The sequence below is a fragment of the Bosea sp. ANAM02 genome, assembly GCF_011764485.1.
Classification (GTDB): Bacteria; Pseudomonadota; Alphaproteobacteria; order Rhizobiales; family Beijerinckiaceae; genus Allobosea.
Genome location: NZ_AP022849.1, coordinates 613,474 through 667,260, shown reverse-complemented (window position 1 = coordinate 667,260; position 53,787 = coordinate 613,474). Strand labels below are relative to the sequence as shown.

The following is a 53,787-nucleotide window of genomic DNA, read 5'->3' as shown; positions in this document are numbered from 1 at the left end:
ATCGACGTGGACGAGGCGGAAGTCGTCCGGCGTGTCGCTGCTCGGGCAGGCGCGGCGATTGCCGCCGGTGAGGCCAAGAGGGCTGATGACGATCCAGATGTGGTTGTCGACCGGCTGCGCATCTGGCGCGAGCTGACGGAGCCCGTTGGCGCGTTCTTCGCCGCCCGCGGGCTCCTCATCAACGTCGACGGCATGATGCCGGCGGCGGATGTTCATGAGGCCATCAGCACCGCCGTGGTGGCCCGCATCAAGGCGTGAGGAGAGCGAGATCCGGGTCGTCTGATCGGCCGAAAGCGAGCTCTGGATAATCGATCGAGTTCGTGACTGCGTCTCGGAAAATCGGCATCCAGAATTCCAATTCGGTGCGCGCCCAGAACATGTCGTCCGAGAAGCACTTCGAGGCCTCAAGGTCGTCCATAGCGGACAAAAGCAGCGGGATGCTGGACGAGTCGTCGTTCACCGCGAGGTTATGCGCCCGCCCAACGCGCGCGAGCAGCTGATAGCCATCGTCGGGGAAGTGGCCGATGAAGTTCGAAAGGAGCGTGAGCATCCGGTTGGCGGCCGCCTCGGTATTTACGAGGGCCTCTGAGGCCGGCGGCAGCAAATCCGTATCGCGGTCGACGCCGGTGACCGTGAGATCGTCGTAGATTTCGCCCTTTGCCCAAGCCTTGTAGAACCGGCGAGCATCCTCCAGGCGCTCTGGGCGAAACTGGAATTCGATCGCCCGATCACCCGTATTTCGCATTTCGATCCTGGTGGACGCGTAGAGCTTGCGAGACCCGCTCTTGGTGTTGGCGAGCGTCACGGCGATCATGGGTTGGCGGCGCCGAACGTGGACCCGCTCATCGATGATCGCGACTTTCGCGAACGCCCTGCGCACAGCGGCCTCGACCTCCTGTTGGCGGTCCGAGAGGACCCGGGCCGTCTCAAGCGGAAGGACATCGAATGCGTTGCCGTCACCCAGCCAGTGATAGACCGAGTTCGGCAGCATGTACTGAAGGATGGTGTGGGTCGTCGCGGGCAGGCGTAGCGAGTTGACCAGGTCAGGACCGTGGAGACGATCCACCATGAAGGGGCTGTGATAGCAGTGCCCCTTAAACGCCCTTCGCGTCATCGAGTGCCCTCCCTTGTCATGAATCGTGAGCGCGATGGGAGCATCCTCTTTGGAGAGCCAAGGGATCTCCATGTCGAAGGTGCTGTTGATCAGCGCCGTCTTCGCGGTTCGGCCGCCCCGAGCCACGTAGGTCACGGGATAGCGATAGCCGATGGCAACCGTTCGCTTGGTCATGGAGCAAGATCCGCGAGTTCGGGCGCTTCGTCGTGAGTGACGAAGTCGACGCTGTCAGAAACTGATTTGATGAGCGGGGTTATCTTTGAACCGTCGAGCGCCGGGTTGTCGCGGAGCACCGATTCGGCGAGCGAAATCGCCTCGGCGGGGAGATCCTCACCAGCATCGGAGGAAAGTGCACTCTGAAGCTTGCGCTCGATCGCCGTGGATTCTGCGAAGTTTTCCAGCCCCATAACGTAATCGGCGGTGTACCTGTCGAAGGCGACCTTCAGCTCGTAGAGAAGGTTCCTCGCGTTGACCACCGCCTCGGGGAACATGGGCCAGCATGGATCCGCTAGAAACTCGACCGGAGGCATTTGTTCGTTGTGAACCTCGCCCTTGGCCAGGGCCATCTCCCGAAGCGCCTCAAGGCACGCGCCGGAGCGCCGGATGCTGAAATGAACTCCAACTGAGGCGTTTCGCCGCTGCAGCGGTGCGGCTGTGTCGGCCGACCAGGTGCCCAGGAAGCTCCTGATGACGAAAGCGGGTTCGAGGGCAGGCCTGTAGGCGAAACCGTCGATGATCAAGATCCGAGAGAGCGCCGCCGTCGCCGAGCGCAGGTGCTCGCTTCCGTCGTCGATGACGCGCCTAAGCTTGGCTGGCAGCGTGGAATCGCCTTCCTTGTGTTCCCACTGGAGAAAGCGGGCGACCCAGGCTGGATCGGCCAGGCGCGCCTTCAGATCGGATGCGCTGAGTGGAGGGATGCCCGCCTTCGCGGCGACCGGAGCGAAGAGCGATGTCCCCCGGAGACGGCGAACATACTTCAGGCCTGGTCGCCGATGGTGCTCCATGGTGACCGCGACCGGCGCCTCCTCAGACGAGAACTCGCGCAGCATCAGAGGTGCTGACGCCAGGGTTGAGATCGTCTGCGGGTTTCTCGCTCGATACGGGACGTAGGTCACGTTGAGCGGGATGGAGGCATGGGCGAGCACATCTCACCTCAGCATTGCGAGTTCTTCGACAGCCCTGTCGTAATCCGGGTCGGACTCGATCTCCTCGGGCACCATAGCCGGCGGCTCACAGGCGTCGATGGAGAGGAGGCTAACGGCCGTCCAGCGGCGCAGGTGCGCGCGTGTCGAGGAATGATGACGGGAGACCCCGAATTCAGCCTCCTGAAGCTCGTGGATCAGGCTTCGGGCGCGCTCGACACCGGCCAATGCGCGGGTCCGCTCTGGAGCCGTGATTTCGGTTTTGCAGGCGGCGAGCTCGCCGAGCTTTACGAAGGCCGCTGGGGGAAGCAGGGTGAGTGACGTCTTCGCGGCGTCGAGCGCCAGATTGACGGCTGCGCGAGCGTTGATCAGCAGCTCCGGCAGACGCGCGGCCTCGATCAGAGCGAGATCGAGGATCTCCCAGTCTCCCGTCGCTTCTACTCCAGGGCGCTTGTCTCCCGGCGTCACGGATGCGATTTCGGCCGCCAGCTTCACGGCAGTGTCGAACTGGTCAGCGTTGAAGTTCAGGCCACGATAAGCCGTCCGCCAGTTCATGTGGCGCCCGGCCTCGTTGTCGAGGGAGACTTCGGTCTTGTTGCCCACAGTGACCATGTAGCTCGGAAGCGGCGTCGTTTTGTGGAGCTTGCCATCGATGAAAGCGAGGGCCTCGAAGCCTTTCTCGATGCGACGAAGATGGTCGTCTTCCCCGTCATAGAAGACCTTGTCGATGTCGAAGGGCATCGTCTCGTAGGTGTCCTTCGGCGTGCGCTCTGGATCTGTGATGTTTCCCAGAAGCGACAGGCCGCTCGGATCCCCAATGCTCAGGTTGTGAAGATGGTGATCGTCGAGGTGGCGGCCGCCAATCAAGCCAAAGGGCATTCCGTTCACAGCGCGAATGGTGACCGATGGATTTTTCCAGACGCGCGGCTCGACGACGCGGTGCATGGCGACAGGTGCTTCGTCGCCAGTCAGATCTCGAACAGCGATCGAGAAGTCGCGATGCAGGCCGATGGTCTGACGCGCGCGCGAGCGCTTCTTCTGGATCGTCAGCGGGAAAACCGATCGCACGGTAACATTGCGCGTCTTCATGGTCAGGCTTTCAGCGCAGCCGACGACAGACCGAGCTCGACCTTAGCTGCCGAAAAGGCCTCGTCGACCGAATCCGCCCGCTCGATGATGACCTGGTCAGGCACCATCTCCGCATCCACCATGCAGAGCGGGTCGCGGAAGCGTTCCGCCTTGAAACCGCCTGCTTCCGGGCGGATAAGCACGAATGTCGAGCGATCTGCATCGCTGATGACGAGCTGATCGGCGCCTTGCGCGATCGCCCAGGGAAATTCCCCGACGCATTCCGAGTTGACGAAATCCAGAACAGCGTCGCTGTCCTTGAAGAATGCCGCCAACGCGGCCGCTGCAGAGCTCTGGGGCTTTTCGGTCATTGATCCACTCTCCTTGCATGCAGAGTGGCGTTCTCGGACGCAACTCACAAAGCCCCCATCCACCAGAAGCCTTCGAACGATCCTTCTAACTTTCGGATCAATCCTTCATGGTGTGAAGGAATGGGTATCACTTTTTTGAATCGTAACGACAGACAGTAGGTCCGTTTGACATCCAATCCAATTTCGCAGGCGCTCCCCTTTCTGGAGCGGGCGCCGATCCCGTCCGACAGCGCGATCACGATCCTTCCGCTCGGCGGAACGAACCGCGTCGGCATGAACTGCTACGCTGTAGGCACCAAGGGCCGATGGGTCCTGATCGACCTGGGCGCGACATTCCCCGGCGCAGACGACGATTTCGCGGCCGAGTTCGCGGAGCGCCATGAAGCCAGGGTCGAATCAATCTTCCCCGACCCCCGCAGCTTCGGCGACATCATCAATCGCCTTGACGCCATCATCCTCACTCACGCCCACGAGGATCATGTTGGCGGGATCGCCCCTCTCCTTGCCTTCAGTGAGGCCTGGCCTCGCCTCTCCCGTGTCCCGATCTGGGGGACGAAGTACACCATCGAGACGGTGCAGAACCGCCTTCGCGAATATGGTCGGTCCCACCCAATGCGGGAGCTTCACCCGAAGCGCACCACGCGGATCGGGCAGTTCGACATCACTCCGATCCGCGTGACCCACTCTGCTCCGCAGACCATGGCGATCCTGCTCGCCTGCAAGGCCGGGCGGATCATCCACGCCAGCGACGTGAAGGTCGATAGCAGGCCGGTCATCGGCGCGCCGACCGACTTCGGCAGCCTGGAGCGTGTTGGCCGGGCCGGTGTGCTCGCCTTCTTGGCCGACAGCACGAATGCGCATCGTTCCGGACGCTCCCGCTCGGAGGGCGAGGTGATGGATGGCCTGACCGATGTCATGCGCTCTGCCACCGGTAGGGTTTACGTCTCCACGTTCGCTTCGAATGTCGCCCGGATCGAAGGCATTCGCGGCGCTGCCCGCCGCAGCGGCCGCTCCCTGGCGTCGTCCGGATTCTCGATCCAGCGCAATTTCGAGACGGCCTGCGCCACCGGCGTCCTGCAGCCGAATACCCCTCCCCTGATCGACGCTCGTCGGCTCCATCACGGGATCCCGAAGCGGAAGATGGCGGTGGTTTGCACCGGCACGCAAGCGGAGGAGCGGTCGGCTCTTCGACGCCTGACGACGGAGCTGGAGTTGGGGGCGTTCTCGAATTCCGGTCCGTTCCGCATCGAGGCGGGCGACACGGTTGTCCACTCGGCTCGGGCGATCCCGGGCAACGAGGCGACCGTTCGGATGATGCTGGATACGCTTCGCGCCAAGGGCGTGAACGTACTGGATGCCAATAGCGGGCTCCCAATCCACGCTTCCGGCCATGGTCATCGCGACGAACTGATGGATCTCTATCGCGCCATCCGCCCGCGCTTTGCCATGCCGGTTCACGGGAATGAGGAGCTGATCGAAGCTCACCTCGATCTGGCTCGCTCCGTCCCTTCGGTGCGCGATGCACAGTCCCCGCGGGAAGGCGAAGCGTTTCGGGTTTCGGAGGCGGGCATCGAGCGTCTCGGCACGATGTCCGTGGATCTCGTTGCCTACCTCAAGGGTGTCGGCTCCACCCTCGGAACCGAGAAGCTGGTGGCGTGGCCTTCGGGCGAAGCGCCGGATCTCAAGCGGGAAGCCAAGGAGCGTCGCCGGGGAATGACGACCAGGAGGTCTCCCTCCTCGGAGCGGTCGCGCGGCGAGCAAGGCCTGCGCGCGACCGTCTGAGATCGCCTCTAGAGGCCGACGGCGCGAGAAACCTGGTCGCAGAGGCGGAGGTCGAAAGCGTCGTCCGCGTTGCGGACGCGGCTCTCCATGTCGATCCAGTACGCGCCGGTCGCGTCGAGGTCGGCGACGACCTGAGCAACGTTCGACGGGCCGAGACCTCCCGCATAGCCGACCAGTCGGTCCTCATGATGATGGGGCCATGACGAAGGCACGATGCCGGCGCCGCCGGACGCATCGAAAAGCCATGAGATCCTATTCTCGGCAGGGAACGCATTTCCGTCCCTGCTCTGCAAGATGACATCGACCCCGAGCCTCGCAGCGAAGCTGACAAGAGGGCCTAGATCCTGAGGTGCCCGGCCAACGTTGATCTGAACCCGCTGGAACCCGCCGATCAGCGCTTCGACCTCCGCCTGTTCGCCGCGCTCCGCCAGGGTGGCTGCCCAGCTGCCGCAGACGTGGGCGGCGAGCCGCAGGCTCCTCGGAACATCGCGGATCCAGGAGAGCGTTGGGTAGCGCGACGTTCCCGCACGGGAGGCTGAGAAGAGGATGCCGAATTCCGTCTTGGGGTGGCGACCCGCGAAGGCCAGGAGCTCTTCCGTCCTGGTGCCATCGTCGGCGCCGGTGAAGGTAATGAAGTCGGGCTTGATGGCGGTCACTGAGATGCCTCGCGCTGGTGTCATCATTGGATAAAAGAGCCAATCCTTAGAGCGATCAAGGATCGTCGATGGCTATCCACGGAAGTCTGCATGGATCGATGATTCGCGCTCGACACTTTCAAGGACCGTTCGTAGGACTGAATCGTCATTCCATGACCGCGGGCGCGGTCGGTATCAGTCAGGAGCGGGTTTATGAGCTGGACGCAAGCGATGATCGACGATCTGCACACGCTGTGGGTCAACGATCGCAAGTCCACAACGGCCTGCGCCGAGATCCTCAATCTGCGGCACGGATCGTCACTCACCAAGAATTCCATCATCGGCAAGGTCAATCGTCTCAATCTGGCCTATAAGGGCGGCGCCCGTATCCCAAGCCCGGTCAAGACGAAAGAGGAGCGCGCAGCGACCGCCGGCCAGCCGAAGCCGGTTCGGCCGAAGCGCGAGAAGACCGAAAGGGCCGCAAGGCCGGCTTCGATCAACGTTCTTTACCAGAAGGCATCGAAAGCGTCCGACGGAACAACCGTCGCGCTCCCCGCTCCTCCGCCGCGCCCGGTCATCGCGCGTGTCGAACTTCCGCCGGTCAAGATCGTGATGCCGGACACCGAGTGGTTCGGCGCTGAAGCCATCAATTCGCTCTCCGATCGCTCCGTCGAGGGCAAGCCCTGCAAGTGGCCTGTTGGCGATCCGATGAGCCCCACCTTCCGCTTCTGCAACATGCGCCACGAGAACCCCGGTTCGTATTGCGAAGGCCATCGCCGCCTCGCCTACAAGCCCGGCAGCCAGCGCCCGGTCGCCATGCAGCGCGAGCGCACCGACGACGACCGCCTCTCTGCCTGATCGTTCCATGAGGGCACCGGTTCGAAATCTCGCCAAACCGCGCCCCTACGCTCTGATCATGCAAATGCGCGGCAGCGAAACTGCCGCGCTCCGCGAACTGCTCGAAATTGCCTTCACCCGCGATCCTATCGACGCGGGATCGCTGGTCACCCTCTGCCGTATCATCGGCGAGGTCGAACTGACCTGGCTGCCATGGGATGTGGCCCAGACAAAGGTTGCTGCCTTGGCGGCGCTCGCCGCCAAGCTTTCCGTCCCGGTCATCTTCCGTCTTCGCCAGGGCAGGTCCGACCCGATTTTGGCTTTCGTCGCCGCGGGCTAGATAAGCACTCACCGGAAGTGGGAGTGACAGATGCGACTCAATGTCGATGGTGTTGGTGAAACCCTTGAGGCTGCGGGCACGATCCGCGCGCGGCGCGTGGGCGTCGTCATCCTTCGCGGCGAAGGTCTACCTACGAAGATCGGCGTTGGCGCCCACAACCTCGAAGACGAGGTCTGGCTCGATATCGAGAACCGCTTCCTTTCGGGCTCCCGCTACACCTCCATCGAACATGTCCTGCTCGGCGGCGTCTGCCTCGCAAAAGCTCCGATGGGCAAGCACGACCAGGCGATGAGCTTCGACGGCACGGTCTTCGCGACTGGCGCGATCGAGGGCACCGCTCCTCCTGGCAAAGTCATCTCGCCAGCGGAATTCGAGGCTGATCCGGATCTGCTGAGCGAGGTCGCCGCCTGGTTCGTCACGACGGCGGATGGATCGAAGGGGCTGTTCGTCGGTCCGCTCGCGATGGACAGCGACGATGTCTGCGAGAGCCTCGCCAAGAGCATCAAGGGCGAGTTCTCGATCCACTCTGTATCCGCCGGCACCTTCATCGCCGGTGACGAGATCGCGATGCGCGGCTGGTCGGTCGTGATTGGCGAACAGCCTGCGCCATCTCCCAGGCCGCGCTGAGCCGTGAAAGTCTTCTGGCCACAGATCGGCTACGAGGTCACACATGTGCCTCCAAAGGGCCGCGCAGAGCGCACTGTGCGGGTTCGCCGCGGCATGCCGGTCAAGGTCGAGGAGATGTCGCTTAGCGAAGCGCCCCTGGCGATCCGGATCGAGACGATCATGGATAAGGTCATAGAGTACCGTGAGGTCGGCGACCGGCTCTTTGAGCGCGTGGTGGGCGAGAACGGTGAACTGGTCGATTTCGAGCGCTTCCTTGAACTAGTCGGCCCGCACGGTACCACCTTCTCCAGCAATCCCTTCGAGGAAGCGTCCTACCGGTCGTGCCACGTTCAGTACTGGCAGGACTCGAACTTCTCCGGGATCGATTACCTCCAGCTAAAATCGGCGCGTGTTGTCAGCAGCACGGAGGGCGAAGCGGTCACTCGCGCGAAGCTTCAGGCGGAGAACCTGGTGCTGCTCGACGGCATGCCGTGGAGGCTTGCGCGAGAGCCGGTGGTCACCGTCGATTTTCGGGTCCCAGGCGTCTGGCCTTCCACCGCGCCGGCATGCGCTGAGAAGTCATCCCATACCTACGCGTTTCGCCTCAGCAATATGGAAGCAGCCGAGGAGCTTGCGGGACAATACCTGCGTGGCAATCGCATGAGCCAGGTCGGGAATGTCGAGGTCATCTCTGACCGTTGCCTTGCCTTTGATGAGATTTCGGATTTCCAGGCGGCAGTTTGCAAGGGCCTCGTCGGCGACGTGATGTTGGCCGATTTGCCGGGATTCGAGAAACTGCCCTTCGAGGTCATCAGCGGCTGGGCTGAAATCCGCCGGCTCGGTCAGGAGCCCAACGGCAACGATAAGGCGCTCGCCCTTGCCCATGTGCTCGATCGCATGGAGGCCTTCATGCCGCCAGCTGACCCGACCATCATTCAGCGTCGCATGGATCGCACAATGGCAGCTCATGCTGGCTTTGCCGCGCGCCGGGCCGCCCAGATCGTGCAGGTGCTCGCGCCCGCTCCCCCTAACGACCTCGATATGCTGCAGCTATGACGACGATCCTCGAATTCGATGTGCCCTATCTTGCTCGGGTGAAACTTCCTCGCAAGCGCGACCAGGAGGACGTGGAGTACCGCGAAGTGGTGCCGATCGCGGTCCGCACGATCGATGATGCCCCCATTGCCATCAGTATGCGGGGCCGGACGCTGCCTCCCCACGATTGCGACTGGCGCGTCGTCGACGGGCGACTTTATCGACCGATGTTCGACGGTGACGACCTGCCGATCCGTGCCAGCGAGTTCCATCTGGCGAAGGAAAAGGCCGAAAACAGGCAAGCGCGTGGATCCTGGATCGATTACCCCCTGAAGGGGCGAACCGGGCGGCTGATCACTTTTCTCAACGCTGGGATCCCACCCGGAGCGACCGTCTTCCAATCGAATCGCGAGCATGCGATCGCAGGGGCGGTTCGCGAGATGATGGACGCGGTCCTCGTGATTGGGGGCGTCGTGCATATGCGCGCGCCGGCGCCGGTCTGGTGCTTGAACCCTCGCTCGAACATCCTGTCCAACGCAATCAGCTCGGTGGAGCTTGCGATGCCGGATCGCGACAGCCCGAGCTTCGGATATTTCCGCGGGGATCAGTCGGAAGCGGCCGTTGCCTTCGCGGAAAGCCTGCTTGTGAGCAAGGATCTCCCGGCGCACACGTTTTGGCCGAACACGGACGTGCGGCTCGGCGAAGGCCGCGTCATCATCCATGACGAGAACGCTCTCGACGATCCGGTAGCCGGAAGCATCCACCGGGCGATGGTTGATATCGAATACGCAATCGCGCCAAGCGAGTTGGGCAAAACACCCTTCGAGCTCCTGGTCGCTTTCGTCGAGCTCAAAAGGGCGTGCCAAGAGGTCGACAGCCTATCGCCCACGGCGGAAGCGGTGGGTCGGGCCGGAGCATGCTTTGAGGCTTATCGAACCGCTTACGCTCAGTTCGGCGACCAGGATTGGCCTCGCGGCGCCAGCTCACAGGAATTCGCGATCGTCGCCTCCGAGCGGATCGCGCGCGCCCAGGATCTGAACCTGATCGCGGATCTTGCAAGCGATCCACTCGCCACCCTCTCGGCTTGATCTGAAAACAGAAGGGCCGGCACGCCCCATCTCAGATGAGGTGTACCGGCCCTTTCGGGCGTATGCGATCGTTGCTCAGAAGCGCGGGCCGTACCCGCCGGCGCCATAGCGGTAGCTGTCTTCCTGGGCCTTGAGCGCCTTGGCGCGGTTCCAGACCTGCCTCATCACCATGTCGTCGGCGCTGTAGATCCCATTCTCCTCACGAGCGACGACGCGTCCGAGAGGGGCGGCAACGAAGCGGCCGCGAGCGAAGTCCATGGTCACGCTGCCGGTGCGCACGACGCAATTGCCGCCGTAGCCCATCTGGCTCATGCAGCTCATGCCCTGGCGGATCGCCTGGTCGATCATCGCGTCGGCCTGGGTGATGCTGTTCACCTCGGCCGCGATGACCGCCTTGGCGGCGATCGTCATCTCGTCCGACATGGGGATGGGACGGGCGGCGTAGGAGTTGGGCTGGAAGTACGGGCGACGCTCGCGATAGTCGCGACGCGGATGATCATAGACTGGCGCTGGGCGATAATCCTGATAGCCGTAGCCGGGGGTGCGATAGTTCGGCTGGACACCGCCGTAGCCCTGGTTCTGGTAGTTCGGCTGCATCCCATAGCCGTTGTTGTTTCGAAGCCGCTGATAGACCTGCGGGGCGCCAGCGCCGGCCGCCATGCCGCCGATGATCGCCAGCATGCGGCGGGACCGTTCTCCGGCGACCACCTCGTTGGGGATAAGCGTGACGCTGAAGCTGCTGATCACACCCAACGTGACGAGGCTGCGAACGAGAGACATCTGCGCAGGCGCTGAGCCTCGAGGACCGCCGAAGGTGATCACCTTGGCCCCGTTTGTGACGAACTTGGCCAGCGGTGCGAGCTTCTGCCGGCGAGCGCGGATCGAGGCGATCATTCCCGCAACCGCGGCGCGCGCGGCGCGCGCAGCCTGGCTGTCGATATGCCGAGCAAGGCCGGCGATGCTTCGGTCTGAGGTCGCAGCGATCGGTTCCTTGGCGAGGGCCGCGATGAGGGACTTCGGGGGAACGGGCACAGGCGCCGCCAGCGCGGCATCAGCGATCGCGGCTGAAGCCACGCTCACCAGACGCTCCGTGGCGTAAGCTGCGCGCTCTTGCAGAGCGCCGCCGGTGCCGGGCGCGCCATGGAACTTCACCAGGGTGGCCGTTGTCGGGGAGCTCGCGGCGACGATCCGCGCAGCGGTGCGCCGCAGCAGCGCCTCAGGCGCGATCTGATCGTGATGCCCTGCTTCGATTTCGCTGCGGGCTTCTCGATTGCGTTCCGTGAGGTCGGTCTTTAGGTCCATAGGTGAATTCCCCAGAAGGATTTCACCGACAATCCCATCACGCAGTGAAAGTCAGAAGTGTCTCAGCGCTAACCGAGCGCAGGAGGGCACTCAAAACTGGCGCATAGTCCATCGCATAGATTCCGACGCGGTCCAGCGAGTTGGTCTCGATAAGGCAGATGCTGCCGTCGTCAGCGTTCACCGCAAAATCCATCGTGCAGTTGCGGAAGCGGCCACCGCCTTCCTCTGCATCGAGTTCGCGGCAAAGCCGTCGCGCCGTTGCGACATACTGGGCAACAAGATCGCTATCCCGCACCAGGTCCCGATCGCCGCGGCAGTGTTCGACCTGCGGGTCGAAGGGACCGTCAGCGGGGTCGTGCCAGCAGGGGCTGAGCCACTCCACGGTGCCGGCGCCGGCGACGGGCTCTCCGTCGACGATGATGACACGATACTCATGGATGAAGCGCAGCTCCTCCTGGATGAGGAAAGCCTCGCGCCGGGCTTCGCAGTCCAGCAAGCAATACTCGAATGCCGTGATGTACGCGCTCTGGATTTCCGAATCCGTAGGCTCCCGGCCTACCGGCAGCGGAAGGCGCGTCGGCGGCATGTATTTCGCCTGGAAGATGATCTTGGCCATCAGCGGGCGTTTCGTGCTCGCCAGCACGCGCCTGGTGGCTTCGACGTAGCCGCCTGGACCGCCGGGGTCGCCTGATGACGTCTGATTTTGACGGTTCAAGGCGGACCGAAGTACGGCGCTTGCCCAATATCGTTCGCCGGCGCCGAGCTTGCCATTCCGCGGCCAGATGATGTTGAGCGCTGGCGCCTGTTCAAGAAGCGGATTTGGAAAGATGCTGTCGTGCTTCAGCGGCGCGCCGAGGAAAATAGTAGGGGCGTCGGGGTCGAATGCGTCAGGTCCGAAGCTCCTGACCACTTGAAGCGGCTCATGGAGACGGTTTGGCGCAAGGATGTGCACACAGAGCCCGGCGTCAAGCGCCGCCAGCAGCACCACGGCGTTTTCCGACCAGTCTTCCGGGTCCGCTTTGGCTTGGAGCTCACAGGCCGGGATATCGAGCGCCCTCGCCCATCGGGCCAGGAGATCCTCGTGCCGCGCACGAACAGCAGCATTCGCTCCGTCAGGGCAGCGCCCGACAAAGGCCAGATCCTCGAATAGCGGGCGAAATACGACCTGCGCACGGCTCAACCGAAGACGAACTCCGGTTGGGAAAGCGCCTCGCTCTCGACGCGGGCTCGGATGAGATCGACGAATTCGGGAAGCTTCTCAGCCGTGATCGCTCTCCTCCCGGTCTTCAGGGCGGCCACAGCCGTTGTGCCCGACCCGCCGAAGGGGTCCAGCACGAGATCGCCTGGGTTCGAGGAAGTCTCGATCAGCATGCGCACGAGGTCATCGGGCTTCTGCGTCGGATGCTTGGCCATGTTGTGCATGGAGCGGAACTGCAGAACGCTGCGAGCGCGTCGCGGCCCTCCATCGACGCTCTCGTAGGTCGATTCCTTGAATGCCCCCATGTGCGTGGGGCTCTTCTTGCGCTTCACCTTTCGGGCGACCGCGTCGAATGTCAGCGGATTGTTGGCGGTCACCTGCTCGGCCGGCGTGCCGTCGAGACGGAACTGGACAACGAGCTCGTGGACGCGATTGAAGCGTCCGGGTTGAGGTGGCCCCGATCCGTTGTGCTTCTCCCAAACGACCTCCTGCATGAGCGTGAGGCCTTTGAATTCACTGCCGCGCAGCATGAAGAACTTGAGGGAGCCGAAACACCAGAGCGACGCCGTCGGCGACATCAGGGGGATCATTGCCTTGATCCAGCCTTTGACGTCGCGGTCCCATTCGAGCTTGGTGATGCCGTAGGGCGGATCGGCAATGACCAGATCGACGGACCCGGGTTCCACGCCAGCAAGCGCGGTGCGGCAGTCGCCATGGATGATCGAGACGTCGGAAGGCGAAACCGGCCTGAAGTTGGCCGGTGGGGGAAGGATGCGGACATCCGGCTGCTGAATGAGGTGTTCCACGGTTCTTGAATCCACGCGACTGGCCGCAGGAGGGTTCTGCTATCGGTGGCAGTTCGGTGGATAGTATCAAGGATTGAATTCTCTATCCTTGATTTGCCCGTGGATGGCCTCCATCGTCGTTCCAACATGCGCGGAGATTTGCACAGGCATCCCGCCCGTTAGGAGTACGAGATGTCGGCCGCGATTTGGGCTTCGCAGAGAATTTCGTCAGCGATTGCCGAGGGGGTGATCTCCTTGGACTTGCCGCTGGATCACGACCAGGTTCAGCCGGCGAGCCTTGATTTGAGGTTGGGCGCCCGGGCCTATCGGCTGCCAGCGAGCTTCCTTCCAGGGCCTGGCAATACCGTTGCCGATCGCGTCGCGCGCTTGGCCACCCATGAGGTCGATCTCACGAAGCCGACGGTTCTGGAGCGCAACTGCGTCCACATCATCCCCCTGATGGAGCGGCTGACTCTGCCGAAGGGCGTGAGCGCACGCGCCAATCCAAAGAGTTCATCAGGACGTCTCGATATCTTCGTGCGCGTCATCACCGACAACGGCGAGACATTCGACGATGTGCCGGCGGGCTATTGCGGACCCCTCTATGCCGAGGTGGTGCCTCGGTCCTTCGCCGTTCTCGCCCAGGCTGGTGCGCGCCTCGCGCAGATTCGCTTCCGGGAGGCTTCGGTCAAGCCGGTTGCGCCTATCCGCACCGTTCCCGTCACCATCGATCTCGATCCTGCCGGCAAGGACGGCGGTGTCATCGGCTACCGCGCACGGCGCCATGCCGGGCTGGTCGACCTCGCCAAGATCGGCGGACATCCCATCTCGGAGTTCTGGGAGCCGATCACCGCGATCGCCGGCAGGCGCGAGCTCGTCCTCGATCCGGACGAATTCTACATCCTCATGTCCGCCGAGGCGGTTGTGGTCGGGGAGGCAGAGGCGGCTGAGATGGTTGCCTATGATCCGGCCGTTGGGGAACTTCGGTCCCACTACGCCGGGTACTTGGATTGCGGGTTTGGACTCGCAGAAGCCGGCGGAGCGGGGTCTCGGGTTGTTCTGGAAGTCCGTTCCCACGATGTGCCCTTCCTGGTCGAGCACGGGCAGCGTGTCGCGACGCTCGTCTATGAGCCCATGGCACAGCGTCCGGACCGGCTCTACGGCCAGGATCTCGGCTCCAATTATCAGGGCCAGGGCCTGAAGCTCTCCAAGCATTTCGCCTGACCACCCCGCGAGACTGCCCTTGCCGGCCTCGCGCGACCCCTCATTGTCCCATTCACAGCTCTGCCGTCTTTTCGATGGGAGCGAAGTTCAGGAGTTGCCATGCGCGCGTCGCTTCTTGGTCTGATGGCCGCAACCGTTCTTGGGGCGCTGGCGCTCTCGCCGGTGGCGAAGGCCGGCCCGTTCGAGGGGCCGGAGTTCGACAAGGCGATGACCCGATGGATCGAAAACAACCCCGAGATCGTACTCAAGGCAATCAACAGCTACGTCGAGCGGCAGAAGGATGCGGAGGCCAAGCAGGCTGACGACGTCGTTCTCAAGCTGGCGAGCGAGCTTTCGGATCCGGGCAAATGGACCCCAATCCTCGGCTCGAAGTCGGGCAAGATCGTGCTGATCGAGGTGATCGATGCGAACTGCGTGTTCTGTCGCCGCATGGAGCCCGACATGCACAAGGTCATCGCGGACAATCCGGACCTCAGGGTGATCCGTCGCTACGTCCCGTTCCTTTCGCCGAGCTCGGAATATGCCGCCCGGATGGCATCCCTCGTCTGGCGGCGTCATGAGGGTCGCTACGCCGACTTCGACAAGGCGCTGATGGCCGAGAAGACCAACCTGTCCACCGACAGCGTCGACCGGATCGTCGGGACGGTGCTCGGATCCGAAGCTGTGATGGTTCTGAAGTCCGAGCTCGCCAGCGGGCTGGTGCGCCAGGAGCTCGACGAGCACATTTCGACCGCACTGGAGCTGACGCATCGCGCCAAGATCAATGGCACCCCGTTCACGATGATCGTCGGGGCCGGCCGTGACGGTCTCTTCCGCGGCGCGGTGCCGGCGCCTCGTCTGCAGGCCGCCATCGACAAGGCCCGGGCGGCAAACGCCAGCAAATGAACGACGATCTCGCGGTCCACGAAGCGGCAACGCAGGGGGAGCCGACGGCCACGCCGTCGGCCGAAACCCCGCGCGTGTCGAGCGCGCAGCGTCGGCCGCTGAAATTCGAAGGTCTCCGGATCGACGGCTTCAAAAGCTTTGCCGACCGCGTGGATCTGCCGATCGAAACCGGGATCACGGGCGTCGTTGGTCCCAACGGGTGCGGGAAATCCAATCTGCTCGAAGCGCTCCGCTGGGCGCTCGGCGAGCGTTCTGCGCGCAACATGCGCGGCGACGGCATGGATGACGTCATCTTCGCTGGCAGTGAGCGCCGCAGTGCGCGCTCCGTCGCTGAGGTGGTGCTGAGCCTCGATAATGCCGGCCGCACGGCAACGCCCGAGTTCAACGAAACCGACCGGCTGGAGGTCTCCCGACGGATCGACCGTGGCCAGGGCACGAGCTATCGCGTCAATGGAAAGCCAGCACGCCAGAAGGACGTGCAGATCCTTTTCGCGGATAACGCCGCAGGCGCTACCTCGCCGGCGATCGTCAGCCAGGGCCGGGTCAACAAGCTGATCCAGGACAAACCGTCCGACCGTCGCATCGTCCTCGAAGAGGCTGCCGGCGTGTCCGGCCTGTCGTCGCGCCGCCATGAAGCGGATCTGCGTCTCAATCAGACGGAAGCGAACCTCGCCCGCGCCGATGACGCGCTGGTTCAATCGAACGAGCTCGTGGCGTCGCTTCGTCGTCAGGCGCGCCAGGTCCAGCGCCGGCGGGAGATCGATGGACTGGTTCGAGATTCCGCGGCCCACCTGATGCATCTTCGGGTCATGGATGCGGAGCGGGCCGAGAGCCTGGCCCGGGCAAATCATGCGGAAGCTGACCAGCGCGTCGAAGGGGCTATCCTCGGCGTGCGGGCCAGCGAGCGTAGCCGCGACGAAGCCCTTTCGAAGGTGAGCCCGGCGCGCGACGCGCGCGCGCTCGCCGAGACCGCGTTTGCGCGCTCCGCTGCTCGGCTCGAAGGGATCGAGAACGAAGCCGCGCGCCTTGTTCAGGAGCTACAGGACGCTCGGCGACGGGTCATGGAGATCGCAGTCGATCGCAAGCGCGTCGACGACCAGATGGCTGAAGCCTCGCGGACCGTTGAGGCCCTGTCCTCCGAGCGCGAGGAACTGGCTGTCGAATCCGCAGAGGCACCGGAAGCAATCGAGCAGGCTTCGAACGCGACAGAAGCGGCGCAGGACTTCGCCCGCTTGGTCGAGACCGAAGTTTCCGATCTCGCCGCCGAGGCCGCGACCCGGCAGGCAACCCGCGCCGCTGCAATTCGGCAGCGTGATGAGGCCGCGCGTCGGCTCGAAGTGGTCGAGCGTCGGCTTTCGGACGCGGAACTGAAGCTTCAGGCCGCGCGGGGCGACCTGTCCGAAGATGCCGAGGACGCTGCGATCGCCGAGGCCGTCGAAACGGCGGAGGTCGCGGCCCGGGAAGCCGAGGCCGCACTCGTCGAATGCGAGGCGGCGCTGGTACAGGCCAAGGACCATGAAGCCGAAGCGGATGCGCGGCTGCGCGCCCTGAATGGCAAGGCAACGACGGTAGCGGCCGAGATCAAGGGTCTGGAGGCAGTCGGCAGCAACTCGCCATCTGAAGACCCCGTGTCCGGGCGCCTGACCGTTCCCGCTGGCATGGAGATGGCCATCGCCTCGGCGCTTGGCGATGGCCTGGATGCAGGAACGGACCCGAGCGAGCAGACCTGGTGGGAAGGTGTCGCTGGCGATCGCTCTGGTGGTCTCGCTGATCAGGTGAGCGGCGTGGCCGAGCTCCGAACCGCGTTGGCACATGTCGAGATTTGCGAGAGCGACGACGATGTGTTCGGGCGGGCGCACATGCTGTCCGCCGGCGAGATACTGGTCTCCCCAAGCGGAGCCTTCGCGCGGTGGGATGGTCTGCGCGGCCGTGGACGAGCGAGTGCAGGGTCGGAAAGCCTCAAGCGGGCAAACCGTCTGCGCGAGCTGCGCTCGCAGGCGGATGTGATCGCCTCCGAGCTCGACGTTGCTCACGCCGAGAAGAAGGCCGCATTCGAGAAGCTGGAGCGTTCGCGCGCCCTTGCTGACCAGGCCCGGAGAATGTCGCGCCAACTGTTCGACGATCTCGTCCGCTTGCGGGAGGCCCTCGCTGTGCGCGCCAAGCTCGCAGAGCAGCGCAAGAGCCGTGTCGTGATCATCGAAAGCGAAGTCGCCCGCGCCCGCCAGGAGCGCGCGGACGCCTCGGAGCAGCTCCTCGCCTCGAACCAGGCGGTAGCCGAGATCCCCGCAGATGACGAGGCCTCGCGCCGCTTGGAGGAAGCTCGCCGAAAACTCGACGCCGCCCGGCGCGAGGAGCAGGCAACGCGAGCGCAATTCGAGAAGCTCCGTGCGGCGCACGCGTTCCGCGAGCAGCGGTTCCGCGCCATCATCTCGCAAGAAGCCGATTGGCGCAGACGTCTGGGCGAAGCAACTGAGAATCGCTCCCAGTTAACCGCCCGGGCCGAGGAAGCCGAACGCATTCTCGAAGATGCCGCGCAGCGTCCCGAAAGCCCTGCCGAGGTTGTTGAGACCGCCCGGGCCGAGGTTGCTGCGCGGCGTGAAGAGCTCGACCAGGCCATTGCCAGGCAGGACGAGGCAGAGCGGCTCCGCGAGCAGGCGGACAACGAACTCAGGGCCTCCGAGGGGAAGCTCGCCCAGCTGCGCGAGGCGCGCGCTCGGGACCTGGCGGTGATCGAGCAGGCGGTAGCCACCTGCCGTGTTGTTGCCGACCAGGTGAAGGAGCGGTTCGAAATTGAGGTCGACGCTCTCGAAACGATCGCCCCTCGCCCGGACTGGCCGATGGACATGCCGGCGGCAAAGACCGCTGCGGAGCAGGCGCTCGCACGGCGCGAACGTGAGCGCGACTCGCTTGGCGCGGTGAACTTCCTGGCGGAACAGGAGCTGGCAGATCAGGAGAAGCGCCTGGGCGACATGGAGCGCGCGCGCTCGGAGCTGCGGGACACGATCGGCAAGCTGCGCGAGCAGATCACTGAGATCGAGAATGAGGCGCGGGTACGGCTCCAGGCGGCCTTCCAGTTGATCGATCGCCATTTTGGCGAGCTCTTCGTTCGCCTGTTCGGCGGCGGCGAGGCGCAGCTCAAGCTGGTGGGATCGGAAGACATCCTCTCTGCTGGCCTGGAGATCCTCGCTTCGCCCCCGGGCAAGCGCCTGCAGGTCCTGTCGTTGCTCTCCGGCGGTGAGCAAGCTCTGACGGCTATGGCGCTGGTTTTCGCGGCGTTCCTGTCTAACCCGGCACCAATCTGCGTCCTCGATGAGGTCGATGCCCCGCTCGATGACGCCAACACGGACCGGCTCTGCCGCCTCATCGAGCAGATGGCGCAAAACGACGCGACACGCTTCCTCGTTGTCACGCACCGGCCGCTTACGATGGCGCGAATGAACCGCCTGTACGGGGTGACGATGGCAGAACGGGGCGTATCGAGCGTGACCCGCGTCGATCTCGACCGAGCTGTCGAATTCGCGAAGGAATAAAGGAATGAACCTTCAATCCATGAATGCGCTCGAATCATTCCTTGATCGTACCCTGGTTCTGCTCGCTTCCGTGCCGGAGGCCGTGCTGGGTGTTCCGCCGATCGGGCTACTTCTGGCGGGGGTGCTCGCTTCGGGAATTGCGGGGGCAACCGCGGCGAGCCTGGAAAATGCGACGCTTCTGGGCAAGATTGCAGCCTATTTCCTCATCGGGTTGCCCATTTTCGCGTTGGGGATTGGCTTCTGTTATCTCGCGCCGGCGATGGTGTCCTTCGACTCCCTGATGAGAACGGCCGTGCCGCTCGCGCGATAAGGAATAACTGGCTCGCGTAAGGACTGTTGTGGCTTCTCAGCAACGATCCTTGCGCTGTTAAGGATTAAATGCGCAATCCTGTTGACGCCCAAGGACCGGCATGGTTTGGTGCTTTCACGGTCAACGTTTTGGTGGTTCGTCATGTTGGTTCAGTCTTCGGTTCAGTGCTCCGCTCCTGCTGCCTCGCAGGTCCCCATGGATGTTGCGTGGCGCCTGGCCACGAAGGCGATCGAGCAGCGCGCTGGCGCTCAGATCTATGCCCACTTCCTCCGCCAGCTCTCCTTCGAATCGTTCAACGGCGGCATTGTCGCCCTGTCGACATCGACCAAGTTCCTCGCCCACCACGTTCTGACGAATTACATCGGCATTATCACCGAGTGCCTGCGCGAGCAGCGTGAAGATGTGGTTTCCGTCGGTGTCGTCGTTCGCGGCGGGATGAACCAGCCCCCCAAGGCACCGATCGTCGATCTCAGCGCCACCGCCAAGCGCCGCGCTCCCGTCTCCGTCTTCGCCGAGGTCCAGAAGCCGGACTATGTTCCGCCGCCGGCCCCGGAAGGCCCGCAGCCCCGGACCGTCGCCGTCCTTCAGTCGATCGTCGGACGTCACTACGGTGTCTCGCGCACCGACATCATCTCCGAGAGCCGCGCGCTCAAGCTGATCATGCCGCGGCAGGTCGCGATGTACCTCTCGCGCTCCCTCCTCGAAAAGTCGACCGGCGAGATCGGCCGTCGCTTCGGAGGTCGTGATCACACCACCGCCATCCATGCCATCCGCAAGATCAAGACCCTTCTCGAAGGCGATGCCGATCTGCGCGCCGCCGTCGACAAGATCACCCAGGAATTCGCCACATCGACCGTCACGCCGGCGGCTTCCGGTCTGGAGTCGGATGCCTCCGACGCCGTCGAACTTCAGGCCTGACCGGTCATTTCCACCAAATTCGTCGACCGAGAGCGGGAAGCCTGGCTTCCCGCTCTTTTCCGTTGGGGGTCTGCTCATCCACCGTTCTGGCGGTCAGCGTTCCTCCAGCTAATTGACCCTCCGGTCGAATGGCCCGATCTATCCGTTGTGACTAGCGATCGGCCTACCCCATGACCCACGTCTTCGATTCCATCATTGTCCTCGATGAGGACGGCCTTCTGACGGCTCGCGGAGTGCGCGGGCGGTTCAGGCTCGCCCTCGTGACGGGCGAACGGACGGCGTGGCATGTGACCGGCCCAGTCGGGCCCGCTGGCGATGCGCCCCTGGCAGCAATGGCTGCTGGCCTCGAGGATGCTCTAGTCCTCCTCGGGCGAGCCGCGTTCGGCCCGGCGCCAGTCAGGCTCCTCGTGAAGCTGCCCTGCGGGAACGAGTTCTCGCGGCCGGGCCGCGTGCCGGTCGAATCGATACTGGCCGCGCTTGGGTACCAGGTGATCTCCAGGCTGTCGGGCTTCGCCGGCTACGTGGCAACTGCGGGAACGTCGCCGGACGACGTTGCGCGCGTGCTTCACGAGACGGCGGCCGCCTCGGGAATGACCGCCGGTACTCCCTCGAAGGTGGAGAGCGACGCCGCCGGCGACCACTGGGCGGTGGATGTGACCTATCCCTTCGCTGGTGTGATCCGCCGCCCGACGGCCGCTGCGGTCCTTGCCGTAGCGATCCAGGAGGCGGGATTGGATGTGATCGACGAGATGGAATGCGAGCAGACTGGGGATCACCAGGCTAATGTCGCTTCCGTCCTCGATCTGCGAAGCTTCACCGACGCGGCCTGACCATGGCACGGCTGACCACTGAGGTTCTGCTGGACGACGCCTTTGCGGCCGTCTTCGGGACTTCGGTGGATGCCGCACGTCAGCGCGCCGCTATTGGTGAAGCCCTGGAGGACGTTGTCCAGCACATTCCCAGGGAGATGCACGGTCTCGTGCGCGATAGAGGTCCGATCTACGTCATGGTCGACGGGGTGTCGGTTCGCTGCTCGGTGCCATCGCGTTCAACCCTCGACTTGCAGCTGAGCTGGGAGGACAACAGTCTCCAGGTCAAGATTGCGCCTTGGAGAGGACGTTCCATGGGAACCGTCGCGGCCTGCGATGTCGACAACCTGACGAACGCGGTCGCGATGATCAGCGTGCTCGGCCGAGCGTGGCGACGGATCGTCTCCGTCGCGGATCCTGACAGATAGCGATCAGGCGCTGCAGAAGCCGAAGCCGCTGCCCATCATCGTGTTCATGATGATGCAGGTCGAGACCTTGCTGTTGGCCAGAAGCACACCCGCGACGAGGAACGTGATGCCATGGCCGAGTGTTGAATTCGAACGACCTTCGGCGGCCGACTTCATGAGGAACAGCCCGCGGACGAAGGCGATGGCGCCAAAAAGCGTCAAGATCGTAAAGATATGCCCTATAACGCTCTCGTATTGCGTGAATATTCCGCCCACGTTCGAGTAGCGCAGGATTGAGGCACCCTCCATCAATCCGCTGCCGCCGATCGCCCCGGTCTGTCCGGTGATTGACTGCGTCGCGGCGCGCAACAGGAACGGGCCGTTCATCATCAGGACGGCGGTGAAGACCTTCATCCACCAGCCCGGTGGAATCGATCCGCGGTTCTGTTCGTGACGGGCGAGCTCCCCGATTGCGCCGGCGAGCTGGACCAGCCCGGCCAGGAAGACAAACGCGAAGACCGCGAGAACGCCGACGGGAACGACGTTGTTGGCGACGTTCTTGGCGAGGCAAGGAACCGGGTCTGCGGAGGTGATGCAGTTATCCACGCCCTTGATCTGGACCATGCTGAGGATGCGCTGGCTCAGCTGGCTCGCCGCGCCGCCACCATCGGAGGTAGCATCGAGGATGCGGGCCGCCCGGAGATCTCCGGATCCGAAGATGCCGTTCGCACCAAGCAGCGAGGTCATGCCCATTCCGGCAGCCTCCGGCAGAGCGATCAGCAGAGTTCCTGCGATCAGGCTCGTCGCCGCGGCGCCGTAGCTCCCGTCACGGGAGTTGGCAGCCTCCTTCAGCTTCAGAATGCCCTTCCCGACCAGATAGAGGCCGGCAAGGAAGGCCGTGAAGGAGATCGCGATCATGATCGGGCCGATCAGATCGCGCAGAGCGTCGAATGTACTCTGTCCGAGGGTGTTGGCTGTTCCACCAGCCTGTGCCCAGGCCGGGGACGAGATCAGAAGCGCCAGGAGGGCGACGAATGCGGGCTCGTAAACTTGACGATGCTGCATCGCCGACCTCCCGGGGACGCTTGAGACAGCTCGGGCTCAGAAGCCCGAGGCGTTCGTGATCGAGACGCCGCCGAGACCGGTGGAGTTCGAGGTCATGTTGACGACCGCGGGCAGCGCGGCGAGGCCGGCGCCGACGGCGATGCGCCACAGGCCGTCCGAATACTTGGTCTGGCCACGGCCCTGCTCGGCGGCGGCTTCCTTGAGCTTCATCAGTCCAACACCGGCAAAGCCGATGCCGACGAGGAAGCAACCGGCGACCAGGAACTTACCGACGTTGGTCAGCTGGCGGGTCCAGGTCTGCGCCGCATCGCCGATCGTGGTCGACTGCTGAGCGAGAGCTGGAGCTGCGCTCATCAGGTGAACCGTGACGACGGCCAGCGCGAGATAGGGCAGAGCCCGAATCTTCTCGAAGGTCTTCATCTGCGTCCCTTTCGATCCTCATGGATCAGGATGGATTCGCCACATAGCATTGCGGCGCGAGCAGTGTAAGGCCGATCCTTGGGACTCACAAGGATCGCTGTAGGGCAATCCTTCGAAATTCCATTGATTGCGCTTCTTCACTTTCAATGGGAAGCTACCGGCGTCGATCGGAGTCGTCATGGACGCAGAGAAAATCGTCGCCACAATCCTTTTGCGCGACAACTACCGCCGCACGCGAATCCAATATCTCCTGCGCATGATCGTTGTCATGGTCGCGCTTACGGGGCTGTCGCTGCTCGGAACCTGGTCCATTCTTACGCGCGAGGACGAGTATCGATATCTGATGACGGAGCCATCGGGGAAGCTTCTCCCGGTCATCCCGCTCGATCAGCGACACGCGAGCGACGAGGATGTTCTGAAGTGGACGATGGATGCGGTGACGCGCGTCTACACCTTCGACTTCGCGAACTACCGGCGTCAGTTTCAGTCTGCCCAGCGGCTCATGACCCCGATCGGCTGGGACGGCTATCAGCGAGCCCTCCGGGAATCGGGAAATTTCGTCGCTGTCGTCGAGAACAAGTATGTCACGACGGCGGCGCCTAGCGGTCCGGCACGTATCCTGTCTCAGGGGTTGCTGAATGATGCTTACGGTAATATAAGATGGTCGTGGACAATTGAAGTACCGATACTTGTAACATATCAGTCTTCTAAGCAGCGAACTTCACAAGATTTAATCGCCACGGTGACGCTAATTCGCGTCCCATCCTACGTGAATTACTATGGCGCCCAGATTAGACAGATCATCGCGCGTTGATTTACTTGAGATGCACGGCAATAAGTCATAGTCACGCCAGGGTTAATACGCTGACCCGGCGGTCGCCGCGCGGGCCTGATCAGCGGGCCAGCGCGGACACCGACGCCTCGGCGTCGAGGTCATCGGTCTCCTCGACCTCTGATAGTTGGCGTGTGAGCGCGCGCGCGTGGACCTCGACCGCGGAGCGAACGGCAGGCAGCAGGGGATGCCCGCCGGCGGGCATTGCCTCCACCAGGCGCTCGGCCTCGGCTGCCTTTGCCAGGACGGCCTCACAGAGCGACTCGACACGCTTCAGCACCTGAGCAGGGTTCAGTCCGCAATCCTTCGCAAAGCGCTGCCAGTGCCGACCGCGCAGGTGTTCACCACGGTTCTTTCCCGCGATTTTCTGCGAGAGGTTCTTGCTGACGTTCTCCCATACGTCAGCATTCATCAGGTCGTAGGCGGGAGCGAGGCGTGCGCCGCTTGCCGATAGAGTCAGTGAAAAGTTCTTGGCGTGCGCATCCGTGTTGCCGATGATCACATTGAACACGACGGCATCGAGCAGATGCAGGACGTCGGCGATCGGCATGTTCTCCCGGGTGACGGTGAACATTTCGGCCAATCCCGGGCCACGGGTTCCGGTATCATTGCTTTCGTACTTCGCGCTCGGGAGCCGGCCAAGGGCTTGGCAGAAATCCTCCTGGTGGCGCCGACGCCAGCGCCCCTCGCTTCCCTTGATGCGGTCGTAGCGCTCGACGAGCAGGTAACTGCGGCTGCCGGCGCGCCCGGTGGTCACCTTCGCCGTCGGCAGGCCAACGAGCCTCGCCAATGTTAGGCAGTACGCCTCGTTCTGGACACTGCCCCACATATGCTTCAGGGCGTCGGGCTTCAGGATGTGCGTGGACGGAGAGCCATCGGCCGGGACGCAGATGTGCCCGGCGTCGTCGATTGAGACGCCGAGCTTGGTCTGGGCGCCAGCGAGCGACATCGACACGCCGTCCTCGCTGAGCAGGAAGGGCTTGTTCGGCAGCTCGTTTATGATGCGTTCGAGCGCTTCGGCGCTCTCGACAGGGCGCCACCCGGCCGTGCTGGTGTTGCCAGGCGTGCCGAAGGACAGTGCGCCTGCAGTATCGCGGCCGATCCGGGAGAGGATTCCCATGACGTCGGTGGGAGCCATACCGAGGAAATGTCCGACGGACAGCAGCTGCTCGCTTTCAGGAAGCAGGTTGGCAGCCCATGGCAGGAAGATGCGCGGCGCGACCCTCGCTTCCGAAAGTGGCATCAGCACCGAGATCGGGAAGGCGCCCTGCAGGCTGAGCCAGCTTGGATCATAGGCAAAGCCAGGCCCCTGCTCGGTTACGTCGATGGTGCCGACAAGGCGTCGCTCAAAGTGGACGGGGAGCCGGTCCATCTTCGTCCTCTTCGAGTGGGAGTTCGTCGCAGGGCTCGGGAAGATCGGGGCCAGGGGCGGCTGCCTGCGACGGCCCCTCAAGCAGGGCATCAAGCCTCATGCCAAGCGTCTCCGCGACAAGCAGGGCCTTGCCGAGCTGCGTCGTGCTCTTGCCGCTCTCCAGTTCGCTCAGAAAGCGCCGACCAACGCCGGTGGCCAGAGCAAGCTGCTCCTGATGCAGCCCTTGAGCTCGCCGCCGGGCCTTGATCATCGCTCCGAACGTCTTTGACCACTCGGCGGCGCGCCGCTCGACGCTGTTATCGTCCATAATAAAGTTCCGTGTTCCCGATCGGTAACATAGGCTGGGACATAGCGAGTTTCAAGCCCATTTGTTACCGCTCGGGAACATGGCAAATACAATGCTTATCTCAATCGGCGTTCCCGCTCGGTAACATATGGCCGCCGGAGGGCGAGAGTCGGTCAAAATGTTACCGAGCGGGAGCATTGACGTGGCGATAGTGATCGAGTTGAAGGCTTTTGCCCCCTTCTCGATCGGGTCGGTGCTCGAAATGCCGAGCGCTATCGTCCCCCAGGCCATGGTGGTCATGCCGGGCGGGGTGAGCCGCTTCCCGCGAGCGTGGTGACTGTGGCGCGACCGAACGCGATCAAGCGCCCGGAGGGGAGTGTCCATGCTCCCGCTCGGGAGCAGGGAGGTGCTTTTCGACGCGTTTGGGCTCTGATGTTCCCGATCGGGAGCATGTCTATCTCGCGCACTCGAATGAAGCGGTGGATCAGGAAAAGCCGCGGATTGAGGAATTCGTGTTCAAAAAGGATCATAAGCAAAATCCTTAACGAGTACGGCCATGTTGAACCGAATCGATCGATTCCTGCCGAGCGCGTTCCGTCGTAGCTCGCCTGTCGTTGCGCCTGCGGCGACGGCCATGCCGACGGCTCTGAGCGGTCGTTCGCGGCTTCGAAGCGAGGCGACCAGCACCGTCCATTCGAGCCCCCTGCCGCCGCGGATTGACCTGATCTCGGTCGAAGAAGGTGGAGCTCGCCTTGTCCTTGAGGCGGGATCCCTCCGGCCGATCTCGCATTCAGTTGTTCGCCTCGCTGTCATCAATGGGGGTTGGGAAATCGGCAGCTGGATGGGGTTCTCCATCGTCGAGGACGAACTTCGGGGGCGATATGCGCTGTTTCGCGCCTATGGAGCGTGCAAGCCGATTGCGGTGCTTTCGGAGATTGCCGCGGGTTGGGACTTGGCTGGACGCGCCGCGATATATCTTCCCGAGGAGGTTTTCTCCCGCCTGATTGAATACCTGCGAGGCTTCAGCGGCAGCGCTATGGAGCAAAGATCGGTTCGCCTCAACATCGGCGCCCCCTTCGATCCAGGCGTTTCTCGGACGGAGCACGACACTGGAATCTGGCGCTGGCACGCCGGCTCTCGTCCCAACAAGGTCTTCGCTCTTATCGCCTGAGCAGCGCATCAGGTCGGTGGATGGCGGGTTCTTGAGCGTGGACAAGGACCGGACCTTCATTCCATGAAAGTCGAACTGCCGCACCGCGTGGCAGATGGATTGGAGAACGTGTCAATGAACGTGATGGCCCAGGCTGGAGCGGTTAGCGAGTATGTCGAGCTGGCAGCTAGCATTCCGACGCTCCGCCATTTCGAGGCCTCTCACCTCGACCGAATCCAGGCTGTGGTCGAGGCGGCACGGATCTTCGCCGACGCGCTAGCGGCCAAGTTCAAGATACCCCTTGAGGCTGTTGAGGGCTTGACGGCCGCGACGCGAAGGCTCGCAATCGATCTCAGCGACAAGAGCGGCAATCTCTCGCTCCTGACCGAGGACGACTTCCTCAGTGCCCTCGAAGAGGAACACGGATCGATGCCGGCCGCGTTGTTCGGGATCGCGACCTTGATCGAGCATGCCAGCGGCATCGAGCGTGACATCGACGCTCTGCCGGAGGCGGACGAGAATTGGCGTCACCGCCTGGTGCGGGTCTCCCGCGCCGATTATCAGGCGGTGCTCAAGGGGTTCGTGCCGCTGCTCGGCGAGATCGAAGGCGCCATCACCTCGGAGGGAACTCCGGACCTCTACCTCCGCGAGATCTGGTCGGTCCTTGTGATGAGCAATGTGACGATCACCCAGCTGTCCGACGCGGCCGGTATCGACCCCAAGGCCACGGCTTCGGCGCTGTCGGCTGCGGCCAAGGCGCTCGCCAACGCCTACAATTTCGCGATGAACGCTCAGATCAGCCGCAGCATCGATGTGATCACCGGGCTGATGTCCGTCCTCGATCAAGCCCAGCAGGTGATCGAGCGCGCGGTCGCGGCGCAGAGCAAGGACATCGTCATCATCGCGCTTCGGCAGTTGAGCCGCGGGCGCCTCGACCTCGACGAGAAGGTCGTCGTCGAGCTGGTCCAGGCCAACAAGGCCGCCAATATCTCGGTCCCTCGTGCGCTGAAGGCCGCCGAAGCGCTCCGCGCCGAGTGGGGCTCCGAACACGCCGCATGACCATCGAGCCGCTCTTCGCCACGCTCGATCAGCGCATCGAGGCCGCGCTCTTCGCAGCCTCGCGACCTCTGAAGCCGGAACGTCTCTCAGAGATGATGCCCGCCGGCGCTGATGTCGCAGGCGCAATCGAACGCATCTGCGCCTTCTGGAAGGGGCGTGGTATCGAAGTTGTTCATGAGGGCGGCGGCTATATGATGCGCGCGCGCGCCGAGCTGCTTCCTGCAGAGGCGCGACTGGGCTCGGGCCGTAGGCTCTCAGAGCAAGCTGTCGCCACCCTGGCGGTGATCGCCATGCACCAGCCCGTAACACTGAAGCAGATAGAGACCGTTCGGGGTGTGAAGCTGGGCCGCGTTGTACTCGACGCACTTGTCGATGCCGGTCTCGTCGAAGTCGTTGGCCGGCGCCGCGGCACGGGGGCTGCCGCCGCGTATGCCACGACGGCGAAATTCCTGGAGCGCACAGGCCTTTCGTCGCTTTCGGATCTCCCGACCCCCGAGGAAGCCTTCTCGCTCGATCTCTCGGACCGATAGCGGCTTCGTGGCGGGTCGCGTCGGGTCGACTATGGTGTCGCCTGCTTCGCGCCGTACTGGTAGACCAGCTGCTCTCGAACCTGCTTCAGCCAGTCAGCCAGGTTGGTCGCGTAGGTGCCCTTGCTGTTGCGCCGCTCGCGCCAGAGAACCTCGATGGTCTGCGTGCCGGCCGCCCGCTGCAGATCTCCGGTAGCCAGAGCGAGCACTTCGCGGACGCCATCATCAGCATTCACCTCGCCTTCGCCGTAGGGCGCCGAAAATCGCTGCATCGTGTTGGAGCCGACATAGGAGCGGTTATCCTCAACGAGCTGCCCAAGAACGGTCGCGGCCGCCCTTGAGAGGCCACCTCCGGAGGCTTCGAGCTTGACCGAATCCACAATCCAAGCGGTGTCCAGGGAAACGACTTCCGGCAGCTTGTCGCAGCTCGGGATGCGCTTCGGGCACCCCGATACGCCATCGGGGCCGAGAACCCGCGACTTGTAGCCCTGCACCTGGAAGCGCTCCGCCGAGCCCGTGAGCCCCATCAGGAAGCGTGCCGCGCTGGGCCGGAATGTGACGAGGAGTGTGAACTCGGCGTCCGCGATCTTGAGAGGCCGCACACGAAGTACGACAGGCTCCCAGAGCGCGATGACGTCAGAGCCAGGGAGAGCCTTGGGGACACCGATGCCTTGGCCATCAGGAGCCTCTGGCGCTTGCGCCTGCACACTCGTGCCGAGAACCGCCGGGAAGGCCATCCCCTGCTCGTCGGTCATCTTGCCGTCCTTCGTCGGAAGGAGCGATCGGATGAAGTTTGCGAGCTCCTCCTTCGGGCGCGAGCGAGATCCGTCGAAGGAGGCCTCGAACGAACGATGCGCCTTGTGAGCAGGGAAGAGGACGTTGACGCGATAATTCCCCGGGACCGCCTGAATTCGGCACCAGACGTCTAGGATGCCATCGGATGGCTGGATGCCGAGCAGGAATCGGATGCCCTGCCCTTCCGGCTCGGCCGGCGGCGTGCAGTTTGCAGCCAACGCACCGGCGGTTCCGAGTGTCATGCCGCTGGCAATGAGGAACGCTGAAAGGACCTTATGCACGATTCACTCCATGGGGTGTCTTGATTCTTCATCCATGTTCTTCAAACCTTCAAGCTTCGAATGATTCCTTGTTGATTGAGTGGTTGATGAGCGACGTTGGCAAAGAGGCCCCTGCACCGCGCGCGCCGCGCGTCCAGGCAGCGAAGACGGTCGACCGAGTGCGCGAGGCATCCGCGATTGGCGATCTCGGCTCTTGGGCAAAGCCCTGGTATTTCGACGCTCCGCGCGTGCTTCTGACCTGCTTCCAGGTCACGCTCGCTCCGTTGGGGCTCGCTATCCGTGCGGCCGAGGCAGCCGTCTCGCTCGCAGTGCTGGCGGTGATCGGCGTTGGAGCCGGCTGGTACACGGGAATGATTACAGATCAGGACATCGTCCAGCACCTGCGTCCGATCGGGCAGCGAATCCTCGCGATGGTTCAGCAGGCCGGCGGCCTGCCGTGAAGGCGCGTTTTGCAAGGGCAGCGGTTTGGGGCGAACGCATCCTTGAGGTTGCCGTTGCCAGCATGGTCGTGCCGACGGCCGTCGCGGCGCTCCTGGGCTTCCTCCTGCTTCACGCGGCTGGGCTGAACAGTGAAGAAGCGGTCTCGCTGCTACTGGAGGTCGCGAGCCGCGTCCCGGCCCTTGTTCCCATCTGCATGACCTTGCCGGCCCTCGCAGCGATTTTCCTGCGCGATCAGATGCTGTCGGTGATCCTCGCAGCGGTGGTCATCGGGGGCGCCGCCGGGACCGGGGCCACGCGGAGCGTCGCAACCGCCCTGCCCCAAGACCACATGATTGCGGGCTCGATCGGCGCACTCATCGCCGCGCTGTCGTGCCAGTCTGCCGCGATCTATGCCCGCCGCGCACTGCGGCGGGTTGACGAAATGGCCGCCCGCCTCAAGGCCGTTCAGTAGCCGAAGAAGCGCCGCCCGACGCCGCCGTCCTGGTAATAGACGACATAATCGCCGCGGTGATAGTCGGCTGGTACCGCGACCGCAAAGCAGACAGGGTTTCCGTACCAGTCGTATCCCGGCCGGACGCATTTCACGCCAGGTCGAGGATCAGTCGCGTCAGCAACGATGGCGCCGCCCACCGCGCCGATCGCGGCGCCTGCCGCTGCGCCGCCGACATTGCCCGTAGCAACGCCCCCGACGACGGCACCGGCGCCGCCGCCGATCAGTGCGCCGCCGACGACTCGATCGTTGGCGCAGCCACCCAAGGCGATGGCGGCGATGGCGAGGATTGCGAATCGAAGCATGATGTGACCTCAAGGATAGTTTCACGGATTCTCACACGAGGCCCACCGCGGCGCCAGCGCGGACTGCTGCTTGCGGCTTTCGCGTTCGGAGCAGAACATGGCGTCACGCCAAAGACCTGAGATTTGAACGGTAGACATGCCCGAGAACGAGAAGAAGCCGCTCCCGACAGAGGACCTTGTTGCCGACAAGGTCGAGCTCGACATCGAGATCGCCGTCTCGAAGGGCGAAGTCGCGGCCACGCCACAGCCCGAGAGGGACGTTCAGATTGATCCGCCGGCGCCAGAGGGCGCGCAGGCGCCTGGCGAAGACGCGACGGCCGAAGAAACCGCCCGAGCGCTGGGACAGGTCGATTTCGATCCGGAGGCTATCGTCCGGGCCGCCGCGCTGCTCAATCAGCTCCCTCCAATCCAAGACGAGATTTCAGACGCAGAGGCGGCCCGGATGGCAGCAATGCCGCGCGGGAACCTGGGGCGCCTCGCTGCCGTCCATGCCGAAAGGGCTCGTCAGATCGAGCTCCTACGACGGGACGGTCCCGGCGTCGACGAGCTGCCTCCGCCTCCCCCGCGGCCGCCAGAAAACCTGCCTGCAGTTCAGCAGCGGAACGTGTTCGCGCGCGACCCGAACTGGCAGGCGCCCCCTGCCCAGCCGCGTTGGCATCGTGTTTACGACCTTCCGCGCTACTACCAGAACCAGATCCGAGGCCTAGGCCGCGGCGTTTTCCGCCGGTTCCCGTGCTTTGCCGAGCATGAAGCTGTCATGACGCAGATGGGGCACGATCCCCTCGGCTCGATCCAGGTGATGGCGAACCTCAACGGTCAGGGCTACCCCTCCGAGGCATGGGAGCTCAACGCGATCGCGGAGTGGGTGCTGGGGGCCGGCGGCGGACGTGTGGTCGATGCTCGCGAGCTCACATTCGCGACCGTGATGCCGGACTATACACCCCGCGTGATCGTTGCCTGCACGGAAACGGAATCCTTCCTTCTCGTGCAGGAACTGGTCGAGATGGGCGCGCCGGCCGACTCGACCTACATTTACCGCTGGCACGGGGGACTGCGGTACTACCGCGACCATCCTCAGGAGTTGGCGGGGATGCAGCGTCGACAGATCGCGGCCGCCCGCCCGCAGCTGGAACATGATGCCGGGCCGGCAGTCGTCCCGCCGCGGCTTGCCCGGCCTCGGAACGCCCCTGCCGTCCCGGCTGTCGCTCGGGCCAGGCCTGCGACCTATACGCTGGTCCAACAGAGAACCAGCCAGGAACGCTCCGAGATCCTCAAGGCATTGCCGTTGGGGTCGTCGACGGTCGTGAAGAGCCCCGTGGTCGACCTGTTGAAGGTTGACGGCTTCAAACAGTTCGGATCCTCAAGCGGGCCGTGCCTTCGCAAGCAGGTCGGCGCCGGTCAGTATGCCTATGTCTTCGGGGAAGCTGGAAAGTCGCTCGCGACGTCATCGACGTTCCGTGTCGAGCTGGATGACGAGGGCACGCGCACTGTGCTTGCCAATGACGCCTCTGACTTCGAGGAGATCAAGGCCATCATATCCCCCGCGCCGGGTATGACCCCTTAGAACCTGGGATCGCTCACGCCACCGAGATCCTGCCGGGATGGTGGCTGAGCTGGGCCGCCTGGCAGGTCGCGCAATGCGATAGGTCCGCCTGGAAGAGGAGCTGACGGTGCCGAGGACTGCCTGCGAGCCGGAGCGCCGACAACGCCAACCGGTGGCGGGACGAACTGCTGCGGCGCCGCAGGCTCCGAGATTGGCGCGGGCGACGGGTTGGTGAAGCGCCTGACAGCCTTTTCGGCATCGCTCTGACGTTTGGTTCCTTGTTCCTGGGCCTCGCGACGGGCCCGTCCACCTGAAACCTCGTCCTCCCACCAGGCTGAGACCCGTTCAGCGAGATCGTCCTGCCAGGGCCCGCGGACGAGGAACTCGACCTGTCCTGACTCGGCGTGAAGGATGGGGAACGGTGGCTGACCTTCGATCAGAACGAAGCCGCGCATACGGCCATACTCGGCAACGAAGCGATAGGGCCCGATATCCAGGCAGGGATAATAGCCTCCCCGTGCCACCGGCTCGGCAGAGAGAGAGCACGACTGGCCGTGCCCTCGATCGAGCGCCGACCGGACGGTCGCGATGGCTTCCTGGTCGCCCTTCGCCTGCGCGGGCGCCGCGCCGAGAGCTGCTACTGCGAATGCAAGGATCACGAATCGCATCGATTGAAGGACCTTGTTGGTGGCGATCCACCGTTGTTCCTTACTGGTAATTCAAGAACCGTTGACCGACACCTTGATGCTGGTGATCATCCACGGGAAATCGAGGACAATCCATGGTCGAAGCAGGAATGGGCGGAGAAGATCTCGACGGTCTGGTGGAGGCGCCCGCCTCCGTCGTTGCGGTCGTGTCGCCGCCGACCATCTTCGTCAAGGACAACGAGCGGGCAACTGTCTATAGAGCGCTCGGCGCGATGCGGCTCGCCGGCATGCAATGGCACAAGGGCCTCGAGGCGCTCATCAAGGGTCACGAGGAGGCCCTACTCGACCGGGACGCGAAGGCCCCACGCGGCGTGCTGCTCCTGCTCAAGGCGTTCCACAAGTCTTCGCGCGACGGTGGAACGGAGACCATTTCCCAGGTCGTCAGCAGCTGCGCCGCGATCGAGGACACCGAGCATTTGATGGGCCAGGTGAAGCCGCACGAGCTCAGCGATCTGAGCCGTACTGAAGTCTTCACGTACTTCGAGGCTCTCGCCGCCGCCGCGGAACGCCGGAGCTGATATTGATGCGACAGATCGAGGTCTATCGTTCGGCTGAGGCACTGCTCGACCATCTGTCGCGCGAGCCGGTCGGCGCGGTCGGCATCATCGAGCGCGACACCGGATATCTCGTGGTCAGCCTCACCGCCTTCGGGCCCTCCGTGCGCAGTGGGAACGTCCGTTATACGGCGCGGCAGATTGCTATGCAGACGTTGAATGGAGACGCTCCGTCCGTTGCCTTCGCCCCCTCCGATTGGAGTTTGTTTTGCACGGTGTCGTCGCCGGACCTGGGCGAGTTCGTCATTCGCTGTGAGGCTCCCTCCAGCGGAAAGCCTGTCGGCCAGGTCATCGGGGCCTTCGAGGCCGCCGCAAAGGCGAAGGTGATCGAGAAGAACACGGCGGGAGCTGCCACAAGCCGGGTCATCGCCCGCGCACCGGTTGTGAAATCGCCCATTCGGCTTGGCGAGATCCTGATCCCCGCCATCTCAACGACCAAGAGCGGGAAGGCGATCGCCTGGCGTGCGGGGGCCGAGACGATCGCGACGCATCTGCTGCTCTCGCGCGATCCCAGTCCGGAGGAAATAAGCCTGGTCGCAGCGAGCAAGGGCATCGTGCGCGACTTCGTTCACTTCACCGCGGACCCAAGCCAGAGCAACTCCCGGTTCCAGGTGCTGTCGATTGAAGTGCCTAGCGCCTTCGCGATCGCCTTCCCCGACGGCAAGGTGCCGGTAGACGCCTTCCGAGGAGCGTCGGTCGCCTGATTTCACTCAGGGTCGGGGCGCAGACGGCACGAGTGAGCAGACCGAGCGGGGGTCGCTGGTCAGCTCGATGCCGATATCGGTCTGGCCGTGCTCGTGGCGGTCGCCCAGCTTTCGCGCGAGCATCAGGAAGCCGCGCTGCGGCCCTTCATACTGGTATTCCGACACGGCGGCGGTCTGCTCGCGGCGAACCGCTTCGATGAAGCCCGTGCGCGAGTAGACATTCAGAGGCTCGTCAGAATCGAAATAGGCGCCTCCGAACGCGTCGACCGCTTTGAAGGTGCCCTCGCCGCCAGCGGTGTTGATGTAGTGGGTCGGGATGCGGAAACGAATCCGTGCCCCCGGCCAGAGCGGAGCGCCTTTGGCGTCAGAGACGGGATATTTGCCGGCGTTGCCTGAGGCGCGAGGCGAGAAGGTCGTCTGCACATCGAAGGTATAGACGTCCAGGCCACCAGGAGCCTCGTCGCCGCGCTCGACGACTTTGCAGGCGCCGCCCTCGGCCTCTTCCCAGACGAGCACAGTATGGCCCGCAGGGGCGTTCTCGATGATGGTGGCGAAACGATGCATGTGCGGTCTCCTGCCTGGACCATGGCATGCGGCGGTGAAACCCACGACAGCCCGTAGGAGCTAGAGATCGCGCTCTCTCCTATGCGGGATCTCGTCAGCACCGCGGCAGCCGGCAATGGTCGCGTCTGCTGGATCGACACCGTTAGCGATCGCCATGGAGCGATAGCCCGCATACAGCTCGATCCCATCATCCGTCACATCGGCGGGATCAAAGCGCCCTTCGCGCATGGCCATCCGGATCGCCAGGTTGTGGTCCGCTCCACGAAGCAGGAAGCCGGCGCAGGTGCTGACCTTTTCCGCCCCTGACATGTGGCAGCTGAATTGCGATTGCGACATGTCATGAGCGGTGTCGGCGGAATGGCGATAAGCCTCGGCCGGGAATGCGCCCCGGGGAGCGTCCTTCCGCCACGGACATTCCTCGCAGGGACGCCGGCGATGGCGAAGCCGATCCGATGTGGGTGTGACGACGGTAACGACCTGATGGTCGGCATCGGCCTGACGGATCCGGGAAATGCGACCGCGGGCATTGCCCCGCCTGTTTTCGTCAATCAAAGGCACCACCACCGAACCGAAGGGCCACTACTCTACGCGGTCGCTCTCGACGTTCAAGCTGGGCGGGCGCGCGCGCCGTGGATGAAGGACTCGCAGGATTGGCCATTGTCAGATTCTGGATAGTCCGGTTAATCTTTCCTTAATGATCAGGAGAGACCGGTTATGAGCCACGCCTTTGAAGGAATGAACGAGCGCGGTCCTTTCGTCGGGACGCGTAAGCCGGCTCTCGTTCCTGTGGCTTCCGGGCGCAAAGCCACGGTCCTTTTCGATGAAGAGGCCGGTGCGCTCATCATCGCCAAGGGCTTCGCCGGCTTCGACGACGCCGACTGCCTTGCCGCGCTCGACGCCATGGAGCAGGCAGAAGGCTGGGTGTGGGACGGCCGGCTTCGCTACATCGTTTTCGACCTGGCGCATGAGCGAGCCAAGGAACCGGCGCGTCCGAGCCATTTCGACCAGCTCCTCTATGCCTACGCGAACCTGATCCTGCGCGCGCCGGTGATCTCGCTTGCTGTCGCGCGAGGCGACCTGTCCGGATCGGATCTGGAAATCGCGCTGGCGAGCAACGCGATCATCGCCTCGTCCACGGCTCGCTTTACGCTGCCGCGGAGCCTTGATGGCGTCGCTGGCAGGCTGTTGGCGGGAAAAATGCGTGAGGATCGGGCCGTCGCACTCATTGAGCGTGGCTCCTCGTACGCCGCGTCTGATCTCGTTTGCGAGCGCCTCGTAGCGGAGGTTCACGCGCCGGGCGATACGCTGGCGAAGGCGCGTCATTGGATGCACATGACAGGCCGCAAACATAACGCGGCCTATCTGATCTATCGGGCGCAGCGGGTGGTGAACCCGGTGCGCTGGAGTGCGCTGACGCAGTAAGCGTCAGGCAGCTTGGCCGAGCTTGATCACCCGGGGCTCGGCCAGCTTCGCTTGAAGATCGGCGATCGGGACCGGCTTCGAGAAGAAGTAGCCCTGCAGCTCGGTAACATGGAGCTTCTGCAGGATATCCATTTGAACGCGGGTCTCGACGCCCTCGGCGACCACCGTCTTCCCGAGCTCGCGGGCCAGCGAAACGATCGCCTTCACGATTGCCATTGACTCCGGCGTTTGGCCAAGCTTGTCGACGAAGGACTTGTCGATCTTGAGCTTGTGGAAGGGGATGCCGTGCAGCCGCGAGAGCGAGCTGTGACCGGTCCCGAAATCGTCCAGAGCCAAGCGCACGCCCATCGCACAGAGGCTGGATATAGCCTCACGGGTCGCCGGAGTATCGCTCATCATCAGAGACTCGGTGATCTCGCACTCCAGACGCTCGGGCGGCAGGCCAGAGGTCCGCAACGCGCTGAGGACGGCGCCGACCACGTCACCGCGCTTGAACTGGATGGGCGACAGGTTGACGGCCACCCGCGTGCCCTGAGGCCAGCTCATTGCATCCTTGCAGGCCTTGGCCAGAACCCAGTCGCCGATCGCTACGATTAGGCCGGTGTCCTCGGCGATCGGGATGAACTGAGCCGGGGAGATCAGGCCCTTATCCGGATGCCGCCAGCGGAGCAGAGCTTCGCAGGCGAGTATGCGCCCGCTAGATGCATCCACGAGGGGCTGATAGTGAAGCTCGAAGGCTCCGGACGCGACGGCGACCCGCAGGTCCATTTCGATCTCTCGCCGGCGCTGCGCGTCGGCGTCCATCTGCGGCTCGAAGCGAGCATACTGGCCGCGTCCGGCGTTCTTGGCATGGTAGAGAGCCATGTCTGCGCTGCGGATCAAGTCGTCGGCCGTCTCGCCGTCGCCGGGCCAGGACGCGATGCCGATGCTGGCGCCTACGACGAGGTGATGACCGTCGATCGCGTAGGACTCGCTGATGGCGTCGATCAGACGCTTCGCCAGCTGCTCCGGTGAGCTTCCGCTCTTGGTCTTCAGAACAACGAACTCGTCGCCGCCGAAGCGCGCCACCATGTCACCATGTGCGGCTTCGTGCAGTCGCTTGGCGACCTCGATCAGCAGCTTGTCGCCCATCGGATGGCCAAGGCTGTCGTTGATCTCCTTGAAGCCGTCCAGGTCGACATAGAGGACGGCGACATCGCCGCTGAGGCCGTTGTTCGCGTTCGAGAGCACGCGCTGGATCTCATCGCGGAAACGGAAGCGGTTGGGCAGGCCCGTCAGCGAACAGAAGTGAGCGAGGTGCTTGATCTCGCGCTCGGCCGCGCGCCGTTCGGAAATGTCGTCCACCACCACCACAGCACCACCTTCGGCACGCAGGGAGACGCGAAACTCGAAGATGCTGCCATCGGCAGTCAGAAGCTCGACCGGGGTCTGGCGGCCGCCTTCAAGCCGATCGCGTAGCTCCAGGCCGAAGCGACGGAGATCCTCGGTGCTGGCCTGCGTCGCTCCGCCGATCGCCTCCACAAAGCCGCCGATGGTCGCTCCGCTGGCAAGCTTGATCGTCGGGAAGTAGCAGCGCAGGCCAGCATTGATGACGACGACGCGGCCCGAGACGTCGAACATGCACAGCCCACCCCTCATGGTGTTCAGCGCATCGTCGAAGCGCGTCTTCTCGCGCTTGTGCAGCGCTGCGAGCTTCTGGACGGCCTGCGTCTGGACGAGAGCCCTGCGCAGCCCTGCATAGAGGGTTTTCGTGGTCGAGGAGACCGCGGCGAAGAACAACAGGATCATGCCCGACACGCCGAGCAGATAGGGCTCGCCGCTGCTCAGCAAGGATATCGCGAGCGGACCGCAGCAGAGCAGGACCTGCCCGCTCACGATCAATGGGCGCGCGCTGTTGCGGCCGGCGATGGCGCCGGCGCAGCCGACGGCCACGACGCTGCCGTAGAGCAGCGTGATCAGGTCGTTCCCTTCGTAGACGCCAAGGGCGCTGGTGACGCCGAGCGCGAGCATGAAGGTCCACGCCCCGGCGGCGTAGCGGAGCTCCCAGGCCGCGATCTCACGAAGGCGCATGTCATCGCCCCGGGGTTGCGACCGGTACCAGAACAAGATGACCGTCCGGAACGCGCAGGTTCCGAAGATCGCGGCGGTTGCCCAAAGAAAGATGGGATCACCTGAACGGAGCCAGGACACCAGGCCGACGGCGCTGCCGCAGACCATCCCGGCGACGAAGCTCGCATATGTGCCGTACAGGGCATCGACGAGCTGGGCATAGACCGCCTGCGGGAGCTTCTCTCGACGGGCGGCCCGGACAAACAGGTTCAAACTGAACGCCGACATAGGACCTCACATGTAGAAGTCCTTCGTCGCACAAATTCCTTCAAAAGAGTAAAGGATCGAGTTTCAAATTCTAAGGATCGACGGCGAGCTTCTTGACCTGCGTCGAAACAATCCTTCGCATGTGGCGCACGTCGACGTCCCTCGCGCCGAAGCATCCTTCGGCCCAGATATCGACCACCCTACGAAGTTCGTCATAGGTGACTTGCCATCGCTCCTGCCGATCGTCGCGGTCCTTCAGAAGCGCCCGGTAGATTGAGGTTGAAGCCTCGGAATTACCTAGGATTTCGAGCAGTTTAGCCGTGCCCTGCCCCCTCTCGGCGAGGTAGTCGACGACGCCGCGATCGAACATCTCCTCGGCCGTGTAAGGTCGACCATGAAACAGGATTTCCTCGGCCTCCGACGAGCCCAGCCTGCGGCTCAGGAAGGTAGTGCCGCCCATGCCCGGAAAGAGGTTGAAGGTGATCTCCGGCAGCCCGAGACGCACCCCTTTCTCGGCCAGAAGAAAGTTGTGGGCGAGCGCTGCTTCAAAGCCGCCGCCGAGCGCATCTCCCTCCACCAGGGCGAAGGTGATGACCGGATGGCCGAATCCATCCCAGACATCATGGATGATCTTGATGGCCCATCGGGCGTAATCGAACAGGACCTTTCGGTCCTGGCTTGCGATAGCGTCGGAGAAGTAGCCGAGATCCCCGCCCATGTTGAACATTCCGGGGATGGACGAGCCGATCACGACGTACCGGAGTTGCTCGCCGAGGCCGGCCGCATACAGCGCGCGGACGGAGTCGCCGAGGCACAGGAGATCGTTCATGATGCCGGGGGTGAAACTCGGAACGCTGTCAGCCTGCCAGCGGACGATGAGCGCCCTGGACTCCTCGATGAACCCGGAGGTCATGAGCTTGAAGGACCAGTTCGGAAAGTCCTCCGCCCGGTTGGTCTCATAGTCGACGCGGAATTCCACGAATCTCTCCTCGAAGCAGGGTATCGAGGAGTAGCACGCGGGCCCACGTCATCAAGAATTGACAGCGGGGTCCTTTCGTGGACCGGGTCAGGCGGTCACTTTCCGAATCTTTGGAGGGGCTGAGAGGTCCGGCGGCAAAGTGCCCATGCGGACGTGAGGAGACCACCAGAAAATACCACTTTTGCGAACCTTGAAGTGGCCCGTGACGTAGGCGGCGGTCATTTCGCGAACTGATGCGCCTGCTCGGGATGCCATTCGCTGGCGAGCTGCATTGAGCTTGATGCGTATCTCGTTATAGGCGCCGATCGGGGGCTTGTTCTTTTTCGCGCGCTGCTTGTTGAGCTTGTCAGGGGCGGCCACCGAGTTGATTTCGACCGCGTTGCGGCAGTTGAGGAGGATGAGCGTCGGCAGGATCGCGAGGTTGAACAGTCGACGGGCCTCCATTGCCTGACGTTCCCGGATCGCCTCGACCTGGTCGGAGCCCATCATCCTCTTCTGGCTCAAGCTCATCCGCGCGAGATCGGGATGCGGACGCCAGCGGAAGCGCACCTGCAGGTTATGGTAGCAGCGGCCTTCGAGGGGGCTCTTCGCGATCAAGGTCAGGTGTTCCTGCATCTTGCCGCTGATCGCCTCGGGACGCTCGGAAGAGAACGGATTGGGCGCGCTGCCATCGGGTAGCTCGACGTCGGCTAGGTCGAACACGCCTTGTGCCGGCGAGAGCTCGACAACCGTTTTGTCCCCGTATTGTTGCGCCATGATGTAGTCGACGAGCAGGTGGTCGCCTTGGTCTTCGATCAGGAAGCCGCTGCGAATGAGCTTCGTCGCAGTGTGGGGCGGACGGACATTGGTCGAGCCTAGGCCTGCCATTGAACGCTTGAGGTCCTCATTCGAGAATTCGATGAAGACGCGTGGGAACGGAAGCTTGGCGAAAGGCAACGCCGACAGCAGAGATGAGGGCTTGCTGAGAGCGACATTCGCCGCGAGCGCCATGGCATTGCTGTCGAGAACGTAGATGAAAGCCTTTTCCAGACGAGCCTTGACGGGTTCGAAGGCGTCCTGGGCCGGGTATCCATCCTCATAGACGAAATCCAGCTGCTGTTCCCGCAGCATGTCGACGAGCATTGACCACACCTCACTAACCGCCGCGCGTTTTAGCGCAGGCTGACCAGGTCAGCAAACCGGTAGCCGGTTTCGGGTTGCATCATCCACGGGTAGCCTCTGCGGGAAGGAGATCGACATGCTGCCACGTCACCACGGCCACTGGTCCATCGCGGACGAGCGGCTTGAAATGCTCGATTTCGAGCGCCTCCACATCATGGCCGAGCTATGCGAGCCCATCAGCCGCGCCGAAGGGACGCGTCTGGTCACGCTGGCCCAAGCCTCCGGGTGGGCTGAGATGGACAGCCTGATCGCGGACGAAGGCGCCGATGCCGCGCAAGAGCGTGAGGCGGCAGAGACGGCCCTGCCCTACCTGGAGCGAGTCTCGAAAAGCCTGGAGGTCTATCGCGAGGCATTCAAGCTTCGATCCGACACGCGCTTGTTCGTGTTGGAGGGGATCTGCGCGCGCATCGAGAAGGCCTACAAGGCTGGTCGAGAGGAGCGCCTGGCCGAGGCGCTGGTCCGCGGTCCTGGCGGCCCTTGAGCGCTATGGCTATCCACCGAATCCATAGTGGGATGGATTGTGGGACGTCCAAAGAATCGTGATGGTAATCCTTGAGACGGGTGCTCCTCCCCTTGCCCGTTTCGTTCCCCTCGACTTGGCCGGCCATCACCCGATGGCCGGCTCTTTCGTTACGGGGTCACGGAGTCGGCTGGCCAGGGGAGCGTTGGCCGATATCGTTGCCGTTGATCGATGCCGTCACTTCGGTGATCTCGGACGAGTTGTGCGCGAAGACCACGCGGAAAACGCCTGGCGTTGAAGGCGCATCGGGATCCTCGGGGTCGGCAAAGAACAGCGGACGCGTCCATTCGGCCGGCCCGGCGCCTGTCACGTATTCCCAACCGCTCTTGTCGTCGAGTTCGTACTCCGCGAAATCGTAGTTTTCGAACTCGGCGTCGGCGGCCTCGCGGCGTTCGTTTTCGATTTTCTGGAAGTCCATTGGGTTCTCCGGGGGTTGTTCGATCACGATGCGTGGGACACACGCATGGAACAACCGCAGAGGCGTATCGCTATGCCAGTTGACAGTTTCGGGTACTAGGCGTTGAATATTCATTGCCGCCGAGGTGGATCCATGAGGGTCACACCGACGCCGCACCAATCCATCCGCTCCGCGGGTGAGACTAGGATCGAGAATGACACGCAAGTTGAATCTTGTGCTGGCGCAGCTGAATCCGCGCGTCGGTGATCTCCGCAACAATGCCGACCGCGCGATCGAGGTGCTGAAGCAGCACACCGATGCGGATGTCATCGTCTTCCCGGAATGCTTCCTGACTGGCTATCCGATCGAGGACCACGTTCTCAGGCCGGCGTTCCTTGCGGCAACCGAGCGTGAGCTCGCACGGATCACTGAGGCGGTTGTGGCCGTCGGCGGCCCGGCCGTCATCATGGGTGCTCCCGAGGAGGGCCCGGCGCTTCCCTACAACGCCGCCTACTTCATCGGCCCCGACGGCTCCAAGAAGGTCGCCCGCAAGCGGGATAGGCCAAACGAGGGAGTCTTCGACGAAGTCCGCAACTTCGCCTGCGGCGATTTCCGCCCCCCCATTAAATTCCGCGGCGTCCGCATTGGTATCGGGATCTGCGAAGAAATGTGGCACCCCGCGGTGGCCCAGAATCTGGCTGGCGAACTGGCCGACGTCCTGATCTTCATCAACGGCAGCCCGTACACTCGTGGCAAGCACCGCGAGCAGCGGATGGCTCATGCCAAGGCCAGGGTTCGCGAGACCGGGCTGCCCCTCGTCTACCTGAACACGGTCGGCGGCCAGGACGAACTCGTCTTCGACGGCGCGAGCTTCGTCCTCGACGACAAGGGGCTTGTTCGGGCCCAGTTGCCCGCCTTCAAGGAGTCGATCGAGACAATCTCGGTCCCGTTCGGTGACGAGTTCCCGCACCAGGAACCCTACCCCGATGACGAGGTCGCAGACTACCTCGCCTGCGTTCTCGGGCTGCGCGATTATGTCAACAAGAGCGGCTTCAAGAGCGTGATCATCGGGATGTCCGGCGGAATCGACTCTGCCCTCGCCGGCACTATGGCCGTCGATGCACTCGGACCTGATCGTGTGAAGGCAGTGACCCTTCCCTCGAAGGTCACCTCTGGAGAGAATATCGGCGACGCCAAGCTGGTCTGCGAGCTCCTCGGGATCGAACTGGTCGAGATGCCGATCGCGGGGCCGGTCGAGGCTGTCGGCAAGATGCTCGGCATTCACGGCCGCGAGCAGCCGACTGTGACCGAGGAGAACATCCAGGCTCGCGTTCGGATGATCGCCCTGATGGCGCTCTCGAACGAGCACGGGCACATGCTCGTCACGACCGGCAACAAATCGGAAGGGGCCGTCGGCTACGCCACCCTGTATGGCGACATGGCTGGCGGCTTCAACCCGCTGAAGGACCTCTACAAGATGGAGGTCTGGAGCCTCGCCAAGCTGCGCAACGAGCGGCGCCCCGACGGTGTTCTGGGGCCGCTGGATCCGATCCCAGAGGCGATCATCAACAAGCCGCCAAGCGCTGAGCTCGCCGCTGGCCAAACCGATGAAGCGAAGCTCGGGCCCTACCGCATCCTGGACGAACTGCTGCGCGGCCTCGTCGACGAAGATCTCGACGCGGCCTCGGCCTTGGTTCGCGCCAAGGCGGTTCTGGGGGAAACGGATGATCGCTTCCTCACCCTCGACCACGCGCGCTTCGTCGGTCGGCTCGTGCGGCAGTCCGAATACAAGCGCCGGCAGGCGGCGCCCGGCCTGAAGATCGGGCCGAGGGCCTTCGGCCGCGATCGCCGCGCGCCGATCGTCAACGCCTTCGAGATGTGAGGATGCAATGAGCTACACCGATCTTGCGACCCGGGTCTACAATCACAGCTTCAAGCTCGACCCGGTGGTTCGTTCGCTCCTCGACACCGACTTCTACAAGCTGCTCATGCTGCAGATGATCTGGCGCCAGCATCGGGACGTGCCGGTCACGTTCGGGCTGATCAACCGATCGAAGAGCGTGCGTCTGGCTGACGATATCGACGAGGCGGAGCTGCGCGCGCAGCTCGATCATGCGCGGACCCTACGCTTCACGAAGGGCGAGCTGATCTATCTTGCCGGCAACACCTTCTACGGCGTGAAGCAGATCTTCGCGCCGGATTTCCTGGAGTGGCTCGCCGACTTCCAGCTGCCGGAGTACCAGCTAGAGCGCCGCGACGGGCAGTTCGAGCTGCGATTCGCCGGCCGCTGGTCGCAGACGACGATGTGGGAGATTCCCGCGCTCTCGATCATCAACGAGCTGCGCGCGCGCCACGCGATGAAAGGTATGGGGCGCTTCGAGCTCGACGTACTCTACGCCCGCGCCAAGTCGCGGCTCTGGGACAAGGTCGAGCGGCTGAAGGCGCTCAAGAACGAAGGATTGCTCAAGGTCGGCGACTTCGGTACCCGGCGCCGACACGGTTACCTCTGGCAGCGCTGGTGCTGTGAGGCGCTGGCCGAGGGCCTCGGGTCATCCTTCGTCGGCACGAGCAACGTCCATATCGCAATGCAGTCCGGGACCGAGGCGATCGGCACGAACGCGCACGAGTTGGCTATGGTCTACGCCGCCATGGCTGGCGAAAACGAAGAAGCGGTGCGTCAGTCGCGCTACCAGGTCCTTACCGACTGGGCGAAGATCTATTCCGGCAACCTTCTGGTGCTGCTGCCCGATGCCTATGGGACGACAGCGTTTCTGAGGGATGCGCCCGACTGGGTCGCGAAGTGGACCGGGGCCAGGCCTGATTCCAAGCCTCCGATCAAGGGCGGCCACGAGTTCATCCGATGGTGGCAGGAGCGCGGAGAAGATCCCCGCGAGAAGCTTCTGATCCTGTCCGACGGCATGGACATCGACTCGATCGAGGCAAGTTTCAGGCACTTCTCCGGGCGTGTGCGCGTCAGCTATGGCTGGGGCACAAATCTGACCAATGATTTCCGCGGCTGCGCCCCGGCGGGCGGCGACGGGCTGAACCCGATCTCCCTGGTGTGCAAGGTGATCGAGGCCGCCGGTCGCCCGGCCGTGAAGCTCTCTGACAATCTCGCGAAGGCCACCGGACCTGCCGACGAGGTCGAGCGCTACAAGGCAATTTTCGGAACAAAGGGGATGGCGGAAACCGCCGTCAGGGTGTGACCATGGCGCAGATCAATAACGAAGATCGGGTCTGCCTGGCGGTCGTGGACAGCCAGGTCCTCCACTACGGCCATCTCAGGCTGCTTCTTCAAATGCGGGCGACGGCGAAGCGGTGCCTAGTCGGCATCGGCAGCGTCAAGAAGTCGGGTCAGGAAGGGCATCCCTTCACGTTTGAAGAGCGGATGTCGATGATCGAGGCCATCTTCGGAGGGCCGCCGGAGAACACCGCTGGGTTCCGCTTCATACCGCTCGATGACATCGATGCCTCTGTCGATAACGATGACTGGTGCGCCTATGTCCTCGGCAAGATCCGCGGGCTGGGTTTGCCGGCACCCACGGACTATTTCTCCGGTAGCCGGATCGACGCGAAATGGTACGAGCCCGCCTTCGCGCGTCTCGGCGACGGCAACAGCAGCCGGGTCTTCGACTCGGCGCTGGCCACGGTCTACGAAGACGTCGACAGCGGGAAGCGCATCCATATCGTCGACCGCGACAAATCAGGCCTGCCACTGGGCCGGGAAATTAGGGCGCTGATCGAAAGGCGCGATGATGAGTGGCGGCGCTATGTCCCCGAGAGGCTGCACAGCTTCATCGAGTGGAATTATCCGCCGCATCTTCGGCAGGCCTTGCGAGGCACGGCGCCCCCGGAATCCAAACTGCCGGTGGGAACGCGTTTCAAGGCCGATGGCCTGGGCCGCGACGGCGAGGTGTTGGAGCTGAAGGACGACGGCAAGTGGCGCCCGCTTTCGAACCGCGATGAGAAGCGCGACTACGCGCGCTCGCGCCGCGGCGATCGTTGTTGAGGAGAAGGAGATGAACGCGATTACGAACCCGATGATGACGGCGATCGAGGGGACGGCGCCTCTGGTCATGTCGGCTCTGGATCTCAGCCGCGGCAAGATCGGTCTCATCGTCGTCGACGAGGTGCATGGTTTCTGCACGCCCGGCCGGGGCCCGCTGGCGCCGGCGGTTCCGAACCCGCAGATCGAGCGGATGATCGAGGAGACCGATCTACTCGCCCGCAGGATCGGTCCGAAGCTGGTCTTTCGGGACAGCCACACAGCTGAGCAGGACGAGAAGCCGTACCCGCCTCACTGTCTGGTCGGCACCGGCGATGACATGCTCGTCAGCCGTCTCGAATGGCTGGAAAATGATCCCGAGACGCTGGTGATGCCCAAGGAATGCATCAACGGAGTCATCGGCGGCATCAGGCCGGATGGGAGCAACATCGTATTCGACTGGGCGAAGAGCTCCGGCGTCGATACGTTGGTGCTGGTCGGGATCTGCACCGACATCTGTGTTCTGACAGCTGCTGTCAGCCTTCTGTCGGCGCGCACACGCGGCTTCATCGGCAAGGTCGACCAGATCATCGTGCACGAGCCGGCATGTGCCACCTATGACCTGCCGCTCGCTACCGCGGTGGAGCTTGGCCTGCCCGCCAGTTCGGCGCACCCGCAAGATCTCTTCCACCAGATGGGGCTCCTGATCATGCAGAACCAGGGCGCCATCATCACCGATCGGGTGCTCTGATGGTTGTATCGGTCATCGCCGAGCGCGTTCCATTCTGGAATCCGATCGCTGCCGCCTATCTTGCGGACGTGATCGCAGGCAGCGATCGGACGGTCATCCTGCTGAATGGCGCCGACCGGCCGATCTCGGCTCACCTGCAGCCGTTCACCGTCGACGTGCAGAAGGAGATGCTCACGCTTCTCTTCCCCCAGGAAGTCGCGGCAGGGGTCGTCGCGATTCAGGCGATCGACGATGACCCATACCTCGATGAAGCCCGTCGGCGTAGTGTGGAGGAAGCGCTTGATGCAGCAGGCGTGAAAGCGTCGGAAGCGCGTGGCGTCTGGTCGAGCGAGGCCGCGATGGACGAGGCGCGGGGGTTGCCGGACTTCGTCTTCGATGAGGTGCGCCGCGTGGAGAGCGTAGGCTCGACCGCCGACCTCTTCGGCGACCTCTCGCCAGCCCCGCTCCTCGCCCCCTTCCTGGATGATTGGCGTAGGTCAGACCGCTTCAGATACCTGCTGGGTGAGCACCAGGCCGCGGCGCGGTATCGCGCTGAGTGGGCGAATGCGCCCTACGAGCCGAGCTTCAACACCGCGGATGCGCTCATCGAGCACGAAGACGACGTGCTCTGCATCGTCCGAGATCGCTTCCCTTTCGAGGGCTTCCCGGCCTTGCCTGGAGGCTTCCAGGACCCACGGGAGCGCCTAAGGCGGACCTCCCTCCGGGAGGCGGGCGAGGAGGCTTCCATGACCCCGGAGATGATGGTCGAGTTCCTCGTCGGAAACGCGGTCTTCGACGAGCCAGATCGTGATCCTCGCGGACGCTTTGTCTCGCAGGTCTACCACTACCGGCTGAAGGGGCCACGACCGCCGGTGAAAGCGGGATCCGACGCCCGCTCCGTTCTATGGCTGCCGAAGAGTGAGATCGTGCCGGCAAAGATGGCTTTCGACCACGGCTTCGCAGTCCGCGAACTCCTCCAGCTCTAAGCCGACCTTGGTTCCTCGCCGGCGGCCCGCTTGGCGTAGGCGAGGAACACCTCACGGGTTATGACCGCCTCTGCGGAAGCGCCTGGCGCCAGAGGCTCAGACTGCGCGATCACCGTGTCGATCGTATCGACGATGGCATCACGAATGCGCAGCCGGTTGTCTGGAGACAGATCAGCGAGGATGTGGCGCATCTCGCCTGCATGCGGCTCAAGCGAGGCTGACGGGACGATATCGTCGTTGCCGAGGATGAACTTCAAGCTGTGGTAGCTGTCGCTGTAGTCGCCAGACGGGTCACAGCTACCGAGAATGAGCATCTCCGCAGCGTTGCGCAGCTCGATCGGCATCTCTTCGAACTGGGCAGGAAGCGTGGTTCGGCCAGCTTCGCGGGCCCGCTCAAGAACACCCGCCACGGCGTCGGCCGGGTTGGAGACGTAGCTCGTCATCGTTTCCACTACAGCCCGGCTATGGTCGTTCGCCGCGGGCCACGCCCCCAGGAACTGATGAAGGTTCTCTGCTGTCCGGGTCAGAACATGGCCGTGGGTGATCCGCTTCCCACCACTCCAATGGTGGAACGCATAGAGATAGGCTGGCATCGCCTGGGTCTCGGCGATGATGCGCCGACGCATGTGGGGCGCTTCGTCGAGCGTCTTCGCAGGAATCACCGAAAGGATATCGGCGTCGCGAACCTCGCCGCGCGCGTGGGACCGCCCTCCCCGCTGGGTCTCACGAGCGGAGGCGATATAGGTGCTGGACTGGGTTGCAGAGACACGCGTTCCGACGACGACATTCAAGCACTGAAGGTCAAATTCATCGCAGCCGGTGCGGATCAGATCCGCGGGCGAAAAACGCTTCATCAAACAATCCTCCGGACCTTAAAGCGCGGGGAGCAAAAGAAGTTCCAAGCCAGGGGGTGCAAAGGATTGCAAACGTTGGGGAATGCACGGTTTGGCCAGGACACATAGGGTCAAAAGTGGCGATTCCTTGTTCTGCACCATGGAACACGGCCCCGATCCGTGGACCGAAAGAGAGAAGACCTTGATGGTTGCCTCGAATTTCCTTATGTTGGGGGTGCCGCTTCAACGGCTACGACAGTAGACGGTCGGACATGATAGGTGCTCGGACATGGGTGCGATACCCATCGCCTCCACCATGAGTGCATCTCCCGGTGCATTGATGATGGGGGCGAAATAGGTTCGACGGGCGCTGACGAGTTCTTCTTGCTGTTCGGCATGGCTCCACCGTTATCGGGCTTTACGCATAGTTGCCAACGACAACCATGCTGCTGGGTACGCCGTCGCCGCGTGAGCGGTGCCGGTCCGGCGTTAAGTCCTGACGGGTAGCACCGTCAGGCGGGGCTTCGGGGCTGCGCCTGGCAACAGAAGCACCCCACTTTCGTTTCCACATGTTGTGCCTTTCATATCCTGCCGCGACGGTCTCGGGATGGAGAAGATCGACATGCCCCTGTCCCGTCCCGCGCATAAGCCCGCCACCCAGGTTGACCTGCAGCCCCTGCGCGAGCAGCTGCTCGCTGCCGACGTGAGCAGCAATGTCGATCTCTCGATTTTCGAGCGCGTTCTCAACTCGTTCGTTTTGGAGGCGATTGGGCCGAGCATCATCAGCGTTGCCCGTGGCGCAGCTCACGATCGCATGCGGGTCGGCGGCACGAGCATTCGTCGCGTCGATATGGGGCATCCCTTCAGCATCGCGCTCGCGATTGAGCACGACGGCTCGCCGAACGGCTACCTGGCTGTCGTGGACGTTCGTCCGCCTCTCGACACCTCCGCTTCGCACCTGGCCGAGCTCGATCGTCGCGCCAATCTCGTCACGCTACCCGAGGGAGAGCGCGAGCGCCGCGCGCGGCGCTTGATCGCGGAGATGACCATCGAAGAAGACCTGATCGAGGAATACAAGCGTTCGGGTTTCCCGTCCGATATGACCGGCGCCGAAGAGGCTGCCGATGTCGAGGAAGTCTTCTTCTATTCCTACGGCCGGCGTCCGGCCTATGAAGCGCCTGCGGAAGGTTGGGAGATGGAGCGCTTCCTGCGCCACGCTGCGGCACTGCGTGGCCGCCTCGATCCGAGCCTCGCCGACATCGTCAAGGCGCACGTGAACGGCCCTTCGGTCGGGTCTGCGATCACCTCGGCCCGTCCTTCGTACGAGAGCAACGGCGCCTGGTCCTTCACAGACGCCAATGTCGGCAGCGCGAAGGAATTCGCGGACGTCGTCTCTCTGCTGCGTCCGGTGATGGCTGCGACCATGGAGGATGCGAAGATCGCGGAGCGCGCGCTGGAGATCGGCAGTCGCTCCTACATCAACTATCGCGCTGACCCGGTGCAGTCCCTCGTCAGCCAGGTCGCGATGGCGACAGCCGCGAGCGAGGGCGGGATGCCAGGAACGGCAGCCCGCGCATTCCTGGATCAGTTGGAGTTCAGCGCGCATGCGTCGGGCCTTACAGAGCGTCTCGGCGCGCTGACCTCGATCATCGACTTTGCCCGCGAGAACGCCTCGGGCCGAGACCCCTTCGAAATCGAAGAACTCGACAACACCGTCAGCGTCTCATGCCGTCGCGATTGGGCCCTGGTAACCCTTCACTGCCAGAACGGCCAGTACCAGATCATGGCGTCGACGCGCGAGGGAACGATCACCTCGATCTCCATCGCGCGCTTCGGCCGTGATCCCAACGGGCACCTCGTGAGCTACGGGGATCCCGGCGCGCCCTCGCGTCTGCGTACGAGCGAGTTCCATCGCGACTACGCCAACAACCTCGACGGTTGCGCGCCACGAAGCGAGCGCGAGGTGGCCGGAAAGCTTCTAGTCGGTCTGACTGGCTTCCCGCATTTTCTGGGCACCTGGACCATCGAGGGCGGCGAGCTCAAGCTCTCGGAACCGTTCCTGAACGACGCGCGCGCCGTGACGGACCTCAACAACATCGACGTGTTGATAGCGAGCGCCGCCACTCTCCTCGAGGAGCGGACGCGGCTCGCGCCGGCGGCCTGATCAGTTACGATTGAGGCCCATCGCCCCGCTTTGCAGCTTGCGCTTCCAGAGGGACTCCTTTGCCAGGATGTCCTCTGGGAGAGAGCCGTCGCCGGCGACTTCCAGGATGGAAACGCGATAGTCGCTGGGGTCGCGGCTCTTGAGCCCGACATTGCCGCCATGCCCATCGCGGTAGGTGAGCCAGCGACCAAAGAAGCCATCAGCGCCTGTGGCCGAGCCCACATACTGCTCTTTGGTGCGTGGGCATGTGAGCAGGTAGACGCCTTTCACGGCCGAGAGCGCCGTCGACCAGGTTGCCGGCAATCGCTCGATCGATGACAGGTCGGCCATGAACTCCGTGAAGCCTGGGAATTCGGGCTCTCGGAATGATCGCCAGATCTCGGCTACGGCCTTTTCCTGAAAATCGGCGCGCTGAATCCAGGCTCGACCACCAAGGCCCCACTCGATCACCAGCCGGCCTTGCAGGTCCTCGAAGCGCGGATCCAGTTCGAGCGCATAGACGTCCCGCGTCCCTGCCGCATCAGTGCCTGGAGCGTGGGGCCAAGAAATGTCGGCCTCGTTGATCCCGCTGTACTGGCAGCGGTAGAGCCCGGCGAACAAGGTCTCGCCGGTGGAGGTCACGACGAAGGAGGCCCAGTATGGGGCTTGCAGCTTCGCGCGGTTCGAGAAGGTCTGGACGCGCTGGTACTCATCAAACGCCGGCCGATTATCACGCCAGAGTTCGTACGGGCTTCGTCCCTTGATGGAGCGGTTGTCCTGATGACGAAGCAAACGGACTGACGAAGGCTCTATGCCCGCGTCCTGCAGAAGCATGTTGAAGCGGAAAGGCATCGCATCCCCCGGGCCGAGGACGCGATCGTACCCGCGTCAGGGCTTCATATCGAGCGTGCCGAGCTCGATTTCCCCGACATAGCGGTCGACTCGCGCGAGAGCCCTGAGCTTCTCCTCCTCGAACCAGGCTCCGCCGAGATCATGCTTCGTGCGGTCGGTGGTGATCTGTTGCAGCGCTTCGCGCAGCTTGAGAGAGAGCTCGCCAAGGCTTGCGAACGGATCGGTACGCAGCTTGTGCTCCAGCGCGTATGTCTCGTCGCGAAGGCCTGCAAATGCGACGAAGTACGGGGCATCCAGCAGAGCGAGGCGATCAGCCATGGTGCGGCTGACCTCGCGGGCCGTTGCAAGAAGTAGCTCGGGCTCAAAGCGATGCTGAACGGCTTCGGGGATCAGGATCTCGATCAAATCTGGCTCGCGAAAGCCTTTGGCGCGGCCGATCCGTTCCGCGTGCAGCTCTTTGATGAGGTCGAGCTCGTCGAGTCGGAATGACTGGAACGCCGGCCGGCGGTCAGAGCCCTCGATCACCCGCACGCTCGGATAGTCCCGTTCCATGTCGGCGGCGAGAAAGGGCTCTTCGACGACATCCCACTGGACGCCATCGACGAACATCATCTCGGAAGCGGCGCTCCGGACCTTGCGTTCGACCTCTTCCCGATCGGTGTGATGGACTTCCTGGATATCGAGCTCGCGTTCGAGAATGCGATCGGAATGTCTGGAGGTCGGGTTGAGTTCGTGGCTGGTGCCGTCGAGCGATGCGACGAAAACCTCCAGCGTCACCGGCTTCTCGCGCAGGAGAGCTTTCGCCCAGAGCTTGCTGTCCCGCCAGCGGTAGGTCTGATCAACCGGACGTGCCCATTGATCCTTGACCCGGAACGCCACCGGGGCGTCCTGCGCCGACACCTCTGCGATTTCGACTGGGATCTCTGCCCGAAAGCAGTCGATCGAGGTCGATCGCTTCCGCTTGTAGCGAACGGTCGCCTCATAGGTGAAGGGAACTGAAAGGATCGGCATGGGACATCCACGAAGGCGTTGGTTGCTCTCGATGCTAGGTCGAGACGACGCAAGGCAGGAGCGCCCGTCCACGGGCAAGTCGTCCCCGTCGATTGACCCGTCCAGCACCCGCCGGGACACTGCGAACCACTCTCGATTTCAGGACATATCGTTGTGAGCATTTCTCTGTTCCAGGCCATCAATCACCTGATCCAGGTGTCGCGCGGCACCGTCGCTCCCGTGAGCGCGCCGCGCATTGTCTATTTTGCGCATATGCAATTCATGGGTCAGACCGAAGGTGGCATTCTGGTCGACGACCGCTTTTTCGCCATGCCTGGCGGCCCGGGTTCGCAGGCACTGCAGGCGGAGCTCAACAAGCGTGGCACCCTTCCGCTGCGCCAGCCGCTGCCGGCGCAAGCCTATCCGCAGTTCAAGCTGCGCTCGGAGCTCGGCGCCATCGAGAATGCCTGGGCCCGGCTCGGGTCCTTATCGGAGGCCGATATTGCCAACGCAGTTCGCGGCGATAAGACGGCCTGGGCGAGGGCCTATGATCGCAATCGCGTCGTCGCGATATCTGATCGGGCCATCTTCGAGGAGTTCCTCTGGCTGCACGACGCCTAAGCCGGCGCCATCTCCGGCGGCAGGAACCCGAGCTCGATCGCATCGCGCATAAGCGATCGCAGGTGCATGCGATCGAACACTTCCCCCATCAGCGATGATTTGGGCCTCTCCTCGGGCGAGGTCATCTCCGGCAGACGCGAGGCGAACCAACGGGCGACCGCAACGCGGCAGATCTGCTCGAAATCGTCCTCGTCGGTCTCATCGCCGGCGTCGGGGATCGTCAGACCGGCGAGGCGTGCCCGGAGATAGAGGTGCCGCCGGCGCCGGTTCACATCGGGCGCGTCATCCGCGCGTTGACGCGTTCCACCCATCTGCAGCAGGGATAGCTCCGTCGCGCTGAGCGGGGCGCGCCATGCCCCGATCTCGTAGATCGACTTGAAGGCCGTCCTGAAGGATCCGCAACGCAGGCATTTCGCACCGCCATTAGTGTAGCCGCGGCGCCCCCATCGATGGGGCCGGCAGGCGGCCTCCTTCTCGAAGCGGCTGAATGCGTCGGCTTCCGCTTCCTCGATCGATTTTCCTTCGCCGCGAATGAAGCCGCCGCCGGCGGGCATCGCCTCGAAGAACGCTGTCGAATAGGAGCCACCCTTATCGTCCGCGCGCAGCACCACGCCTCGCCCGCCCCACTGGACGTAGGTATCCGACGGCCAGTCTTTCAGCGGCTGCCAGGCATCCTGCCTGTGGTTGCGGGCGATGATCGGCATTCAGGCAAAGCCGGGCGCAGAAATGCGGGTCGCGGCGTTCAAGCCGAGTTGCGCCAGCGCCATAGCGTACTGCTCCTCAGGGTTGGCACCGAAGACGATTTCGGGCTCCCCGGGGCAGACGAGCCAGTCGCCCTCGAAGATCTCCTTCGTCACCGCGCCAGGCGACCAGGCACGGCTGCCAATGGCAAAGAGGACACGTCGCGGTCCGCTGCGTCGACCGATCGCGCGCAGCAGGTCCGGGGTGCGCGTCAGAGAGATCATCTCGCTGATCTTCTGTGTCTGATCAGGCAGGAAGACGTCGCTCGAATGCAGGATGAAGCCACGGCGGCCGTCATTGTCCCCGCCATGAAGGACCGGAATGCGCTTGGTCTCATCGGGGAGGATGAGGCTCTCTTCCGGGGTGATGATCTCCTGCTGAAGGAGGACCTGGCTGAAGTCGAGTTCGGGGACGGGGTTGCCCAGTCTTAGGCCGAACGCCGTGTGATCCGCATCGGCATGCTCGCAGACGTAGACGATGTTCCTGGACGTGCCGCCAGGAGGCGATACCAGCAGATGGCCGGCCAGGTTGGTGATCACAGGGGTACGACCGCGGGGCATCGGGCTTTCAAGAATCTATCGGGGGATCGTCAATGGATCGATGATTGCAGCTTTCAGGATACCGCGCCAC

At 63.5% G+C, this 53,787-nt stretch carries 58 protein-coding genes, 1 other RNA gene and 1 pseudogene (1 of these 60 only partly in view); 34 read left to right on the top strand and 26 right to left on the bottom strand.

Annotation, left to right across the window (positions count from 1 at the left end; genetic code table 11):
• Positions 1-258, top strand: a pseudogene (locus OCUBac02_RS27055) (nucleoside monophosphate kinase) (its annotated part extends 150 nt beyond the left edge of the window); the annotation flags it as partial.
• On the opposite strand, the gene OCUBac02_RS27050 reads toward OCUBac02_RS27055, so the two are convergent.
• From OCUBac02_RS27050 to OCUBac02_RS27035, 4 genes are read right to left on the bottom strand one after another with little or no spacing between them, the layout of a single operon-like run.
• Entirely contained in the window at positions 248-1,288 is a 1,041-nt protein-coding gene (locus OCUBac02_RS27050; protein WP_173051096.1) for a hypothetical protein, read from the bottom strand. The pseudogene OCUBac02_RS27055 and the gene OCUBac02_RS27050 overlap by 11 nt on opposite strands.
• Positions 1,285-2,259 (bottom strand): hypothetical protein, encoded by a 975-nt coding sequence (locus OCUBac02_RS27045; RefSeq protein WP_173051094.1) that lies wholly within the window; start codon positions 2,257-2,259, stop codon positions 1,285-1,287. Before OCUBac02_RS27045 ends, OCUBac02_RS27050 begins: the two co-directional genes overlap by 4 nt.
• A gap of 3 nt (positions 2,260-2,262) precedes the next feature.
• Entirely contained in the window at positions 2,263-3,345 is a 1,083-nt protein-coding gene (locus OCUBac02_RS27040) for a hypothetical protein (RefSeq protein WP_173051092.1), read from the bottom strand.
• Between the two features lie 2 nt (positions 3,346-3,347).
• Positions 3,348-3,758, bottom strand: a complete 411-nt coding sequence (locus tag OCUBac02_RS27035; RefSeq protein WP_173051090.1) for a hypothetical protein — start codon at positions 3,756-3,758, stop codon at positions 3,348-3,350.
• A 210-nt stretch (positions 3,759-3,968) separates the two neighbouring features.
• Here OCUBac02_RS27035 and OCUBac02_RS27030 point away from each other — a divergent pair, with 210 nt between their 5' ends.
• Positions 3,969-5,477 carry a ribonuclease J gene (locus OCUBac02_RS27030; RefSeq protein ID WP_173051088.1) on the top strand — a complete coding sequence of 503 codons (1,509 nt, stop codon included), beginning with the start codon at positions 3,969-3,971 and terminating at the stop codon, positions 5,475-5,477.
• Positions 5,478-5,485: 8 nt separating this feature from the next.
• Here OCUBac02_RS27030 and OCUBac02_RS27025 read toward each other — a convergent pair whose 3' ends face one another.
• A complete protein-coding gene (locus OCUBac02_RS27025) occupies positions 5,486-6,133 on the bottom strand; it encodes a hypothetical protein (RefSeq protein ID WP_173051086.1) in 648 nt (215 codons plus the stop codon).
• Between the two features lie 192 nt (positions 6,134-6,325).
• On the opposite strand from OCUBac02_RS27025, the gene OCUBac02_RS27020 reads away from it, so the two are divergent.
• From OCUBac02_RS27020 to OCUBac02_RS27000, 5 genes are read left to right on the top strand one after another with little or no spacing between them, the layout of a single operon-like run.
• Positions 6,326-6,970: a GcrA family cell cycle regulator gene (locus OCUBac02_RS27020; RefSeq protein ID WP_173051084.1), complete on the top strand. Its 645-nt coding sequence runs from the start codon at positions 6,326-6,328 to the stop codon at positions 6,968-6,970.
• 7 nt (positions 6,971-6,977) lie between these two features.
• Entirely contained in the window at positions 6,978-7,289 is a 312-nt protein-coding gene (locus OCUBac02_RS27015) for a hypothetical protein (RefSeq protein ID WP_173051082.1), read from the top strand.
• Positions 7,290-7,319: 30 nt separating this feature from the next.
• The gene (locus OCUBac02_RS27010) at positions 7,320-7,916 is read left to right on the top strand and encodes a hypothetical protein (RefSeq protein ID WP_173051080.1); all 597 of its coding nucleotides are present in this window, start codon (positions 7,320-7,322) and stop codon (positions 7,914-7,916) included.
• 3 nt (positions 7,917-7,919) lie between these two features.
• Positions 7,920-8,951, top strand: a complete 1,032-nt coding sequence (locus tag OCUBac02_RS27005) for a hypothetical protein (protein ID WP_173051077.1) — start codon at positions 7,920-7,922, stop codon at positions 8,949-8,951.
• Positions 8,948-10,018 carry a hypothetical protein gene (locus tag OCUBac02_RS27000; RefSeq protein ID WP_173051075.1) on the top strand — a complete coding sequence of 357 codons (1,071 nt, stop codon included), beginning with the start codon at positions 8,948-8,950 and terminating at the stop codon, positions 10,016-10,018. Before OCUBac02_RS27005 ends, OCUBac02_RS27000 begins: the two co-directional genes overlap by 4 nt.
• 75 nt (positions 10,019-10,093) lie before the next feature.
• Here the strand turns inward: OCUBac02_RS27000 and OCUBac02_RS26995 are convergent, their stop codons facing one another.
• From OCUBac02_RS26995 to OCUBac02_RS26985, 3 genes are read right to left on the bottom strand one after another with little or no spacing between them, the layout of a single operon-like run.
• Positions 10,094-11,320, bottom strand: a complete 1,227-nt coding sequence (locus OCUBac02_RS26995; protein ID WP_173051073.1) for a hypothetical protein — start codon at positions 11,318-11,320, stop codon at positions 10,094-10,096.
• Positions 11,321-11,357: 37 nt separating this feature from the next.
• Positions 11,358-12,500 (bottom strand): ATP-grasp domain-containing protein, encoded by a 1,143-nt coding sequence (locus OCUBac02_RS26990; RefSeq protein ID WP_173051070.1) that lies wholly within the window; start codon positions 12,498-12,500, stop codon positions 11,358-11,360.
• Entirely contained in the window at positions 12,497-13,324 is an 828-nt protein-coding gene (locus OCUBac02_RS26985; protein ID WP_173051068.1) for a DNA-methyltransferase, read from the bottom strand. Before OCUBac02_RS26985 ends, OCUBac02_RS26990 begins: the two co-directional genes overlap by 4 nt.
• A 171-nt stretch (positions 13,325-13,495) precedes the next feature.
• Here OCUBac02_RS26985 and OCUBac02_RS26980 point away from each other — a divergent pair, with 171 nt between their 5' ends.
• The 7 genes from OCUBac02_RS26980 (at position 13,496) to OCUBac02_RS26950 (ending at position 21,407) form a co-directional block, all read left to right on the top strand.
• Complete coding sequence (locus OCUBac02_RS26980; RefSeq protein ID WP_173051066.1) at positions 13,496-14,527, top strand: 2'-deoxycytidine 5'-triphosphate deaminase; 1,032 nt, start codon at positions 13,496-13,498, stop codon at positions 14,525-14,527.
• Positions 14,528-14,626: 99 nt separating this feature from the next.
• Complete coding sequence (locus OCUBac02_RS26975) at positions 14,627-15,412, top strand: DsbA family protein (protein WP_173051064.1); 786 nt, start codon at positions 14,627-14,629, stop codon at positions 15,410-15,412.
• Positions 15,409-18,942, top strand: a complete 3,534-nt coding sequence (locus tag OCUBac02_RS26970; protein WP_173051062.1) for an AAA family ATPase — start codon at positions 15,409-15,411, stop codon at positions 18,940-18,942. The genes OCUBac02_RS26975 and OCUBac02_RS26970 overlap by 4 nt, the downstream gene beginning before the upstream one ends.
• A 4-nt stretch (positions 18,943-18,946) precedes the next feature.
• The gene (locus OCUBac02_RS26965; protein WP_173051060.1) at positions 18,947-19,252 is read left to right on the top strand and encodes a hypothetical protein; all 306 of its coding nucleotides are present in this window, start codon (positions 18,947-18,949) and stop codon (positions 19,250-19,252) included.
• 81 nt (positions 19,253-19,333) lie between these two features.
• On the top strand, positions 19,334-20,170 hold the full coding sequence (locus OCUBac02_RS26960; protein ID WP_173051058.1) for a helix-turn-helix domain-containing protein: 837 nt from the start codon (positions 19,334-19,336) through the stop codon (positions 20,168-20,170).
• Between the two features lie 170 nt (positions 20,171-20,340).
• Entirely contained in the window at positions 20,341-21,000 is a 660-nt protein-coding gene (locus OCUBac02_RS26955; protein WP_173051056.1) for a hypothetical protein, read from the top strand.
• 2 nt (positions 21,001-21,002) lie between these two features.
• Positions 21,003-21,407 carry a hypothetical protein gene (locus OCUBac02_RS26950; protein WP_173051054.1) on the top strand — a complete coding sequence of 135 codons (405 nt, stop codon included), beginning with the start codon at positions 21,003-21,005 and terminating at the stop codon, positions 21,405-21,407.
• 3 nt (positions 21,408-21,410) lie between these two features.
• On the opposite strand, the gene OCUBac02_RS26945 is transcribed toward OCUBac02_RS26950, so the two are convergent.
• Positions 21,411-22,451, bottom strand: coding sequence for a hypothetical protein (locus tag OCUBac02_RS26945; RefSeq protein WP_173051052.1), 1,041 nt, complete (start codon positions 22,449-22,451; stop codon positions 21,411-21,413).
• A 36-nt stretch (positions 22,452-22,487) separates the two neighbouring features.
• On the bottom strand, positions 22,488-22,871 hold the full coding sequence (locus tag OCUBac02_RS26940) for a DUF6750 family protein (protein WP_173051049.1): 384 nt from the start codon (positions 22,869-22,871) through the stop codon (positions 22,488-22,490).
• A gap of 178 nt (positions 22,872-23,049) precedes the next feature.
• Between OCUBac02_RS26940 and OCUBac02_RS26935 the strand changes: the two genes are divergently transcribed.
• Positions 23,050-23,685, top strand: a complete 636-nt coding sequence (locus OCUBac02_RS26935; protein ID WP_173051047.1) for a DotI/IcmL/TraM family protein — start codon at positions 23,050-23,052, stop codon at positions 23,683-23,685.
• Between the two features lie 79 nt (positions 23,686-23,764).
• Here OCUBac02_RS26935 and OCUBac02_RS26930 read toward each other — a convergent pair whose 3' ends face one another.
• Positions 23,765-25,075 (bottom strand): type II toxin-antitoxin system HipA family toxin, encoded by a 1,311-nt coding sequence (locus tag OCUBac02_RS26930; RefSeq protein WP_173051045.1) that lies wholly within the window; start codon positions 25,073-25,075, stop codon positions 23,765-23,767.
• Entirely contained in the window at positions 25,050-25,382 is a 333-nt protein-coding gene (locus OCUBac02_RS26925) for a helix-turn-helix domain-containing protein (RefSeq protein ID WP_173051043.1), read from the bottom strand. Before OCUBac02_RS26925 ends, OCUBac02_RS26930 begins: the two co-directional genes overlap by 26 nt.
• Positions 25,383-25,563: 181 nt before the next feature.
• Here OCUBac02_RS26925 and OCUBac02_RS27555 point away from each other — a divergent pair, with 181 nt between their 5' ends.
• The 4 genes from OCUBac02_RS27555 (at position 25,564) to scpB (ending at position 28,100) form a co-directional block, all read left to right on the top strand.
• Positions 25,564-25,698, top strand: a complete 135-nt coding sequence (locus OCUBac02_RS27555; RefSeq protein WP_280528871.1) for a hypothetical protein — start codon at positions 25,564-25,566, stop codon at positions 25,696-25,698.
• A 219-nt stretch (positions 25,699-25,917) separates the two neighbouring features.
• On the top strand, positions 25,918-26,532 hold the full coding sequence (locus OCUBac02_RS26920) for a hypothetical protein (RefSeq protein ID WP_173051041.1): 615 nt from the start codon (positions 25,918-25,920) through the stop codon (positions 26,530-26,532).
• Positions 26,533-26,646: 114 nt separating this feature from the next.
• Positions 26,647-27,570: a hypothetical protein gene (locus tag OCUBac02_RS26915; protein ID WP_173051039.1), complete on the top strand. Its 924-nt coding sequence runs from the start codon at positions 26,647-26,649 to the stop codon at positions 27,568-27,570.
• Positions 27,567-28,100 (top strand): SMC-Scp complex subunit ScpB, encoded by a 534-nt coding sequence (gene scpB, locus OCUBac02_RS26910; RefSeq protein WP_173051037.1) that lies wholly within the window; start codon positions 27,567-27,569, stop codon positions 28,098-28,100. The genes OCUBac02_RS26915 and scpB overlap by 4 nt, the downstream gene beginning before the upstream one ends.
• Before the next feature lie 29 nt (positions 28,101-28,129).
• Here scpB and OCUBac02_RS26905 read toward each other — a convergent pair whose 3' ends face one another.
• Positions 28,130-28,852 (bottom strand): hypothetical protein, encoded by a 723-nt coding sequence (locus OCUBac02_RS26905; protein WP_173051035.1) that lies wholly within the window; start codon positions 28,850-28,852, stop codon positions 28,130-28,132.
• Positions 28,853-29,259: 407 nt separating this feature from the next.
• Here OCUBac02_RS26905 and OCUBac02_RS26900 point away from each other — a divergent pair, with 407 nt between their 5' ends.
• Both OCUBac02_RS26900 and OCUBac02_RS26895 read left to right on the top strand, forming a co-directional pair.
• Positions 29,260-29,613: a hypothetical protein gene (locus tag OCUBac02_RS26900; protein WP_173051033.1), complete on the top strand. Its 354-nt coding sequence runs from the start codon at positions 29,260-29,262 to the stop codon at positions 29,611-29,613.
• A complete protein-coding gene (locus OCUBac02_RS26895; RefSeq protein WP_173051031.1) occupies positions 29,610-30,065 on the top strand; it encodes a hypothetical protein in 456 nt (151 codons plus the stop codon). The genes OCUBac02_RS26900 and OCUBac02_RS26895 overlap by 4 nt, the downstream gene beginning before the upstream one ends.
• Here OCUBac02_RS26895 and OCUBac02_RS27245 read toward each other — a convergent pair.
• Positions 30,059-30,409, bottom strand: coding sequence for a hypothetical protein (locus tag OCUBac02_RS27245; protein WP_197933369.1), 351 nt, complete (start codon positions 30,407-30,409; stop codon positions 30,059-30,061). The two genes, OCUBac02_RS26895 and OCUBac02_RS27245, sit on opposite strands and share 7 nt — an antisense overlap.
• Positions 30,410-30,545: 136 nt before the next feature.
• On the opposite strand from OCUBac02_RS27245, the gene OCUBac02_RS26885 reads away from it, so the two are divergent.
• Positions 30,546-31,973, top strand: a complete 1,428-nt coding sequence (locus OCUBac02_RS26885; RefSeq protein WP_173051030.1) for a hypothetical protein — start codon at positions 30,546-30,548, stop codon at positions 31,971-31,973.
• On the opposite strand, the gene OCUBac02_RS26880 is transcribed toward OCUBac02_RS26885, so the two are convergent.
• Positions 31,970-32,620, bottom strand: a complete 651-nt coding sequence (locus OCUBac02_RS26880; RefSeq protein ID WP_173051028.1) for a hypothetical protein — start codon at positions 32,618-32,620, stop codon at positions 31,970-31,972. The genes OCUBac02_RS26885 and OCUBac02_RS26880 overlap by 4 nt on opposite strands.
• 113 nt (positions 32,621-32,733) lie before the next feature.
• On the opposite strand from OCUBac02_RS26880, the gene OCUBac02_RS26875 reads away from it, so the two are divergent.
• Positions 32,734-33,177 carry a hypothetical protein gene (locus OCUBac02_RS26875; RefSeq protein ID WP_173051026.1) on the top strand — a complete coding sequence of 148 codons (444 nt, stop codon included), beginning with the start codon at positions 32,734-32,736 and terminating at the stop codon, positions 33,175-33,177.
• 5 nt (positions 33,178-33,182) lie between these two features.
• Positions 33,183-33,917, top strand: a complete 735-nt coding sequence (locus tag OCUBac02_RS26870; protein WP_173051024.1) for a hypothetical protein — start codon at positions 33,183-33,185, stop codon at positions 33,915-33,917.
• Positions 33,918-33,923: 6 nt separating this feature from the next.
• On the opposite strand, the gene OCUBac02_RS26865 is transcribed toward OCUBac02_RS26870, so the two are convergent.
• Positions 33,924-34,481, bottom strand: a complete 558-nt coding sequence (locus OCUBac02_RS26865) for a hypothetical protein (protein ID WP_173051022.1) — start codon at positions 34,479-34,481, stop codon at positions 33,924-33,926.
• A gap of 60 nt (positions 34,482-34,541) precedes the next feature.
• Positions 34,542-35,033, bottom strand: coding sequence for a DUF6283 family protein (locus tag OCUBac02_RS26860; protein ID WP_244639308.1), 492 nt, complete (start codon positions 35,031-35,033; stop codon positions 34,542-34,544).
• 162 nt (positions 35,034-35,195) lie between these two features.
• Between OCUBac02_RS26860 and OCUBac02_RS26855 the strand changes: the two genes are divergently transcribed.
• Entirely contained in the window at positions 35,196-35,903 is a 708-nt protein-coding gene (locus OCUBac02_RS26855) for a Clp protease/crotonase-like domain-containing protein (RefSeq protein WP_173051020.1), read from the top strand.
• Between the two features lie 3 nt (positions 35,904-35,906).
• Here OCUBac02_RS26855 and OCUBac02_RS26850 read toward each other — a convergent pair whose 3' ends face one another.
• The 3 genes from OCUBac02_RS26850 to OCUBac02_RS26840 all read right to left on the bottom strand — a co-directional run bounded on the left by OCUBac02_RS26850 (position 35,907) and on the right by OCUBac02_RS26840 (position 40,320).
• Positions 35,907-37,973 carry a putative bifunctional diguanylate cyclase/phosphodiesterase gene (locus tag OCUBac02_RS26850; RefSeq protein WP_173051018.1) on the bottom strand — a complete coding sequence of 689 codons (2,067 nt, stop codon included), beginning with the start codon at positions 37,971-37,973 and terminating at the stop codon, positions 35,907-35,909.
• A 337-nt stretch (positions 37,974-38,310) separates the two neighbouring features.
• Positions 38,311-39,198: a crotonase/enoyl-CoA hydratase family protein gene (locus tag OCUBac02_RS26845; RefSeq protein ID WP_173051016.1), complete on the bottom strand. Its 888-nt coding sequence runs from the start codon at positions 39,196-39,198 to the stop codon at positions 38,311-38,313.
• Positions 39,199-39,285: 87 nt separating this feature from the next.
• A complete protein-coding gene (locus tag OCUBac02_RS26840; protein WP_173051014.1) occupies positions 39,286-40,320 on the bottom strand; it encodes a hypothetical protein in 1,035 nt (344 codons plus the stop codon).
• A 115-nt stretch (positions 40,321-40,435) separates the two neighbouring features.
• Here OCUBac02_RS26840 and OCUBac02_RS26835 point away from each other — a divergent pair, with 115 nt between their 5' ends.
• On the top strand, positions 40,436-40,840 hold the full coding sequence (locus tag OCUBac02_RS26835; RefSeq protein WP_173051012.1) for a hypothetical protein: 405 nt from the start codon (positions 40,436-40,438) through the stop codon (positions 40,838-40,840).
• Between the two features lie 157 nt (positions 40,841-40,997).
• On the opposite strand, the gene OCUBac02_RS26830 is transcribed toward OCUBac02_RS26835, so the two are convergent.
• A complete protein-coding gene (locus OCUBac02_RS26830; protein ID WP_173051010.1) occupies positions 40,998-41,297 on the bottom strand; it encodes a hypothetical protein in 300 nt (99 codons plus the stop codon).
• 193 nt (positions 41,298-41,490) lie between these two features.
• Between OCUBac02_RS26830 and OCUBac02_RS26825 the strand changes: the two genes are divergently transcribed.
• From OCUBac02_RS26825 to OCUBac02_RS26805, 5 genes are read left to right on the top strand one after another with little or no spacing between them, the layout of a single operon-like run.
• Complete coding sequence (locus tag OCUBac02_RS26825) at positions 41,491-43,158, top strand: NAD+ synthase (protein WP_173051008.1); 1,668 nt, start codon at positions 41,491-41,493, stop codon at positions 43,156-43,158.
• A 7-nt stretch (positions 43,159-43,165) separates the two neighbouring features.
• Entirely contained in the window at positions 43,166-44,482 is a 1,317-nt protein-coding gene (locus OCUBac02_RS26820) for a nicotinate phosphoribosyltransferase (RefSeq protein WP_173051006.1), read from the top strand.
• Between the two features lie 2 nt (positions 44,483-44,484).
• Entirely contained in the window at positions 44,485-45,285 is an 801-nt protein-coding gene (locus OCUBac02_RS26815; RefSeq protein ID WP_173051004.1) for a hypothetical protein, read from the top strand.
• Positions 45,286-45,319: 34 nt separating this feature from the next.
• On the top strand, positions 45,320-46,012 hold the full coding sequence (locus OCUBac02_RS26810; protein ID WP_173051002.1) for an isochorismatase family protein: 693 nt from the start codon (positions 45,320-45,322) through the stop codon (positions 46,010-46,012).
• On the top strand, positions 46,012-46,977 hold the full coding sequence (locus OCUBac02_RS26805; RefSeq protein WP_173051000.1) for an NUDIX domain-containing protein: 966 nt from the start codon (positions 46,012-46,014) through the stop codon (positions 46,975-46,977). Before OCUBac02_RS26810 ends, OCUBac02_RS26805 begins: the two co-directional genes overlap by 1 nt.
• On the opposite strand, the gene OCUBac02_RS26800 is transcribed toward OCUBac02_RS26805, so the two are convergent.
• Positions 46,974-47,831, bottom strand: coding sequence for a hypothetical protein (locus tag OCUBac02_RS26800; protein ID WP_173050998.1), 858 nt, complete (start codon positions 47,829-47,831; stop codon positions 46,974-46,976). The genes OCUBac02_RS26805 and OCUBac02_RS26800 overlap by 4 nt on opposite strands.
• A gap of 177 nt (positions 47,832-48,008) precedes the next feature.
• Here OCUBac02_RS26800 and ssrA point away from each other — a divergent pair.
• Together ssrA and OCUBac02_RS26790 are read left to right on the top strand one after the other, a co-directional pair.
• Positions 48,009-48,368: a transfer-messenger RNA gene (gene ssrA / locus OCUBac02_RS26795) on the top strand.
• Between the two features lie 49 nt (positions 48,369-48,417).
• Positions 48,418-49,974, top strand: coding sequence for a hypothetical protein (locus OCUBac02_RS26790; protein ID WP_173050995.1), 1,557 nt, complete (start codon positions 48,418-48,420; stop codon positions 49,972-49,974).
• Here the strand turns inward: OCUBac02_RS26790 and OCUBac02_RS26785 are convergent, their stop codons facing one another.
• Complete coding sequence (locus OCUBac02_RS26785) at positions 49,975-50,805, bottom strand: GIY-YIG nuclease family protein (protein WP_173050993.1); 831 nt, start codon at positions 50,803-50,805, stop codon at positions 49,975-49,977. It lies immediately after the preceding gene.
• Between the two features lie 36 nt (positions 50,806-50,841).
• Positions 50,842-51,705 (bottom strand): hypothetical protein, encoded by an 864-nt coding sequence (locus OCUBac02_RS26780; RefSeq protein ID WP_173050991.1) that lies wholly within the window; start codon positions 51,703-51,705, stop codon positions 50,842-50,844.
• A gap of 330 nt (positions 51,706-52,035) precedes the next feature.
• On the opposite strand from OCUBac02_RS26780, the gene OCUBac02_RS26775 reads away from it, so the two are divergent.
• On the top strand, positions 52,036-52,416 hold the full coding sequence (locus OCUBac02_RS26775; protein ID WP_173050989.1) for a hypothetical protein: 381 nt from the start codon (positions 52,036-52,038) through the stop codon (positions 52,414-52,416).
• On the opposite strand, the gene OCUBac02_RS26770 is transcribed toward OCUBac02_RS26775, so the two are convergent.
• Both OCUBac02_RS26770 and OCUBac02_RS26765 read right to left on the bottom strand, forming a co-directional pair.
• On the bottom strand, positions 52,413-53,120 hold the full coding sequence (locus OCUBac02_RS26770) for a hypothetical protein (RefSeq protein ID WP_173050988.1): 708 nt from the start codon (positions 53,118-53,120) through the stop codon (positions 52,413-52,415). The genes OCUBac02_RS26775 and OCUBac02_RS26770 overlap by 4 nt on opposite strands.
• Positions 53,121-53,696, bottom strand: a complete 576-nt coding sequence (locus tag OCUBac02_RS26765) for a YqgE/AlgH family protein (RefSeq protein ID WP_173050985.1) — start codon at positions 53,694-53,696, stop codon at positions 53,121-53,123.
• Between the last annotated feature and the right edge of the window lie 91 nt (positions 53,697-53,787).

What these genes read in the sequence shown, in the direction of transcription:
- OCUBac02_RS27050 (WP_173051096.1), bottom strand. Translation starts at nt 1,288, where the DNA reads ATGACCAAGCGAACGGTTGCCATCGGCTATCGCTATCCCGTGACCTAC.
- OCUBac02_RS27040 (WP_173051092.1), bottom strand. Translation starts at nt 3,345, where the DNA reads ATGAAGACGCGCAATGTTACCGTGCGATCGGTTTTCCCGCTGACGATC.
- OCUBac02_RS27030 (WP_173051088.1), top strand. Translation starts at nt 3,969, where the DNA reads ATGAACTGCTACGCTGTAGGCACCAAGGGCCGATGGGTCCTGATCGAC.
- OCUBac02_RS27020 (WP_173051084.1), top strand. Translation starts at nt 6,326, where the DNA reads ATGAGCTGGACGCAAGCGATGATCGACGATCTGCACACGCTGTGGGTC.
- OCUBac02_RS27015 (WP_173051082.1), top strand. Translation starts at nt 6,978, where the DNA reads ATGAGGGCACCGGTTCGAAATCTCGCCAAACCGCGCCCCTACGCTCTG.
- OCUBac02_RS27010 (WP_173051080.1), top strand. Translation starts at nt 7,320, where the DNA reads ATGCGACTCAATGTCGATGGTGTTGGTGAAACCCTTGAGGCTGCGGGC.
- OCUBac02_RS27000 (WP_173051075.1), top strand. Translation starts at nt 8,948, where the DNA reads ATGACGACGATCCTCGAATTCGATGTGCCCTATCTTGCTCGGGTGAAA.
- OCUBac02_RS26995 (WP_173051073.1), bottom strand. Translation starts at nt 11,320, where the DNA reads ATGGACCTAAAGACCGACCTCACGGAACGCAATCGAGAAGCCCGCAGC.
- OCUBac02_RS26980 (WP_173051066.1), top strand. Translation starts at nt 13,496, where the DNA reads ATGTCGGCCGCGATTTGGGCTTCGCAGAGAATTTCGTCAGCGATTGCC.
- OCUBac02_RS26975 (WP_173051064.1), top strand. Translation starts at nt 14,627, where the DNA reads ATGCGCGCGTCGCTTCTTGGTCTGATGGCCGCAACCGTTCTTGGGGCG.
- OCUBac02_RS26970 (WP_173051062.1), top strand. Translation starts at nt 15,409, where the DNA reads ATGAACGACGATCTCGCGGTCCACGAAGCGGCAACGCAGGGGGAGCCG.
- OCUBac02_RS26965 (WP_173051060.1), top strand. Translation starts at nt 18,947, where the DNA reads ATGAACCTTCAATCCATGAATGCGCTCGAATCATTCCTTGATCGTACC.
- OCUBac02_RS26955 (WP_173051056.1), top strand. Translation starts at nt 20,341, where the DNA reads ATGACCCACGTCTTCGATTCCATCATTGTCCTCGATGAGGACGGCCTT.
- OCUBac02_RS26950 (WP_173051054.1), top strand. Translation starts at nt 21,003, where the DNA reads ATGGCACGGCTGACCACTGAGGTTCTGCTGGACGACGCCTTTGCGGCC.
- OCUBac02_RS26945 (WP_173051052.1), bottom strand. Translation starts at nt 22,451, where the DNA reads ATGCAGCATCGTCAAGTTTACGAGCCCGCATTCGTCGCCCTCCTGGCG.
- OCUBac02_RS26940 (WP_173051049.1), bottom strand. Translation starts at nt 22,871, where the DNA reads ATGAAGACCTTCGAGAAGATTCGGGCTCTGCCCTATCTCGCGCTGGCC.
- OCUBac02_RS26935 (WP_173051047.1), top strand. Translation starts at nt 23,050, where the DNA reads ATGGACGCAGAGAAAATCGTCGCCACAATCCTTTTGCGCGACAACTAC.
- OCUBac02_RS26930 (WP_173051045.1), bottom strand. Translation starts at nt 25,075, where the DNA reads ATGGACCGGCTCCCCGTCCACTTTGAGCGACGCCTTGTCGGCACCATC.
- OCUBac02_RS26925 (WP_173051043.1), bottom strand. Translation starts at nt 25,382, where the DNA reads ATGGACGATAACAGCGTCGAGCGGCGCGCCGCCGAGTGGTCAAAGACG.
- OCUBac02_RS26920 (WP_173051041.1), top strand. Translation starts at nt 25,918, where the DNA reads ATGTTGAACCGAATCGATCGATTCCTGCCGAGCGCGTTCCGTCGTAGC.
- OCUBac02_RS26915 (WP_173051039.1), top strand. Translation starts at nt 26,647, where the DNA reads ATGAACGTGATGGCCCAGGCTGGAGCGGTTAGCGAGTATGTCGAGCTG.
- scpB (WP_173051037.1), top strand. Translation starts at nt 27,567, where the DNA reads ATGACCATCGAGCCGCTCTTCGCCACGCTCGATCAGCGCATCGAGGCC.
- OCUBac02_RS26905 (WP_173051035.1), bottom strand. Translation starts at nt 28,852, where the DNA reads ATGACCGACGAGCAGGGGATGGCCTTCCCGGCGGTTCTCGGCACGAGT.
- OCUBac02_RS26900 (WP_173051033.1), top strand. Translation starts at nt 29,260, where the DNA reads ATGAGCGACGTTGGCAAAGAGGCCCCTGCACCGCGCGCGCCGCGCGTC.
- OCUBac02_RS27245 (WP_197933369.1), bottom strand. Translation starts at nt 30,409, where the DNA reads ATGCTTCGATTCGCAATCCTCGCCATCGCCGCCATCGCCTTGGGTGGC.
- OCUBac02_RS26885 (WP_173051030.1), top strand. Translation starts at nt 30,546, where the DNA reads ATGCCCGAGAACGAGAAGAAGCCGCTCCCGACAGAGGACCTTGTTGCC.
- OCUBac02_RS26880 (WP_173051028.1), bottom strand. Translation starts at nt 32,620, where the DNA reads ATGCGATTCGTGATCCTTGCATTCGCAGTAGCAGCTCTCGGCGCGGCG.
- OCUBac02_RS26875 (WP_173051026.1), top strand. Translation starts at nt 32,734, where the DNA reads ATGGTCGAAGCAGGAATGGGCGGAGAAGATCTCGACGGTCTGGTGGAG.
- OCUBac02_RS26870 (WP_173051024.1), top strand. Translation starts at nt 33,183, where the DNA reads ATGCGACAGATCGAGGTCTATCGTTCGGCTGAGGCACTGCTCGACCAT.
- OCUBac02_RS26865 (WP_173051022.1), bottom strand. Translation starts at nt 34,481, where the DNA reads ATGCATCGTTTCGCCACCATCATCGAGAACGCCCCTGCGGGCCATACT.
- OCUBac02_RS26855 (WP_173051020.1), top strand. Translation starts at nt 35,196, where the DNA reads ATGAGCCACGCCTTTGAAGGAATGAACGAGCGCGGTCCTTTCGTCGGG.
- OCUBac02_RS26850 (WP_173051018.1), bottom strand. Translation starts at nt 37,973, where the DNA reads ATGCGCCTTCGTGAGATCGCGGCCTGGGAGCTCCGCTACGCCGCCGGG.
- OCUBac02_RS26840 (WP_173051014.1), bottom strand. Translation starts at nt 40,320, where the DNA reads ATGCTCGTCGACATGCTGCGGGAACAGCAGCTGGATTTCGTCTATGAG.
- OCUBac02_RS26835 (WP_173051012.1), top strand. Translation starts at nt 40,436, where the DNA reads ATGCTGCCACGTCACCACGGCCACTGGTCCATCGCGGACGAGCGGCTT.
- OCUBac02_RS26830 (WP_173051010.1), bottom strand. Translation starts at nt 41,297, where the DNA reads ATGGACTTCCAGAAAATCGAAAACGAACGCCGCGAGGCCGCCGACGCC.
- OCUBac02_RS26825 (WP_173051008.1), top strand. Translation starts at nt 41,491, where the DNA reads ATGACACGCAAGTTGAATCTTGTGCTGGCGCAGCTGAATCCGCGCGTC.
- OCUBac02_RS26820 (WP_173051006.1), top strand. Translation starts at nt 43,166, where the DNA reads ATGAGCTACACCGATCTTGCGACCCGGGTCTACAATCACAGCTTCAAG.
- OCUBac02_RS26815 (WP_173051004.1), top strand. Translation starts at nt 44,485, where the DNA reads ATGGCGCAGATCAATAACGAAGATCGGGTCTGCCTGGCGGTCGTGGAC.
- OCUBac02_RS26810 (WP_173051002.1), top strand. Translation starts at nt 45,320, where the DNA reads ATGACGGCGATCGAGGGGACGGCGCCTCTGGTCATGTCGGCTCTGGAT.
- OCUBac02_RS26805 (WP_173051000.1), top strand. Translation starts at nt 46,012, where the DNA reads ATGGTTGTATCGGTCATCGCCGAGCGCGTTCCATTCTGGAATCCGATC.
- OCUBac02_RS26800 (WP_173050998.1), bottom strand. Translation starts at nt 47,831, where the DNA reads ATGAAGCGTTTTTCGCCCGCGGATCTGATCCGCACCGGCTGCGATGAA.
- OCUBac02_RS26790 (WP_173050995.1), top strand. Translation starts at nt 48,418, where the DNA reads ATGGAGAAGATCGACATGCCCCTGTCCCGTCCCGCGCATAAGCCCGCC.
- OCUBac02_RS26785 (WP_173050993.1), bottom strand. Translation starts at nt 50,805, where the DNA reads ATGCCTTTCCGCTTCAACATGCTTCTGCAGGACGCGGGCATAGAGCCT.
- OCUBac02_RS26770 (WP_173050988.1), bottom strand. Translation starts at nt 53,120, where the DNA reads ATGCCGATCATCGCCCGCAACCACAGGCAGGATGCCTGGCAGCCGCTG.